Source organism: Phenylobacterium sp. (assembly GCF_036501465.1).
Taxonomy (GTDB): Bacteria; Pseudomonadota; Alphaproteobacteria; order Caulobacterales; family Caulobacteraceae; genus Phenylobacterium.
In genome coordinates this window covers 56,872-103,543 of record NZ_DASYAF010000073.1, presented here as the reverse complement: position 1 = coordinate 103,543, position 46,672 = coordinate 56,872, and the positions used below count along the sequence as shown (strand labels likewise).

Sequence of the window (46,672 nt, the reverse complement as noted above, 5' to 3'; positions counted from 1 at the left end):
GCCAAGGCCCGGGCATGCAGCTCACGCGCCAAGCTTAGGCCGAGCTCGGAAAGCTCCGCCAGCACGGCGTCCTGCCGCTCCCGTCTCGCCGCTGCATCCGACATGAACAAAACAAGAACATAGATCGAGGCGGGAGTCAAGGGTTTTCGTGGTGGGCCCGTCCGGCTTTCCCTGTGTTCCGCGGTTTGAAACAGGCGTCGCGACGGCTTGCGCGCGGTCGCAGGGCGGTTATCCATTCGCACGCGGGCCGCCTTCGGGTCCGCAGGCCCGGGGTCGCGGGTGGGGAATCGTGGGGATCCATGGAACCGCGCCCGACGCCGCGACAGGCCCTCGCCTCGATCCTGATCGCGCTCGCCTCCATCGCCGGATACGGCGTGCTGTTCCTGGGCGCGACGATCGGCGCGGCGGTGGTCCTGCATTGGCTGGCGCCCGGCGCGCCGAAGTGGCTGTTCCCGCTGTTCCACGGGGCGGCCTGGATCGCCGGCGTCGTGCTGGTCACCTGGCTGGTGCGGGTGAAGATCAACCGCGCACCCTGGGCCGGCATGGCCCTGCCCTGGCCGCAGGTCAGCCGCCTGGTCCTGGGCTTCGCGGCCGGCGCCGCCTTCCTGTCGCTGGCCTTCGCCCTGCAGTTCCAGCTGGGCTGGCTGAAGGTCACCGGGATCGACGCGTTTTCGGCGGCGGGCCCAAGGATCGCCCTGGCGCTCGCGCCGTCGCTGGGCGTGGGGGTCGCCGAGGAGCTGGCCTTCCGCGGCTACATCTTCCAGACCCTGGGCGAGCGGATGCCGGTGTGGGCGGCCGCCGGGCTGAGCGCGGCGATCTTCGCCACCTACCACCTGACGCTCGGCGGCTTCGGACCGGGGTTCGTGGCCACGGTGATCGGCCTGGCCCTGGCGTTCACGATCCTGCGGATCGCCACCGGCTCCCTGTGGTTCCCGATCGGATTCCACGCGGCCTGGGACTGGACCCAGACCTATCTGATCGGCGTGGGCAACGTCGGCCAGGCCGGTCACGATCCCGCCCTCGTCAAGGTGAGCCAGACGGGGCCTGGCCTGTGGGTCGGCCAGGCGCCGGCGATCGAGGGCGGACTGTTCTACGCCATCGCCGTCCTGGGCGTCCTGGCGATGGCCCTGGCCTATGCCGCGATGCGCGGCCGCGCGCCGCGATGGACCGAGCGCCTGGATGGGCAGGGCCGCCCCTCAGGGACGCAAGGCTGAGCGCAGAAGGAAGGCGAACCCCATGGACCCCGGCCCCGACATCGAGGCGCCCCATCACCATCGCACCGGCCGCGCCTGGCTGGACATCTCGCTGGGCGTCACGGCGGTGACCATCTCGCTGGTCTCGCTGCTGCTCAGCATCGGCAACGGCGATGCGATGAAGCAGCTGGTGGCGGCGAACAGCTGGCCGTTCGTCAGCGTCGGCGTGGGGAACCGCGACGAGCAGGGCGGCAAGACCCTGCGCATCGTCGCCCAGAACAAGGGGGTGGGCCCGGCCAAGATCGAGACGCTGGAGGTGTTCTACAAGGGCCAGGCGATGGCGGATTCCCACGCCCTGATCCACGCGATCCTCGGACCCGCCGAGGCGGACGTGCAGGTCCCCTTCGGTGAAAGCGCCTTCGTGGGCGACGTGCTGGCCTCGAAGGAGACGACGATCGTCATGAGCCTCCAGGGCGGGAAGATCGCGCCGGCCGACCTGGAAAAGCTCGCGGCCGGGACGGCGAACATGGGGTTCCGGACCTGCTACTGCTCGGTGTTCAACGAATGCTGGGTTTCCGACCGCACCCGCGGGATATCGCCACCCGCCCTCGTCAAGACCTGCCCGACGCCGAAGACGCCGTTCAACCTCTAGGCCCAACGGCGACGCAGGTCAGGCGCCGGTCTCGTCCACGACGATGGCGACCGTCTTGCCGCGCGACAGCGGCTCCCAGCCCGCGGCGACGGCCGAGGCGATGGCCTTGGCGATGAGCCCCGGCGCGATCTGCGAGGGCTTCAGTTCCGGCGCGCCGAACCGGGGCTGCTTGCCCGGCGGAAACTCGATCACCGCCTCGCGCTGGCCTTCGCGGTGACGCACGGCGATGGCCATGCCGCGCCAGCCGGCGGTGTCGCTGGACCACCCAGGCCGGCGCTGCAGCCGCCAGACATAGGGCTCGCCCGCGACCTCGATCTCGAACTCCGGGGTTTGGTGGGTGCGGGCCATGGGAGGTGGGTTAGCGCGGACGATGATCCCAGGCTACCTCCCCCGCGGAGCGGCGGGAGGGGGACCGCTCGCCGATCCCGGCGTCAGCCGGGAGAAGAGCGCGCGGTGGAAGGGGGCGAGCGGTGGGCAGGGCGTCGGGCGGTGGGTGTCGTTTGCGGCGGACAGGCTGTTGAGGCGGCTCGCCCCCTCCACCATCCGCTCTTCGGCGGACGGTCCCCCTCCCGCCGTCGTCTCCGCGACGGGGGAGGTAGAGTGCGCGCGCCCCCTCGCCCACCTCCCGCACCTCCGCTAACACTACCCCCGACACCACCCGGGGAGCTTCCATTGAACCGCCGCACCTTTATCGCCGCCGCGCCTGCCGCGGCGCTCGCCAGCCGCGCTTTCGCCACGTCGCGCCAGGAGAACCCGAACCGGGACCGGCCGGACGTGCATGGGGGCGACCGGATCGACGGGGCGACGTGGGCGTCACGTTCGGCGGCGTGGGGGATCCATGGGGCGGCGGCGACGGCGCACCCCTTGGCGACGCTGGCGGCGATCGAGATGCTGAAGGCCGGCGGGTCGGCGGTGGACGCGGCGGTGGCGGCCAATGCGGTGCTGGGGTTCGGCGAGCCGATCAGTTGCGGGGTGGGCGGCGACTGCTTCGCCATGCTGTGGGACGTCCGCCAGAAGAAGGTGGTGGGGATCAACGGCTCGGGCCGCAGCCCCAAGGCCCTGACCCTGGCCGAGCAGCGCAAGCGCGCCAACGCCAAGGGGCTGATCGGCAGCTATGGCGCGGCCTCGGTCAGCGTGCCGGGCGCGGTGGACGCCTGGTGGACCCTGCACGGCCGCTACGGCAAGCTGCCGTGGAAGGACCTGTTCCAGCCGGCCATCCGCCTCGCCACCGAGGGCGCGCCGATCGTCCAGAACGTGGCCTTCTACGTCGGCTCCTCGCAGCGGATCTTCAACAAGCCGGAGAACCACATCGAGGAGGTGGCGAACTTCAACTCGATCTGGGTGAAGAACGGCAAGACCCCGGTCGAGGGCGAGGTGTTCAGGAACCCGCAGCTCGCCCACACCTACAAGCTGATCGCGGAGGGCGGCGGGCGCGCCTTCTACGAGGGCGAGATCGCCGACCGGATCGAGGCCTATTTCAAGCGCATCGGCGGCTGGATGACCAAGGCGGACCTGGCCGCCCACCACACCGAGTGGGTCGAGCCGCGCAGCGTCAACTACCGCGGGGTCGACGTCTGGGGCCTGCCGCCGAACAGCCAGGGGTTCGTGACCCTGCAGATGCTGAACATCATGGCCGAGTTCGACCTGAAGGGGATGGGCTTCCAGTCGCCACAGGCGCTGCACCACCAGATCGAGGCCAAGCGGCTGGCGTTCGAGGACCGGGCGCGGTTCTACGCCGACCCGCACTTCTATGAGCAGCCCACCGACTGGCTGCTGTCGAAGGACTACGCCAAGGAGCGCGCGAAGCTGATCCGCCCGGACCGCATCCTGACGCCGGTCTATCCGGGCAAGGCGCCGTTCCACGGCGACACCACCTATTTCACCGTCTCCGACAAGGACGGGATGATGGTCAGCCAGATCCAGTCCAACTATCGCGGCATGGGCTCGGGCCTGATGCCCGACGGGCTGGGCTTCATGTTCCAGAACCGCGGCGAGCTGTTCGCCCTGAAGGACGGGCACCCGAACATCTATGCGCCGGGCAAGCGGCCGTTCCAGACCATCATCCCGGGCTTCGCGACCCAGGGCGGGGAGGCGCTGATGAGCTTCGGCGTGATGGGCGGGGACATGCAGCCGCAGGGCCAGGCGCAGATCGTCACCAACATCGTCGACTACGGCCTGGGGCTGCAGGAGGCCGGGGACAGCCCGCGCTGGCACCACGACGGCGGCAACGAGCCCACCGGCGAGCAGCTGGGCGAGCCCGGCAAGCTGAACCTGGAGACCGGGGTTCCGGAGGCGACGAAGAAGGCGCTGGCCGACCTCGGCTGGCCGCTGGCCGCGAACCCGGGGGTCTATGGCGGGTACGAGGCGATCATGAAGCACCCCGGCCGCTATGCGGCGGCCACGGAGATGCGCAAGGACGGGACGGCGCTGGCCTATTGATTGGAACCACGGAATACACGGACCACACGGAAAGGGCGCCGCAGGCGCGATCATCCCGCGTCCTCGTTCGTGTGGTTCGTGGACAATCAAATCGGCGCCTGCGACGGCGCAGGCCTCGCAGGAGAATCCGCGAACCACACGAACCCCACGAACAATAGGAATCGCCAGCGGCGCATTTCCGTGTGGTCCGAGTATTCCGTGGTCTAATCCGCTTTCGCGGGAAGGAGCGCTCCATGACGCCTGAAGAGATGGACGCCATCGTCATGGCCTTTCCGGGCGTGGAGAAGGGCATGAGCTACGGCTCGCCGGCCTATAAGGTGAACGGCAAGTTCTTCACCCGCCTGCGCCGCGACGACCGGTCGATGGTGCTGATGGACGTCAGCTTCGACGAGCGCGAGATGCTGATGGAGGCCGAGCCGAAGACCTTCCATTTCACGGCGCACTACAAGGACTATCCCTGCGTCCTGGCGCGGATCGAGACCCTGCACCCCGGCTCGTTCCGCAATTTCCTGGAGCGGCGCTGGCGCAAGATCGCGCCCAAGAAGCTGGTCAAGGAGTGGGACGCGGGCGGCGCGCCTGCCGCTTGACGTCGCAGGGGCAAGGGGGCGCTTGGCGCGCGGCCCCCACATTTGATACCCACAGCCGCCGCGTACAATCATGAGGGGCGGCGGGGCGCCTACGACCGCGTAAGATGCAGAACTTCATCCTGAGGCAGAACGCCGAGCGCTATCGCGCGCGGCTGGCGGGCGCGAGCGACCCGGGCGAGCGCGACCGGCTGCGGGTCATGCTGTCCACGGTGGAGCGCGAGCTCGCCCTGCTGGAGGCCCAGAACGCCGGGGCAGGCGCGCCGCCCTGGCCGATCGGCGGGCGGGCGCGGATGGAGGCCGCCCAGGCGCGGCTGATCGCCGAGTTCCGCCGCCGGTTCGAGGACGCGCCGCAGATCGCCTACCTGATCGACCCGGCGCCCGGCCTGTGCTTCGTGGCGGTGAACGCGGCCCTGGAGGCGGCCACCGGCCTGTCGCGCCAGGCCATGGAGGGCCAGCCGCTGTTCGCCCTGTTCCCCGACAATCCGGACGAGGCGAACGCCGACGGGACCTGGCTGATCTACGCCTCGATGCGCAAGGTCGCCGAGACCCAGCAGCCGGACCCCATGCCGGTCATGCGCTATGACGTGCGCGACGCCGAGGGCGTGTTCGCCGAGCGCTACTGGCGGCACCTGAACAGCCCGGTGTTCGACGAGACCGGCCGGCTGGTCTTCCTGCAGCACCTGGTCGACGAGGTGACCGAAGAGGTGATGAGCGGGCGGATGTCGGCGGCCTAGGACCCCACCGCTCAGAACTCGTCTTCCACGCTGGAACGGAACTGCTCGAAGATCTCCTTGGCGCGGTCTTCCGGCATCTGGGCGGGATCGGCCTGGGTCTCGGCCGGGCCGGCTTGGGCGCCGCCGACCAGCCGGCCGACCACCGCGCCGCCCTGCACCAGCACGATCTCCTCGCCGGGCTCGCACGCCGCCAGCAGGGCCGCGGCCTTGGGCGGCAGGTCGTCGAGTTCGAGGCGCTTCATGGATGCTCCCTGGCCCCCGATCCTAGACCGCGGCGGCGCACGCCTGAAGACCCTGATGGCTTCAGGTCGAGACGACCTGAAGGCTGAATCAGGGTCGATACTTTTGAATTTCGAGCACGATTCAACAGTCGAGCGATTCCGCCCGACCGCATCGTGCTCTAGGGTCCGCGCCGTTCGGAGGGGCCATGGCCAACGCCTACAAGTCTTTGCGCGACTTCATCGCCAGGCTGGAGAAAGCCGGCGAGCTGGTGCGCGTGAGCGAGCCGGTCTCCACGGTGCTGCAGATGACCGAGATCCACCGCCGCCTCTTGCATCAGGGCGGGCCGGCGGTGCTGTTCGAGCACGTGATCCGCGCCGACGGCGAGCGCTCGCCCATGCCGTGCCTGGTCAATCTGTTCGGCACGGTGAAGCGCGTGGCCATGGGCGTGACGCTGGAGGGCCGCGAGCGGACCACGGCGGGCGACCTGCGCGAGGTGGGCGAGCTGCTGGCCTTCCTGCGCAGCCCGGAGCCGCCGCGCGGGCTTTCCGACGCCATGGAGATGCTGCCGCTCGCCAAGACCGTGATGGCCATGCGCCCGGCCACGGTGAAGTCGGCGCCCGTGCAGCAGGTGGTCTGGACGGGCGAGAAGATCGACCTTGGCAAGCTGCCCATCCAGACCTGCTGGCCGGGCGAGCCCGCGCCGCTGATCACCTGGCCGCTGGTGGTGACCAAGGGGCCGGGCGTGAGCCGCGAGGACGACTACAACCTCGGCATCTACCGCATGCAGGTGATCGGGCGCGATCGGACGATCATGCGCTGGCTCGCCCACCGCGGCGGCGCGCAGCACCACCGTCGCTGGAAGGCCGAGGGCAAGCGCGAGCCCCTGCCCGCCTGCGCGGTGATCGGCGCCGATCCGGGCACCATCCTGGCGGCGGTGACCCCGGTGCCGGACACGCTCAGCGAATACCAGTTCGCGGGCCTGCTGCGCGGGGCCAAGGTCGACCTGGTCCCCGCCAAGACCGTGCCGCTGATGGTGCCGGCCCAGGCGGAGATCGTCATCGAAGGCCACGTGCTGCTCGACGACTACGCCGACGAAGGGCCCTACGGCGACCACACCGGCTTCTACAACAGCGTCGAAAAGTTCCCGGTCTTCCAGGTCAGCGCGATCACCATGCGCAAGGACCCGATCTACCTGACCACCTTCACCGGCCGCCCGCCGGACGAGCCGTCGGTGCTGGGCGAGGCGCTGAACGAGGTGTTCATCCCCCTGCTTCGCCAGCAGTTCCCGGAGATCGTCGACTTCTGGCTGCCGCCCGAGGGCTGCTCCTACCGCATCGCCGTGGTGTCGATGAAGAAGGCCTACGCCGGCCACGCCAAGCGGGTGATGATGGCCGTCTGGAGCTACCTGCGCCAGTTCATGTACACCAAGTGGGTGATCGTCGTGGACGACGACATAAACGCCCGCGACTGGAAGGACGTGATGTGGGCGGTCTCCACGCGGATGGACCCGGCGCGCGACATCACGCTCATCGAGAACACCCCGATCGACTACCTGGACTTCGCCTCGCCGCAGAGCGGGCTGGGCTCGAAGATCGGGCTCGACGCCACCGACAAATGGCCGCCGGAGACCCACCGCGAGTGGGGCCGGAAACTCGGCATGGACGAGACGACGGTGGCCGCGGTCACCGAGATGTGGTCGCGCCTGGGCTTGCCCGGGGACGGAAAGCCGGTGGACTAGGGCGATGGACGCAACGCCTTCCGCCCACGCGGCCGCCCTCTGGGTGGGGCTGCACCTGATCCTGCTGCTGGTGCTGTCGGTGCTGGTGGTGCGCCAGCGGCGCAAGCACCAGGTGGTCCTGGGCGACGCCGACATCCCGGAGCTGACCCAGGCCGTCCGCGCCTTCGGCAACGCCACAGAATATGTGCCGGCCGGGCTGGTCGCCGTGGCGGTGCTGGCGGTGGCCGGCGCGCAGCCGATCGTGGTGCATGCGGTGGGCCTGGTGCTGTTCGCCGGACGGGTGGCGCACGCCATCGGCCTGTCGCGCAGCGGCGGCTCCTCGATCCTGCGCTCGGCCGGGGCGACCGCGACCTGGGTGGCCTACATCCTGGGCGCGGTGGCGCTGTTGTTCTACGCGATCCCCTGAAGGCCCTGGCCCTGAAGGCTCTGGCCCTGAAGACGCTGGCCCTGAAGACCCTGGCCCTGAAGACCCTGGCCGCAAGCTTGTTCTGAAGCGCCCGCTCGGCCATATGGCCCGCATGGACGAAAACCTGCTGAACGATGTGGTGGCCGCCGCCCTGGCCGCCGGGGCCGACGCGGCCGAGGCGGTGGGCGCCGAGCGCCAGGCGCTGTCGATCAATGTGCGCAACGGCGAGCTCGAGGAGGTCGAGCGCGAGGAGAGCCGCGACCTGGGCCTGCGGGTGTTCATCGGCCGGCGGCAGGCGAGCGTTTCCGGCTCCGACGTCAGCGCCGAGGCCCGGCGGACATTGGTCGAACGCGCCGTGGCCATGGCGCGCCTGGCGCCGGAGGACCCCTACGCCGGGCTGGCGGACCCGACCCTGCTGGCGAAAGGCCCCTTCCCCGACCTCGACCTCTATGACGCCGCCGAACCCAGCGCCGAGGCCCTGGAGGCGCAGGCGCGGACGCTGGAGGCGGCCGCCCGGGCGGTGCCCAAGGTGACGAACTCCGACGGCGGCTCGGCGAGCTGGTCGGCCGGCCAGTGGCGGATCGTCACCAGCGGCGGTTTCTGCGGCCTGCACCGCGCCTCGTCCTTCTCGCTGGGCGCCTCGGCGGTGGCCAGCGACGGCGAGGGCATGGAGACCGGCTACGACGGCCGCTCGGTCCGCTGGCAGGCCGACCTGCCGGACGCCGAGGCGATCGGGACCGAGGCGGGCCGGCGGGCCGCCGGCCGGCTGGGCGCGCGCAAGATCGCGTCCACCACCGCCCCGGTGATCTTCGAGAACCGCATCGCCGCCTCCCTGCTGGGGCCGCTGGTGGGCGCGGTCTCGGGCCCGGCGATCGCCCGCGGCGTCTCGTTCCTGAAGGACAAGCTGGGCCAGCCGGTGTTCGCCAAGGGCGTCGGCGTCTGCGACGACCCGCACCGCAAGCGTGGCCTGGGCTCCTCGCCGTTCGACGACGAGGGCGTGGGCAACCGGCCGACGCGGCTCATTGACGACGGGGCGCTGACCACCTGGCTGCTGAATTCGTCGTCGGCGCGGCAGCTCGGCCTGGCCACCACCGGCCATGCCTCGCGCGGCCTGGCGGGGCCGCCCGGCGTCGCGCCCTCGAACCTGACGCTGGAGCCCGGGAGCCGCGACCTGGCGGGGCTGATGGCCGACGCCAAGAGTGGCCTGCTGATCACCTCGATGTTCGGTCCGTCGCTGAACGGCAACACCGGCGACTGGTCGGTGGGCTGCTCGGGCTTCTGGTTCGAGGACGGCCAGGTCGCCTATCCGGTCAACGAGATCACCGTGGCCGGCAACCTGATCGACATCTACGGCCGCCTGGTCCCGGGCGCCGACCTGGAGCTGCGGGGCGCGACCAATGCGCCCTCGATCCTGATCGACGCGCTGGCCATCGCCGGCCTCTAGAGCCTCCTTGACCGCGGGCATTGATCCGCGGCGGCGGCGGGCTTATCGGCTGCGCCGAAACCCGTTTCACGCGATACGAGATTCCCGGCCATGGCCAACAAGCAACTCCTCCACCTGGTGATCGGCGGCGAGCTGAAGACGCTCGATGGGCCCGCCGAGTTCAAGGACCTGAAGAAGGTCGACCTGGTGGGCGCCTATCCCAACTACCAGCAGGCGGTGACCGCCTGGCGCGCCAAGGCCCAGTCGACGGTGGACAATGCGCTGATGCGCTATTTCATCATCCACGCGCACAGGCTGCTGGATCCGGGCAGCGACGACCACCAGCACCAAGGGGACCACCAGCACTGAGCGCCCAGCCGTGCTAGGTCTCCCCTCGCGGATGGCCTGGGCTGGGCGAGCGCACGAAACCGGGAGCAGGGCTGAGGTGAAGATCGGTCGGTGGCGCGGCGCGCTCGGCGCCTGGATCCTGGCGGCGAGCCTGGGCTTGGGTCCGAGCGCCCAGGCGCTGACGCCGCGTGACCTGGTGACCTACGGCGTCGCCGCGAGCAGCGTCACCTATCGCGGCCGGGCCGCCGTCAAGATCGAGGCGGACCGATCGCCCGGCGCGGGGATCGGAACCGCCAACGGCAATGCGATCGCGCTGCTGAAGGGCTCGAGCTTCCACAACGGCGTGATCGACGTGTGGCTGGCCGGCGCGCCGAAGCCGGGCGCCCCGGAGGCGGCCAGGGGTTTCGTCGGCGTGGCCTTCCGGGTCGGGAGCGATCCGCGCCACTATGAGGTGATCTACATCCGGCCGACCAACGGACGCGCCGACGACCAGCTGCGGCGCAACCACGCGATCCAGTACAGCTCCGAACCCGAATACCCCTGGCAGCGGCTGCGGAGCGAAAGCCCGGGCGCCTACGAGGCCTACGCCGACATGGCGCCGGGGGATTGGATCCGCTGCCGGATCGTGGTGACCGGCGCGAAGGCGCGCCTGTTCCTCGGGGCGAACAGGCAACCCAGCCTGATCGTCAACGACCTGAAGCACGGCGATGAGACCGGCGGGGTCGCGCTGTTCATCGCCGCCGGCACGGTGGCCTATTTTTCCGGCCTCTCGGTCAAGGGCTAGGACCCTACGCCGCCTGGACGGGCCTCGAGAGGGCGCGCCGCCGGCGAAGGCTCGCGCCCGCCAGGCCGAAGCCGGCGATCAGCATCGTCCAGGTGGCGGGCTCCGGTACGCCGGGCGTGCTGGCGGCGATCGGAACGCCGCCGACGCTCCAATCGGCGGCAAACGCCGGGTCCACCGTGAAAGTCGGGTCGACCACGGCGGTGTCCTCCCCGAAGTCGATCGAGCCGTCGGGATTGCTCTGGAACTCGCGCACGTCGGACGAGGCGAAGGTGGTCATCACCAGCGTGTAGGTCACGCCGGGAACGAAATCGACGGTGCTGTTGATGGTGAAGTCCTCGAGGCCCTTCTCCCGGTTCGCGGGCACGTCGTTCTCTTGGACCTTGGCGCTGATCTCCTGGATACCTATGCCGGAGAAATCGAAGAACGCCTCGGCGGCCCCGTCCTGGCTCCAGGTCGCGGAGCCCTTCGCCCCGATGGTGACCGGAACGAACGGGGCCGATCCGGTTCCGATCAGCGCCAGGCGCAACACGATCTCGGTCTGCGACGTGAGCTGCGTCGCGAAGCCCACGCCGGTCACCGTCGGGAGCGGACTCATCTGAATGTCGGACTCCGCGGTGCCGCCGTGGGTGGCGACTGCGTCCGCGCCGACGAGCCAGTTGGTGGCGCTCTGCCCGACCTGCACGATGGTCGCGCCGCTGGCGCCGTCGCTGATGGGCACCGGGGCGCCGTTCGCGTCGACCGCCGTCCCCGTAACCACACCCAGGTAGAATGGCGCCTGCGCCTGGGCGGCCGCCGCCCCCACGATCGACACGGAAAGCGCCGCACCCATCCCCACGACACCAAAACGATTGAAAGCCATCACGAACGCTCCACGCAAGCGGCTGGCCTCTAGGCCGAGCCTGTCCTGAACCCGCCCGAACCGTAGGCCGCAAAGTCCGGCGTCGCTTGCCTGGGAGCGCCAACTCTCTTGTCTGCCGACGTATCCCGCACCGGGCGAATAGGCTGGACAAACCACCGAACCGTGTTCGAACTGCGCGCCGCGGTTATCGTAGGGGAAACCGGAGATCATGCAGCGGACGATCAGCACGGCGGAAGCGCCGCCGGCGGAACGCCTCGACTTCTGGCACGACATGGTCTGCCGCACCTTCTTCCGCGTCGATTGCAGGCCCTTGGAGCCGGCGACCTTCCATGGCGAGATCGCGACGGGTACGGCGCCGCCGATCGCGTTTTCGCGCCTGCGCAGCGCGCCCCAGACGGTGCGGCGCGACGCCGACCATGTGCGCCAGACCGAGGACGAGGTGGTCCTGGTGAACCTGCAGGTCGCCGGAACGGGAACCTTCGTGCAGGACGGCCGCGAGACCGTGCTGCGGCCGGGGGATTTCAACTGCCTGGACAGCACCCGGCCTTGCGAGATGAGCTATGAGGGCGAGTTCGAGCAGCTGGTCTTCTACATGCCGCGCAGCGCCGTCGACCGGGCGATGGGCGGGACCTCCCATGTGACCGTGGCCCCCATCCGCCGCGAATCCTCCATGGGTTCGCTGGTCTCGACCTATATCCGCGACCTCGGCTCGCGGATCGCCGCGCTGCCGCCGGCCACCGCCGAACGGCTCGTCGAGGTCGGCCACGCCCTGGTGCTGACCGCGCTGGGCGAGGTGTCGGGGCGGAACGCTCGCGCCCAGGAGTGGGGACGCCCGGCGCTGCGGCAGCGGGCCCTGCATCAGATCGAGATCAACGCGCGCGATCCGCAGTTCGGGTCCGCCGAACTGGCGGCGGCGGTGGGCGTGTCGCTGCGCTACCTGCAGCACCTCTTCCGGGACCTGGGCGAGACGCCGACCGGAAATATCTGGAAGGCCCGCCTGCACATCGCCGCGCGCGACCTGGTCGATCCGCGGCTCGCCGAGGCCGGTGTCGGCCAGATCGCCTTCGCCTGCGGATTTTCCGACGTCGCCCACTTCAGCCGCCGCTTCCGGGCGGCGTTCGGCCTGGCGCCGCGCGACTATCGGGCCGGCGGGCGAATCCCGGGACACCTCGACGCCTGAGCCGGTCGTCCCGGCGCCGGGCCCCGGCCCGTGGCCGAGCCTATGCTAGAGCGCCCGGGCGGGCCTTGAGAGGGCGCGTCGCCGGCGAAGATTCACGCCGGCCAGGCCGAAGCCGGCGATGATGAGGGCCCAGGTCGCCGGTTCCGGCACGCCACCGGGGCCGGGCGTGCTGGTGTCGACCGGAATGCCTTGGATGGTCCACCGATCGGCAAAGTCCCCCTCCACCGTGAACGTCGGGTCGGAAACCGCCATGTCTTCGCCGAACTGGTGGGACGTCGGGTCGAAGCTGAGGAGATTGGCCGAAGCGCTGGTGAAGACCTTGACGCCGTAGACCTCGCCCGGCTGCAGATCGAACGTCTCGTCGACGCCGAACTCATCGCTGTCCTCGGTGAAATTCTTCCCTGGCGTCGAGAATTTGTTGAGGTCGACGTTGAGGAATATCGGTGCGACGCCGGCGATGAGGCTCCCGCCCTGGAACTCGAAACCGGCTTCGGCCGTGCCGTTCTGGGTCCAGGAAATCTGGCCCTGCGCCTTGACCTCGACGGGAACGAAGGGGTCGCCCGCGGTTCCGGCCAGGGTGATCTGATAGAAGGCGACGCTATCGCCTTCGAGCTTTTGCGCATTGGTGACGCCGGACTGGAACGGCGCCATCTGGATGTTGGTCTCCGAGGTGCCCCCGTGCGCCGCCGTCGCATTGGTCCCGACCTGCCAGTTGGTGGCCGTCCGTCCGATCCGCACCTGATTGGGGTCCGCAATCTGTGGATTGCCGTCCTGGAACATCGTCGTGACCCCATTCGGATCGACCAGCGTGCCGTCGATTTCCCCTCCGTAGAGGGGCACCGACGCCGCGGCCGGTCCGGCGAGCGCCGCGCAGGCCGCCGTCACGGCCAAGCCCGGAACCCAATAGCGATTGGCAGTCATCACCGACACTCCGCGCCAGCGGCCGGCGTCTGCCCGGACCGCGTCCTGAACCCATCCGAACCGTAGGCCGCGACGTCCGCCGCCGCTTGCCTGGGAGCGCTCAGTCTTTTGTCTGGCGGCGCGGACACCCCCCGCGCGAATTGGCTGGACAAGCCACCGAACCGTGTTCGAAGTTCGGAATTCGGTTGTCGTAGGGGAAACCGAGGACCATGCAGCACACGGTGAGCACGGCGGAAGCCCCGCCTCCGGAGCGCCTGGACTATTGGCAGGATGTGGTCTGCCGCACCTTCTTCCGCGCCGATTGCCGGGCGCCGGAGCCGAGGTCCTTCCACGGCGAGATCGCCACGGTGCTGACCCCGCCGATGGCCTTTTCCCGCCTGCGCAGCACCGCCCAGACGGTGCGCCGCGACGCGCGCCAGGTGCGCCAGACCGAGGACGAGGTGTTCCTGGTGAACCTGCAGGTCTCCGGGACGGGAGGGTTCGTGCAGGACGGCCGCGAGGTCCTGCTGCAGCCGGGGGATTTCACCTGCTCGGACAGCACCCGGCCCTGCGAGATGACCTACGAAGGCGAGTTCGAGCAGCTGGTCTTCTACATGCCACGGAGCCCGGTGGCCCGAGCGCTGGGCGGGACCTCCCACCTGACCGCGGCGCCCGTGCGCGGCGCCTCCGCCGTCGGCGCGCTGGTCTCGACCTATCTGCACGACCTGGGCTCACAGGTCGCCGCGCTGCCGCCGGCCACCGCCGAACGGCTCGCCGAGGTCGGCCAGGCCCTGGTGCTGACCGCGCTGGGCGAGATGTCGGGGCTGAAGGCGCACGCCCACGAATGGGGACGCCCGGCGCTGCGGCAACGGGCCCTGCATCAGATCGAGATCAACGCGCGCGACCCGCAGTTCGGATCGGTCGAACTGGCGGCGGTCGTCGGCGTGTCGCCACGCTACCTGCAGGACCTGTTCCGCGACCTGGGCGAGACGCCGAGCGGATGCATCTGGAAACGGCGTCTTCACGTCGCCGCGCGCGACCTGGTCGATCCGCGCCTCGCCGAGGCCGGGGTCGGCCAGATCGCCTTCGCCTGCGGGTTTTCCGACGTGGCCCACTTCAGCCGCCGCTTCCGGGCGGCGTTCGGCCTGGCGCCGCGCGACTACCGCGCCGACGGGCGAGTCCCGGACCACCTTGACGCCTGAGCCAGGTCTCCTACTCCCGCCGCAGCAGCTTTTCGGTGAGCGCCGAGCCGATCATGCCGGCGCGGAAGTCGGCCTTCATGCCGTCCGGGTCGTACAGCGGGCTTTCCACCCATTCGAGGAAGCTCATGCCCGCCGGCTCGCCCTCAGCCAGATAGCGCTCGAAGACGTAGTCCAGGACCCCGGTCTTGCCGGCCTTTATGTGCAGGTAGCGCAGCGACAGCTGGTCCAGCGCCTCGCGGATCGTCTTGCCCTGGCGGAAGTGCACGTAGAAGACGCTCATGATCCCGGCCCGGTCCGCGCCGGACTTGCAGTGGATCAGGGCCGGATAGGCGATGGTCTCGAACAGCCGCTTGGCGCCCAGCACCCGCTCGCGGCTCGGGACCTCGCGCGAGGTGATGGTGAGGTTGACCATCTCCAGCCCCAGGCGGGCGCAGGCGTCCTTCTCGAGCGCGTAGAAGCTGGCGTCGAAGCCGCCGCGCAGGTTGACGACGGTCTTGATCCCCTTGGCCTTCCAGGCGGCGAGCTGATGCGGCCAGGGCTGGTTGGCGCGCAGCAGTTCGTCGCTGATCCAGTGGGCGTTCGAAAAACCCAGGCGCAGATAGGCGTGGTCGTTCCACAGGTAGTCGGCGTAGGTCCGCAGCCGCCCGCCCGGCGTGGTCATGTCGAATCTGTTGGCCACGGCCTCGGCGGTCATGGGCGCTTACCTAGGGCTTCGCGGCCGCCTGCGAAAGCGCCCCGTCGTCGCGGCGGCGGCCAAGCGCCGCCCCTGGCCGCTCAAGCTTGACTTCGCCCCCGCATCGGACGACGCCTCAGCCATGAGCGCCCTCCCGACGCCAGAGCTCTCGGCCCGCGTGCTGATCGCGCGGGTGGCCCGGATCTACCTTTTGCCGCGCTGGAAGGGCTGGATCACCGCCTTCGTGGCGGCCATCGCGACGGCCTATTTCACCACCCTGCTGGCCCAGATCCTGGAGCCGGCGACCAACGACCTGTTCGTCAACCACAAGCCCGGCCAGCTTGAGCGGCTGCCGCTGATGATCGTCGGCATCGCCTTCGCACGGCTGGCGGCCTCGCTGATCCAGGCCTCGCTGGTCAACCGCATGGGCAACGGCGTGGTGGGCGACGTGCAGGTGCAGCTGTTCGGCCGCATGGTCCGCGCCGACCTGGCTCGCATCCGAAGCCAGCATTCCGGCTCCTACGTGGCCTCGGTGCTCTATGACGCCGGCCTGATCCGCGAGGCGGTGACCAGCGGCTTCATCAACTACACCCGCGAGCTCTTGATCGTGATCGGGGCGGTCACGGTGATGATCGGCAACGACCGGTGGCTGACCATCGGGGTGATCGTGGTGGCGCCCATCGCCAGCATCATCATGCGCCGTTTCTCCAAGCGCTCCAGCAAGGCCGCGCGCGGCGCCATGGCCGAGACCTCGGCCCTGTCGACGGCGATCATGGAGAGCCTGGACGGGGTCAGGATCGTCAAGATCGAGAACCGCGAGACCTATGAGGAAGGCCGCGTGGCCGAGGTGGTGACGCGCCGCCAGAACCACCTGATCAAGGGCGCCAACGCACGCGCCTTCGCCGCGCCCTCCACCGAGCTGGTGATGACCCTGCTGACCGCGGCGGTGCTCTACTACGCCGGCTGGCGCTCGGCGCACGGGCACATGACCGCCGGCGCCTTCGTCTCGTTCATGGCGGCGCTGGCCATGGGGTCGCAGTCGCTGCGCCAGGTGGCCAACCTGCAGACCGTGTTCGCCGAGGGCATGGCGGCGATGCGCCGGCTGTTCGCCGCGCTGGACGTGGAGCCGGAGGTGCGCGAGCGGCCGGGCGCGGGCGCGCTCACCCTGGCCCAGGGCGCGATCCGCTTCGAGGCCGTGGGCTTTTCCTACGACGGCGACGGGCCGCCGACCCTGAGCGGCGTCAGCCTGGAAGTGCGGCGCGGCGAGACGGTGGCCCTGGTCGGCCCCTCGGGCGGCGGCAAGAGCACCATCCTGAACCTGATCCCGCGCTTCTATGACGTCACCGAAGGCCGGGTGATGCTGGACGGCCAGGACGTGCGCGAGGTGACGCTGGCCTCGCTGCGCGGGCAGATCGCGCTGGTGACCCAGGAGCCGTTCCTGTTCGATGACAGCATCCGCGCCAACATCGCCTACGCCCGGCCGGAGGCCCCGCCCGAAGCAGTGGAGCAGGCGGCGCGGGCGGCGGCGGCGCACGAGTTCATCCTGGCCCTGCCCGAGGGCTACGAGACCCAGGTGGGCGAGGCGGGCGCCAGGCTTTCCGGCGGCCAGCGCCAGCGCATCGCCATCGCACGCGCCTTCCTGAAGGACGCCCCGATCCTGCTGCTCGACGAGGCGACGAGCGCCCTGGACACCGAAAGCGAGGCGCATGTGCAGGCGGCGCTGAAGCGGCTGATGGCCGGGCGCGCGACGATCCTGATCGCGCACCGGCTGTCGACGGTGCGCGGCGCCGACCGCATCTATGTCCTGGACCGCGGCCGCATCGTCGAGACCGGCGACCACGACGGGCTGATGCGCCGCCGCGGCCTCTACGCGCGCCTGGCCCGCAGCCAGGACCTGGACGCCGAGACGGCCGCTTGAGGTTGGGCGCCCGATGAAGAAGCTGCTGCGCAGCGACGCCGTCCAGACCCTGCTGGGCTGGCTGCTGGGGATCTATATCCGCCTGATCCTGCACACGGTGCGCTGGACGCACGTGAACCTGGAACGCGTGGAGCCGGTGCTGGCGAGCCCGCAGGACGGGGCCATCGCGCTGTTCTGGCACGGGCGCATCCCGCTGTGCCTGGCGACCGCGCCGCAGTGGTGGCGCAAGCACACCAAGGCGATGATCTCGCCCTCGTCGGACGGCCAGTTCATCGCCACCGCCCTGGAGATGGCGGGCTTTCCCGGCATCCGCATGTCCACCGCCAAGCCGGGCGACGCGGCCAAGGCGCGCCAGGCGGTGGCGGCGCTGCGCGAGGCGGTGACCCATGTGGCCGGCGGCGGGGCGCTGGTGATCACGCCGGACGGCCCGCGCGGCCCCAACGAGGTGATCGCCCCCGGCGCGCTGCAGATCGCCAAGCGCAGCGGCCAGGGGGTCTATCTGATGGGCATCGCGGCCCATCCGGCCATCCAGCTCAGCGGCTGGGACCGGATCATGTTCGCCGCCCCGTTCGGCAGGGGCGCCGTGGTCTGGGACGGCCCGCTGCATGCGCCGAAGGACATCGACGGGGCCGCCGCCGAGGCCATGCTGGCGGACTGGTCGGCGCGGCTTTCGGCGCTCACCCGGCGCGCGGAGGCCATGGTCGGGCGGCCACAGTCTGCGGCCGCGTCAACAGCGCCACATTGATCCGAGGCCCCGGCGGTGAGACATAGGCGCGATGGCGCACACCCACGACCATAAGCACGATCACGATCATGGCCACGACCATGACCATGGGCACGACCATGATCGCGGGCATGGGCGCGCGCATGAGCCTCATGACCATGCGCACCACGACCATGGGCACGACCATGGCCACAAGCACGACCATGGGCATGGGCACGGGCACTCGCACGGCCTGGGGCATCACCATCACCACCACGCCCCGGCCAACATGGGCGCGGCCTTCGCCGTCGGGGTGACGCTGAACACCGGCTTCGTGGCGGTGGAGGTGGTCGCGGGCTTCCTGTCGCACTCCATGGCGCTCTTGGCCGACGCCGGCCACAACCTGTCCGACGTGCTGGCGCTGTTGATGGCCTGGGGCGCCACCATCCTCGCCAAGCGCGCGCCGTCCGGCCGGCGCACATATGGCCTGCGCAAGGGCACCGTCCTGGCCTCGCTGGGCAATGCGGTGTTCCTGCTGCTGGCGATCGGCGGCATCGTCTCGGAATCGATCCACCGGCTGACCCTGCCCAGCGCCATCGATACCCGCACCGTGATGATCACCGCCGGCCTGGGCGTGGCGATCAATACGATGACCGCCCTGTTCTTCATGCGCGGCAGCCAGGACGACCTGAACGTCCGCGGCGCCTTCCTGCACATGGCGAGCGACGCGGTCGTGTCCCTGGCCGTGGTGGTGGGCGCCGGAATCATCGCGCTCACCGGCCTGCAGTGGATCGACCCGGTGCTGAGCCTGGGCATCGCGGTGGTGATCGTGCTCGGCACCTGGGGCCTGCTGCGGGATTCGGTGAACCTGGCGCTGGACGGGGCGCCGCGCGAGATCGACGTGGCCGAGGTGCGCGCCTACCTGGCCGCCCTGCCCGGCGTGGCGGAGATCCACGACCTGCACGTCTGGGCGATGAGCACGACGGAGACGGCGCTGACGGCGCACGTCATCCGGCCGGCCAACGACGACGGCGACCGCTTCCTGCACGCCGCCTGCGAGGGCCTGGCGCACCGGTTCAACATCGGCCACTGCACTCTGCAGGTGGAGACCGAGGCCGACAGCGCCTGCCACCTGGCCCCGGCCGGGGTGGTGTGAGTCGAAAGCCAAGCACCCTGCCGCTGGCGCTCTATGCCGCGGCGACCGGCCTCTTCGAGCCACTGACGCCTGCCCTGCTCCGCCGCCGCGCGCGGGCGGGCAAGGAGGACGCCGGGCGGCTGCACGAACGCCTGGGGCGGCCGATGGTGGCGCGGCCGGAGGGGCCGCTGGTCTGGCTGCACGGGGTGAGCGTGGGCGAGAGCCTGTCGCTGCTGCCGCTGATCGGGGCGCTCCGGGCCGGGCGGCCGGGGCTGAACGTCCTGGTGACGTCCGGCACGGTGACCTCCGCCGAGGTGCTGGCCCGGCGCCTGCCCGCCGGCGTCACCCACCAATATGCGCCGGTGGACGCGCCGGGGGCCGCGGCGCGGTTCCTGGACCACTGGCGGCCGGACACCGCCTTGTTCGTGGAGAGCGAGCTGTGGCCGAACCTGATCGCGGCGGCGGCGGGGCGCGGCGTGCGCCTGGGCTTGGTCTCGGCGCGGATCACCCAGGCCAGCGCCGACGGCTGGAGTCGGGCGGCGGGAACCGCGCGGGCGCTGCTGGGCGCCTTCGAGCTGGTCCTGCCGCAGGACGCGGCCACGGCGGCGCGGCTCTCGCGGCTGGGCGCGACGGTGGGTCCGGGCCTGAACCTGAAGCTGGTTGGCGAGCCGCCGCCGGTGGACGAACGCCTCGCCGCCGAACTCAAGGCCCTGGGCCGCCGCATCGTGCTCGCCGCCAGCACCCATCCCGGCGAGGAGCGCCCGATCGCCGAGGCGTTCCGGGCCGCGACAGCGGATGGGCCAGGCGCTCTGCTGGTGGTCGCGCCGCGTCACCCGGACCGCGGGCCGGCGGTGGCCGACGAGCTTCGGGCACTGGGCTTCACGGTCGCGCGCCGGGCGGCCGGCGAGCCCCCGGCCAAGGCCGCCGAGGCCTATGTGGCCGACACCCTGGGCGAGCTTGGGGCCTTCTACGCCGCCGCCGATGCGGTGGTGATGGGCGGGAGCTTCGTGGACGGGATCGGCGGGCACAATCCGCTGGAGGCGGCGCGGCTGGGCTGCGCCATCCTCACCGGCCCCCACGTGTTCAACGCCGCCGACATCTATGGCGCCATGCTGGATGACTGCGCGGTGATCGCCGCCGCCGACCGCGCGGCGCTGGCCCGGCACATCGGCGGCGTACTGGCCAATCCGGCGATCGCGGAGCGCGTGGGCGAGGCGGCGGCGGCCTTCGCCGCGCGCCAGGGCGCGGCGCTGATCGAGGCGATGGCGCTGATCGAACCCCTGTTGCCGGCCATGTCGCCCGCATGAAGCTCGCCACGCCCCGCTGGTGGTACACGCGCGACCTTTCCGCCCGGAAGGGGGCCATGCCGGCGACGCGGGCCGTCCTGACGCCGATCTCCTGGATCTGGGCGGCGGTGACGGCGCGCCGGATCGCGCGGACGGTTCCAGCCACTGTGGGCGCGCCGGTGATCTGCGTCGGCAACCTGACCGTGGGCGGGGTCGGCAAGACGCCGGTGGTGCGCGCGCTCGCCGAACGGCTGGCGACCCAGGGCGCGCCAAGCGGGGGCAAGGCGGTCCACCTGCTGTCGCGCGGCTATGGCGGGCGCCTGGCCGGGCCGGTGCAGGTCGATCCCACCGTCCACAGCGCCGCCGACGTCGGCGACGAGCCCTTGATGCTGGCGGCCGATTTCCCGGTCTGGGTGGCGCGCGACCGGGCCGCGGGCGCCAAGGCCGCCGCCGCGGCGGGCGCAGACGTCATCGTCATGGACGACGGGCATCAGAACCCGACCGTCAGGAAGGCGCTGTCGCTGGTGGTGGTGGACGGCGAGACGCGCGGCGACGACTGGCCGTTCGGCGACGGCCGGGTCTTCCCGGCCGGGCCGATGCGCGAGCCGCTGGCGGCAGGCCTGGCGCGCGCCGACGCAGTGGTGATGATGCTGCCCGACGACCTGGCCGCCCCCGATCCCGAGTTGGCCGCGATGCTGGCCGGCCCGCCCCTGCTGGTCGCGCACCTGAAGCCCACCGCGCCGCCGCCCGCCGGGCCGCAGGTCGGCTTCGCCGGCATCGGCAAGCCGTGGAAGGTGGCCCGCGCCCTGCGCGCGGCCGGCTGCGAGCTGGCGGACTTCGCCGAGTTCCCCGACCACGCCGCCTATGACGAGGCCACGCTGAAGGCGCTCGCCGACCGCGCGGCGGTGTTCGAAGCCGGCCTGGTGACCACCGAGAAGGACTGGGCGCGGCTGCCGCAGGCCTGGCGCGCGCGGGTGACGCCCTGGCCGGTGGCGGCGGTGTTCGACGATCCGGCGGCGCTGGACGCCCTGCTGGCGAAGGCCGGGCTGTAGAGCGCGCTTGCATACCTCGAAGTTCTAGGTATTATACCTATAAGTTCGAGGTATCCAGGCGGGTCGCGATGGCGTCGACAAACCCCAGTTTCATGAACGGCGTGCCGGAACTGCTGGTGCTGCGCCTGCTGCGCGGCCGGCAGATGTACGGCTATGAGATCGTCCAGGCGATCCGCGAGGAGACCGGCGAGGTCGTGAACCTCGGCGAAGGCGTGGTCTATCCGGTGTTGCACGCCCTGGAGAAGAGCGGCGCGATCACTTCGGAGCGCCGGCCGGTCGGCGGCCGCAGCCGCATCTACTATTCGCTGTCGCCGAAGGGCGCCTCGCGCCTGACCGAGCTCACCGAGCTTTGGACCCGGCTGACGGGCGCGGTGCAGCAGGTGCTGGTGGGAGGCGCGCGTGCAGGCCTCGTTTGACCCGCTCTTGCGCCGCCTGCTGGACGGCGGGGTCCGCCGCAAGCCGGCGCGCCGCTACCTGGCCGAGCTGAAAGACCATCTGGACGACCTCATCGCCGAGGAGCGCCGGGCGATGAGCGATCCGCAGCTGGCGGAGAGCCGGGCGCTTTGCAGACTAGGGAGCTTCGACATGCTGGCCGACGCCATGATTGAACGCCGCGAATTCCAGAGCTGGGGCCACAAGGCGCCCTTCGCCGCCTATCTGGTGGCGCCCGCCGCCGCCCTGGCGGCGGTCACCGCGCTGACGGTGGTGGGCGTGGTGATGACCGTGAAGCAGACGCACGCGGCAGGCGCGGGGCCCGTGCCGGGCCAGGTGGCCGAGTTCGCGACCGGCATGATGTTCTTCGCCAATGTGATCCTGCCGGTGCTGCTGGCCTGGGCGCTGGGCGCAGCCGCGTTCCGCAACCGCTCGGCCCTGCTGTGGCCGGCCTGCGGGATCGTCGCCCTGGCGGCGCTGGGCAGCGTGTTCCACGTCAGCCTGACCCTGCCGAGCGCCATGACCCGGGGCGAGGTCGCGATCTCGCCGGACGGGTTCATGGGCTTCTCCGCCATGCTGGCCGCCGCGGCCCTGCCCTACGCGGGCCTGCTGTTCTGGCGTGCGGCGCGCGAGCGCCAGGCGGCCTGAAGTTCACCGGATTCCTCCTCCCCTTGCGGGAGGAGGTGGCCCGCGGAGCGGGTCGGAGGTGGGGTTTCTCAAGCCTCTCGAAGCTGACCAGGTCGCCGTATCGTGCGGATGGCGGAGCGTAACCCCACCTCCGTCAGCCTGCGGCCGACACCTCCTCCCACAAGGGGAGGAGGATCACGAAGCCATCCTCAGCCCGTCGCGCCGGCTTTTTCGGCGAACTTCCAGCTGGCCTGGGCGAGGCTCAGCACGCGGTCGGCCTGCTGGGCGGCGTGGGGGCTGTTGGCGGTGCCGTCGCGCACGCGGCCGACGATCCCCTGCAGGATGCCCGCCAGGCGGAAGGCGTTGTAGCTGCAGAACCAGTTGAGGTCATGCAGGCCGGAGCGCCCGGTCAGGCCGCAATAGTGCGCCACCGCCTCGTCCAGCGTCGGGATGCCGTGCGTCGCCAGGTCGGGAATGGTCGAAAGCGAGCCGTTGATCCAGTTCATCAGCAGGTAGGTGAAGTCGGCCAGCGGGTCGCCGAGCGTGCAGAGCTCCCAGTCCAGCACCGCCTTCACCCTCGGCTGGTCGGCGTGGAAGATCATGTTGTCCAGGCGGTAGTCGCCGTGGACGATCGAGGTCTTCTCCTGCTCCGGCAGGGTCCGGGGCAGCCACTCGATCAGCCGCTCCATCTCCGGGATGTGGATGGTCTCCGAGGCCTTGTACTGCTTGGTCCAGCGGTCGACCTGGCGGCCCATGTAGTTGCCGGGCTTGCCGAAGGCCTCCAGGCCGATCGCCACGTAGTCGGTGTTGTGCAGGTCGGCGAGGGTCTTGATCTTGTCCATGAAGATCGCGCGGCGCTCGGCGGGCTGGCACTGGGGCAGCGACTGGTCCCAGAAGATCCGGCCCTCGACCATGTCCATGATGTAGAACCAGGTGCCGACGACGCTGTCGTCCTGGCAAAGGCCGTAGGTCTTGGCGACCGGGAAACCCGTCGGACCCAGCGCGCTGATCACCTTGTATTCGCGGTCCACCGCGTGCGCCGAGGGCAAGAGCTTGCCGGGCGGCTTCCTGCGCATGACGTACTTCTTGGCCGGCGTGACCAGCTGGTAGGTCGGGTTCGACTGGCCGCCCTTGAACTGGCGCACCTCCAAGGGTCCCGCGTAGCCGGCGACATTGGCCTTCATCCAGGCGTCGAGGGCGGCCTCGTCGAACCGGTGGCTCTCGGCGACGTCCTTGGTGCCGGTGTTGAGCTGCTCGCGCTCCTGCTCGGCGGTGTCGACCACGGCGGCCATGGCGTTCCCTCGTACAACTGTTTGAACCACTTTACCGGGGCGGCTCGGAGCGCTGCAAGGCATCGGTAGGGAAAACCCCTTTTCCTGTGTCATCCCGGAAAGCGCGCAGCGCTTGTCCGGGACCCATCGGCTCCGTGTGGCGGCAGCAATTGCGGCGGCGCATCGGCGCGTCCGGACGCGCAGAATTCATGGGTCCCGGTTTCGCCGCGGCGAAACCGGGATGACACCCGACGGTTCAGCGCGCCAGCGCCCGCCAGCCGATGTCGGTGCGGTGGAAGCCCTGCGGCCAGTCGATCAGCGGGATGGCGCCATAGGCCCGCTCGCGCGCCTGCGCCAGGTCGGCGCCCACGGCGCAGACATTGAGCGCGCGGCCGGAGCCGGCCAGCACCGCGCCGTCCGGCCCGGCGCTGGTGCCGGCGTGGAACACCACCACGCCCTCGCCGAAGTCGCGGTCCAGGCCCTTGATGACGCTGCCCGCCTGGGCCGGGCCGGGATAACCCTCGGTCGCCAGAACCACGCAGATGGCGTCGTCGTCACGCCACTTCGGCTCCGGCAGCTCGTGCAGGCGACCGGTGGCGCAGGCCACCAGGTAGGGGACGAGGTCACTCTCCAGGCGCAGCATCAGCACCTGGCATTCGGGATCGCCGAAGCGGGCGTTGAATTCCACCAGCTTCGGGCCATGGCGGGTGGCCATCAGCTCCACGAACAGCACCCCGCGATAGGGCGCGCCGTCGGCGGCGATGCCCTTGAAGGCCGGGCGCACCAGCTGGTGGTCGATCTGGTCGACCAGGTCGAGGGTGAAGACCGGAGCCGGCGAATAGGTCCCCATGCCGCCGGTGTTCGGACCCTGGTCACCGTCGAAGGCGCGCTTGTGGTCCTGGACCCCGCCGAACAGCTTCGACGTCTTGCCGTCGCAGAGCGCGAACAGCGAGCCGATCTCGCCCTCCAGATATTCCTCGATCACCACCTGGGCGCCGGCCGCGCCGAAGCGCCCGGCGAAGGCGTCGTCGATGGCCGCCTCGGCCGCCGCACGGTCCGGGGCGATCACCACGCCCTTGCCGGCCGCCAGGCCGTCGGCCTTGACCACATAGGGCGGAGCGAAGTGGGTGAGCGCGGCCTTGGCCTCGGCGGCGTCCCCACAGATGCGGTAGGCGCCGGTGGGCAGGTGGTGGCGGTCGCAGAAGGCCTTGGTGAAGGCCTTGGAGCTTTCCAGCCGCCCGGCCGCGGCGGTGGGGCCGAAGCAGGCGATGCCGGCTTCCTGCAGGGCGTCGGCGAGGCCGGCCTCGACGGCCACCTCCGGCCCGATCACCACCAGGTCTGCGGCGATCTGGCGGGCCAGTTCCACCTGCCGGGCGACCTCGGTGGGCTTGATGTCGAAGGTCTCGGCGATGGCCGCCATGCCCGGGTTGCCCGGCGCGCAGACCAGCCTGCGCACCAGCGGCGACTGTTTGATCTTCCAGGCCAGCGCATGCTCGCGCCCGCCGGAGCCCACGAGGAGGATGTTCATCGCGCGGCTTTGGCGCGGGCGGCGCGACGGGTCAATACGGCAGGCGCCGAGGGGGCCGGCGCAACCAAATCCATCGCCGCGATTTCAAAACCGTAGAGGCTGCGTCGTAGGGCTGCCCATGGCTTATGTCGATCGTCCCGATCCGCCGCATCGGTTCGGCTTCACGTCCTACGCCGACGACACGCCCCGGTTCGAGGCGTTCGACGATCCGGCCGTCGCCGGAACCCGCTTTGCCCCCGACGACGCCGACTGGGAAGCCGATTGGGACGACCCGGTGGCGGAGTCCGTCGGCGGCTCGTCGGACAAGCCCGGCCTGATCGGCTTCCTGGCCGCCCTGCTGGCCGGGACCCTGGTCGCCGCCGTCCTGGCCTACTTCGGGACCGGCCTGATCCGGTCGATGCCTCATAGGGTTCTGGCCCAGCCGGCGGCGGCTCCTGCGGCGGCGATGACGCCCCAGGGCCCGGGCGCGCCGGCGCTTGCGCCGGGCGTCAGCGGGGCTGGGGCCTTGCCCAATGAGCCTTCTGCTTCCGCCTCGAGCGCGACGGCGGGCCTTCCCTTGACCGCCTTGCCCCCGCCGGCCGTTCCGCAACCCAGCTCGACCACGAAGCCCCACCGGGCGAGCCAGAAGGCGACGGCCCGCCACAGGCTCGCGCCATTGGATTGCGCCCGTCCCGCCTCGTCCGGCCAGCGCATGGTGTGCCGCAGTCCGGGGCTGCGGGCGGCGGACCGCCGCATGACCCGCGCCTATGCCGCGGCGCTGGCGGCGGGCGCGCCGCCGCGGACCCTGCGGCGGGACCAGGTGAAATGGCTCAAGGTCCGCGAGGCCGCGGCGCGGCGCTCCAGCCAGGCCGTCGAGGCAGTCTATAGCCGCCGGATCGAGGCCCTGGATTCGCGGCCATACGCCGCCTGCGCCGCCCCCCCTTCGAGAGGCTCGGGCCTCACGCGGGTCACGCGCTGGCTGCTGTCCGTACCCGGGAAGATCGTCTCGCCGAAGCGACGGGCGGGCTGCGGCTAGGGCGCGACGCTCGGCGCCGGCCCGAAGAAGCCGGTGATCCGGCGGATCTGGCCGTTGGGCGCGAGTTCGTAGAAGTCCTGGCCCTGGGTGATGGTCTTGCCGTCGCCGCCCTGCAGCAGCCAGCTCACCCGCATGGCGCTGTGGTGGGTCTGCGGCGCGCTGCAGCGGAAGCGGGCGCCGGGCGTCTGCCGCTGGAAGTCGGCGATCGTGGCGCTGAGCGCCGCGCGGCCGGCGGCGTAGGTCGGGGTCGGGTCGGCGTAGACGCCGTCGGCGGCGAAGACGCGTTCGAGCAGCCGGTCCCGCTCGGCCCGGTCGGTGGTGTTCCAGGCCGCGCAGTGGGCGGCGACCACCTCGGCGGGGGTCAGGCCCGGGGCGGGCGGCTTTTCGCCCGCCATGGCGGCGCCGGCCAGCGCAGCGGACAGGGCCGCGCCCAGACTGATGGCGAGTTTCAACATCGGCGACGCACTCCCCTGGAACAGGCGGAGAGCTTGCCCGGCCCTACCCTTCCAGGTCCAGCGAATAGCCGGCCGAGCGCACCGTGCGGATCGGGTCGTCGTCGTCGGTGACGCCGAGCGCCTTGCGCAGGCGCCCGATATGGACGTCGACGGTGCGGGCCTCGACATAGACGTCGGAGCCCCAGACGGCGTCGAGCAGCTGTTCGCGGGAGAAGACCCGGCCCGGGTGCTGCATCAGGTAGTCGAGCAGGCGGAACTCGGTCGGGCCGAGGTGGATCTCGGCGCCGGCGCGCTTCACCCGGTGGGCGACGCGGTCGATCAGCAGGTCGCCGCGGCGCACGCGGTCCTCGGCCAGGCCCGGGCGGATGCGGCGCAGCACCGCGCGGATGCGCGCGGTGAGCTCGGTCATCGAGAAGGGCTTGACCACATAGTCGTCGGCCCCGGTGTCGAGGCCGCGCACCCGGTCGGTCTCTTCGCCGCGTGCGGTCAGCATGATGATCGGCAGGTTGCGGGTCTCGTTGCGCTGGCGCAGCCGGCGGCAGACCTCGATGCCGGAGATCTTCGGCAGCATCCAGTCCAGCACGATCAGGTCGGGCAGCCGCTCGTCGATGAGCAGCAGGGCCTCCTCGCCGTCGCCGGCCAGGCCCACGTCGTAGCCCTCCTTCTGCAGGTTGTACTGCAGCAGGGTCGCCAGCGAATCCTCGTCCTCGATCACCAGGACGTGCGGCGTCATCTGCATTGTGGTCAGCCCCCCGATCCCTAGGCCTGCAGGGCGTCGGTCTTCGGCCGGCCGCCGACGATTTCGGCGCCGGTGATCTCGTAATGCACGATTTCGGCGATGTTGGTGGCGTGGTCGCCGATCCGCTCGAGGTTCTTGGCCACGAACAGCATGTGGGCGCAGGCGGTGATCGTGCGCGGGTCGCCCATCATGTAGGTCAGAAGCTCGCGGAACAGGGCGTTGTAGTGCTCGTCGACCTCGTCGTCCTGGCTCCAGACGGCGAGCGCGCGCTCGATGTCGGAGCGGCTGTAGGCGTCGATCACGCTGGAGAGGCGGCCCAGCACCAGCTTGCCCATGCGCTCGATGGAGCGGGTGAGCGGGGTGAGCGGATCGCTCTCGATGATCACCAGGGTGCGCTTGGCGATGTTCTTGGCGAGGTCCCCGCAGCGTTCGAGGTTGTTGGCCACCTTCATGGCGGCGAGCGCGCGGCGCAGGTCGTCGGCCACCGGCTGGCGCAGCGCGATCAGGCGGATGGTGCGGCGTTCGATCTCGCGCTCGGCCTCGTCCAGCTTGTCGTCGCGGGAGACCACGGAGGAGGCCAGGTCCTGGTTGCGCTTGACCACGCTGTTCACCGCGTCGGCCACCTGGGCCTCGGCCAGGCCGCCCATGCGCACGCATTCGGCGGACAGGCCGTTCAGCTCATCCTCATAGGATTTGACGATGTGCTCGTTCATTCGCCTCGCCTCAGACCCGGCTTTCAGGGACGCTTTAACGACGCTCAGGGATCGAGGCCGCCCACGCCCGTCCTATGCTACAGTCTCATGACGCTTTGACGACGCCGTCGGGGGTCGCCGCCAGCGGGAAATAGGCCGTGAACGTACTGCCTTCGCCCTCGGCGCTGGCCACCACCAGGCCGCCGCGATGGCGGTTCATGATGTGCTTGACGATGGCCAGGCCCAGGCCGGTTCCCGACCGCGCCCCGGTCTTCTGGCCGTCCACGCGATAGAAGCGTTCGGAGAGCCGGGGCAGGTTCTGGCGCGCGATGCCCGGGCCGAGGTCGCTGACCCGGAACGCCGCATAGGTCTCCTGCGAGGGATCCGGCGCCACCAGCGACAGGCGCGGCAGGCCTTCGGGGCCCGCGGCGGCGGCGAGGTCGGACAGGCCGGCCTGGATTTCGATGCGCACCGCCGCGCCGTCCGGCGAATATTTGACCGCATTGTCGATCAGGTTCTGGGCGACCTGGACGATCTGGTCGCGCTCGCCGCGCACCAGCACCGGCTGGGTGTCCCGGCCGCACGGCTTCCAGTCCAGCTTGACCCGGCGCTGGGCGCCCAGGGGCGCGGCGGCCTCCACCACCTCGCCCACCAGCATGCCCAGGTCCACGACCCCGCGCGGGGCGATGTGCTCGTCGAGCTCGATGCGGCTCAAGGAGGTGAGGTCGGCGATCAGCCGCGCCATGCGGTCGGCCTGGGCCTGCATGATGCCCAGGAACTTGTCGCGGGCGTCGGCGTCGTCGCGGGCATGGCCGCGCAGGGTCTCGATGAAGCCCGAGAGCGAGGCCAGCGGCGTGCGCAGCTCGTGGCTGGCGTTGGCCAGGAAGTCCACCCGGGTGCGCTCCATGCGCCGCCCCTCGGTCTCGTCGTGCAGGGTGATGAGCGCCAGACGCGACCCGTCGCGGGCGAAGCCCAGGAAGCGGCCGCGCACCTTCAGGCTCTTCGACTGGGCGCCGGTGGTCTCATAGTCGCCCTCGGCGTCGACCTCGTCGAACAGGGCCTTGTCGACGGTCTCCAGCACCACCGGGTCGCGCACCGCCGACAGCAGCAGGCCCTCGTCGGCGTTGATCCGCAGGAGCTCGCGCGCGGCGGTGTTGGCCAGGATGTAGCGCCGTCCCGTGAGGTCGCCCGGCTCGAAGCCTGTGACCACCAGGATCGGGTCCGGCAGGGCGTCGATCAGCGCCGCATAGAGCTGCGAGTCCGGAACCGTCAGCGGGATGGGATCGAGCAGGGACAGCGCCGAATCTCCGTTGCGAAGGACTCTCTAGCATCCCCAGTCGTGTGTCAGGCCGGTGACGATTCGCCCCGCCCGGCGCATCGCGCTGTTGACCGATCGCCGGCGAGGCGACTTTCTCGCGGGAACCATCGCCGGGCCCGGAGGTTGTATTCCCTTGGCGGCGAGTCATGGAGGGGCGGCCAGATGGCGTCCGATGCGGCGGTAGACCCCGCGGATTCGACCCTGCGCGAAGTCGATCACCGGGTGAAGAACAACCTGCAGATGATCGCCTCGCTGATCCAATTGCAGTGCCGGCGAACCGAGGACGAGACCGTGCGCGCCGCGCTTCGGACCGTGCTCGGCCGGGTCGGGGCCGTGGCCACCGTGCACCGCCGGCTGTTCCAGGGCGATCCGGGGCTGTTCGAGGCCGCCGACTTCCTGCGCGACCTGACCGCCGACATGGCCGGCCAGGCCGGCCGCGACGACATCCAGATCGCGCTGGACCTGGAGGCGGTGACCCTGCCCGCCGCGTCGGGCGCGCCCTTCGCCCTGATCGCCAACGAACTGCTCGACAACGCCCTGCGCCACGCCTTCCCGCCGCAGCATGGCGGGCGCATCGCGGTCGGCCTGGCGCCGCAGGGCGGCGGCTGCCGGCTGACGATCGCCGACGACGGCGCGGGCCTGGGCGGACGGGCGGACGGTTTCGGCCTGACGGTGGTGCGCCTGCTCTGCCGCCAGCTGCACGCCGAGCTTGCGCTCGAAGACGCCCGGCCGGGGCTTCGCGTGACCTTGACCGTGCCGCGGCGCGACGCCGGCTGAAGCGCCCGGCCCCATGCTCTAGCCATGTCCGGCGGCCCGCCTTATGGCTGCCGCAGTCCGCCGTCACGGCGGCGGGCGCAGGCGGACCTTCTTTGGCGAACGACGTATGGACGAGAATCTGGCCGCGGCGAATGCGGCGCTGCAGGCGGGGCGCGGGGCCGAGGCGATCGGGCCGCTGATCGCCGCCGTCCAGGCCGAGCCGAACCGGCCGGTGCAGGTCTATCGCACCCTTCTGATGCAGCTCTATCACGCCGGGCGCCTGGAAGAGGGCGTGGCCTGGGGCGAGACGGCGATGGCGCGCTTTCCGCGCGACCACGAGCTGATGAACCTGGTGGGCGTGTTCCACCGGCGGCTGAAGGACTATCCGAGAGCCCGCGCGACGCTCGAGCGGGCGGCGAAGCTCGCGCCCGCCAATGTCGCGATCATGCAGAACCTGGGCAATGTGCTGCTCGACCTCGACGAGGCGGCGGCCGGCGAGGCGGTGTTCGCCAAGCTCGTCCGGGCCCAGCCGCGCAGCGTCGAATACATCCGCCAGCTTGGCCGCGCGCTGATGAAGCAGGGGAAGATGGAGGCGGCCGCCACCCGCTTCCGCCAGGCCCTGGGGATCGACAAGAGCAACGTCGACGCCTGGATGGACCTGGCCAGCGTGGACAACAACGACCGGCGCACGGCCGAGGCCGAGGCGACGATCGACAAGGCGCTGGACGCCAATCCCGACAGCATCCGGCTTCTGGAAGCCAAGGCGATGGTCATGCGCCGCGGCCAGGCCTTCCGGCGCGCCGAGGCCTATCTGCTGGACCTGCTGCCGCGCTATCCCGAGGCCGGGTGGATCCACTACCAGCTCGGCGTCACGGTCGCCGACTACAAGCGTGAGCAGGCCAACGAATATTTCCGCAAGGCGATCGCGCTGGAGCCCGACCGGCTCGAATATATGATGATGCTGATCGAGGGCCTGGAGCGCACGCGCACCGGCGACGAAGGCGCCAACATCGAGGAATCCTACCAGCTGGCGCTCAAGGCGCTGGCCCACAAGCCGACCAACGAGGGGCACCTGAAGATCCTCAACGAGGTCTTCATCCGGGTCTGCGCCTTCGACCAGATCGCCCAGCTGGGCAGCTTCGAGGACCTCGGCCGCGGCTGGGCGCGGACCGGCCGCCACAGCGCGCTGCTGAAGCAGCTCGCCCAGGTGAAGAGCCTCGACGACCGCTACGAGCTGATGCGCCAGCACCGCCTGTGGGGCGAGAACATCGAGAAGGAGGCCGCCCGCCATCCGCTGCGTCGGCCCAAGCCGCGGCCGGCCGACGGCAAGATCCGGCTGGGCTTCCTGTCCTCGGACCTGCGCGCCCACCCGGTGGGCTATTTCGCCCTGCCGCTGTTCGAGCACGTCGATCCGCGCTTCGAGCTCTATTGCTACTCGTTCTACCAGGGCCAGCCGGACCGGCTGTACGAGTTCTTCGCCTCGAAGTCGCAGGCCTATCGCTGGGACCCGGAACTGGGCATGCGCGAGTCCGCCCAGATGGTCTGCGACGACCAGCTCGACATGCTGATCGAGCTCGGCGGCACCACCCACATGAACCGCCTGGAGGTGATGGCCTGGAAGCCCGCGCCGCGCCAGGCGAGCTGGCTGGGCTATCCGCATTCCGCCGGCCTGGCCGAGATCGACTACCTGCTCACCGATCCCTACAACACCCCGCCGCGCGCCGACCTGTTGCTGGAAAAGCCGCTGATGATGCCCAAGAGCTGGATCGCGCTGGGGCGGATGGTGTTTTCCGACAACCTGGCGATCACGCCCGGCCTGCCGCAGGACCGCGCCGGCGGGACCATCACCTTCGGCACCGCCAACAACCCGCACAAGTACAACCGCGAGACCATCGAGCTGTGGGCGCGGGTGATGCGCGAGGTCCCGAATTCGCGCTTCCTGTTCGTGCGGCCGGAGGGCAGCGGCATCGCCTTCCGCGCCAACATCCGCCAGGAATTCGAGCGCCACGGCGTGCCCAGCCAGCGCATCCTGTTCCACGCGGTGCGCGGCCGGCACATGCCGGTCTACAACGAGATCGACATCACGCTCGACCCTGTGCCCCTGACCGGCGGCACCACCACCACCGAGTCGTTGTGGATGGGCGTGCCGGTGGTGAGCCTGATCGGCGAGGCCTTCTTCGAGCGGCTGTCCTACTCGATCCTGGCCAACAGCGGCGTGGGCGACCTGGCGACGCCGGACAAGGACGAGTACGTCCGCATCGCCGCGGCCCTGGCCGCCGACCGCGACCGGCGGCTGGTCCTGCGCGAAGGCCTGCGCGAACAGATGAAGTCGGGCCCGCTCGGCCAGACCGAGCAGTTCGCGCGCGACTTCTACGACCTGATCGCGCGCACCGTGGCAGAGACGGCGGCGGCCTCAGCCTAGAGGCGGAAGTACTCGGCCAGCAGGTCGTCGGGGCGCGGGCGGAACACCAGCTCGCCGCCGCCGGGCCCGGCGAAGACCATCTGCCCCTCAGGCACGCGCTTGCCGATCACACGGGTCCCCTGGCTCACCACCACGTCGTCGCCGATCACCGCCCCGGCGGCCACCGAGCTGCCGGGATAGAGCACCACGCGCTCGCCGATCACCGGGATCTGGTCCTTGTGCCGGCCGACCGTCACGCCCTGGTAGAGCACCAGGTGGTTCCCGTAGGTCGCCTTGGCCAGCACGATGCCCAGGCTGTGGCCGATGTAGAAGACCGCCGGCATGGCGATCTCGTAGAACAGGTCGATGCCGTTCAGCGCCTTGTTCATCAGGAACAGGCGGGTGGGCGCGGCGGTGTCGCCGCTGCGCCGCCAGATGCTGTTGGCCAGGTAATAGAGGAAGATGGTGTGCTGCGAGGACTGCAGCACGTTGAACTCGTCCGGCCGCCAGGGCGCGCAGCCGTTGATGCAGGCATGCAGGCGCTCCAGCGCCTCGTCGAGATGGGCGTCGCAGGTCGCGCGGAACGCCGCCTCGCGCCCGTCGGGAATGATCGCGGCGCACTGGGCGGTGACGTAGGCCAGCAGGCTCTCGCGCGTGTGGTCCCGCAGTTTCACGCCTTCGGCCTTTCGTTCAGCCCGTCCAGGTAGCGGCGGACCACGTCCTTCACCGGGGTGGGCGTGACGCCCAGCACGTTCAGGCGGGCGTTGTCGGAGCGGGGCGGCGGGGCGGGCGAGACGTCGCGCGAGAAGTTCACCCGCCAGCCGGCCTGCAGGAAGAGGTTGGCGATCTCGCCGTTGGCGGTGAGCTCGCCCGAGGCGACGTTGACGATCTCGCGGCTGGGCTTCTCCGACATGGCGATCAGGGCGGCGATCACGTCGTCCAGGTGGATGTAGTCGCGCGCGATGTGCGGGCTGGAATCCAGCTGCAGGTCGTGGGTGCGCGCGGCCTCGATCAGCCATTCGGAAAGGAAGCCCGGCGCCTCCGGCTCCCAATCGTAGACATTGGCCAGCCTTGCCACCGCGCCGCGGCCCTCGGTGCGGGTCAGCGTGATGTTTTCGCCCAGCGCCTTGGAGAGGTCGTAGATGCGCCGCGGATCGGCGGGGTCGAACAGCAGGGGCGCGGCCTCGTCCAGGTCGCGGGCCGCCTGGCCGTCGTAGAGCCGGGTGGAGGACAGGTAGATCAGCTGTTCGAAGCGGCCCGCCTGGACCAGTTCGGAGAGCAGGGTCGCGTGGGCCTCGACGGTGTCGAAGGGGCGGCGGTCGTAGTCGGCGGTGAGCCCGGCGCAGTAGAACACCACGCCCATGTCGTGGCCGAACAGGGTCTTGTCGCCCTTGGCCGGCGCGTAGATGTCCCAGCCCTCGGCGGTGAGCTTGGCGCGCAGGCGGCGGCCGACGAAGCCGGTGGCGCCCAGGATGGTGGCGAGGCCGGTCATGCGCCGCCCCCTTTTTCGCCCCGCTTGCCGATGCGCCGGGCCGGCGCGCCGGCGTGGATTTCGTAGGCCGGAACCTCGCCCCGCACCACCGAGCCCGCCGCGATCACCGCGCCCTTGCGGATGATCGCCCCGTCGAGGACCACGACGTTGGACCCCAGCCAGACGTCGTCTTCGATGACGATACCGCCCTTGGACGGCTGGAAGCCCTGCAGGCGGATGTGGCGGGTGATGTCGGCGATCTCGTGGTTGGTGGGCGCCAGCGTGCAGTTGGCGGCGATCGCCACCGCATCGCCGATGACCACGCCGTTGCCGGTGTAGATCACCACCCCGGAATTGATGGCGCAGTCGGCGCCGATCACCACATCGCCAATGCCGCCGGCCGGCTTGATCTTCACGAAGGCGTCGATGGAGGTGCGCGGGCCGACCTGGATCAGCGTGCCGCGCACCGAATCCTCGATGTCGGCCAGGGGCGAGATCCTGGCGGTGGGATCGATCTTCAGCGTCATCGCAAAGCGCGCATCTGGGGGCCCCTACCCGCGCCAGTCAGGGTAGGTTGCATCGCGCTTCGAGATCAATGCCGGGGCCGCGGGCCAGGAAATGGCGAAGGCCGGGTCGTCCCAGCGCGCGCCGGCCTCGTGGCCGGGCTCGAATTTCGGGCTGATCTGGTAGAGGACGTCGGTGTCGGGCTCCAGCGTCAGGAAGCCGTGGGCGACGCCCTGCGGGATGAACAGGGCCCTGGCGTTGTCGGCGGAAAGTTCAACGCCGGCCCATTTCAGATAGCTGGGGCTGTCCCGGCGCAGGTCGACGGCGACGTCGAACATCCGTCCACGGACGGCCCGTACCAGCTTGCGTTCGCCATGCGGGTCGGGCTGCCAGTGCATCCCGCGCAGGGTATTCGGCGTGGGGTTGCGCGACAGGCTGGTCTGGGCGGGTGCGAAGGGCGCGCCGGCGGCGGCGAATTCGTCCGGACACTGAAGACGTGCGAAGGCGCCGCGCTCATCCTCGTGCGGCTCGATCTCGACGAGGAGGACGCCCGACACCGCTGTGGGCGAAAACCGCATCAGTCGCCCTTCTCGTTTTCAACGACCTTGGTTTCCGGCGAGGCGGTGACGAAGCGGCCGCCCCAGCCCTTGATGCGGGCCATCTGGCCCATGATCTCGTCCTTCAGGTTCCAGGGCAGGATGATCAGGTCGTCGGGCCTGAGCTCGTCGGCCGCCGCGGGCGCAAGGATCGGCAGGTGGCTGCCCGGCAGGTAGCGGCCCTGCTTGGCGAGGCTGGCGTCGAACACGGCTTCGATGTCGGCGCTTGTCGTCCCGCAGTAGTTCAGGAAGGTGTTGCCCTTGGCCGCCGCGCCATAGGCGCAGATCGTCCGGCCCGCCGCCTTCTCCGCGGCGAGGAAGGCGCGGAAGCTGTCGCGCACCGCCGCCACCCTGGGCGCGAAGCCGGCGTAGCCCTCCAGCCTGTCCAGATGGGCGGCGTGTTCCTCGGCCCGCAGGGCGACGAGGGCGTCGGTCTCTTCGTGGCCGGAGCCCATGTGGCAGCAGAACAGCCGCAGCGAGCCCCCGTGGGTGGACAGTCGTTCGACATCGAACGGCCTTAGCCCATTGGCCCGCAGCACCTGCTCCACCGCCAGCAGCGACAGGTAGGAGTAGTGCTCGTGGTAGATGGTGTCGAACTGCACCTTCTCGATCAGGTTCAGCAGGTGCGGGAACTCGAAGGTCAGCACGCCCTCGTCCTTAAGCACCTCGCGGAAGCCGGCCACGAAGTCCCCGATGTCGGGCACGTGAGCCAGGACGTTGTTGGCGGCCATCAGGTCGGCGCGGTCGCCGCGCGCGGCCAGCACGGCGCCGGTCTGCTCGCCGAAGAAGGCGACCTCGGTGCGCACGCCCGCAGCGATCGCCGCCTGCGCGGTGTTGGCGGTAGGCTCGACACCGAGGACAGGCACGTCCATTTCGACGAAATGCTTCAGCAGATAGCCGTCATTGCTCGCCACTTCGACGACCAGCGACTCCGGACCGAGGTCGAACCGCTCGGCCATGGCCGCAGCATAGCGCTTGGCATGCGCCACCCAGCTCGTCGAATAGGAGGAGAAGTAGGCGTAGTCGGCGTCGAAGATGTGGTCGGCCGGCACCGCGTCGTCCGCCTGCACCAGGAAGCAGCTGCGGCAGACCCGCACGTGCAGTGGATAGGACCGCTCGGTCCCGGCGGCGAGCTCAGCGGCGGTGAGATAGCTGTTGGCGAGCGGCTGTTTGCCCAGGTCCAGGAAGGTGTGGGTGAGCGGCGTCGCGCAGAAGCGGCAGTTTGGCGTGGTTTGGGAGGACGTCGTCATGCGGCGCCCTCGTAAGCCGTGATCTGCTCGCGGCACAAGTCCAGGGCCGCCTCGCCGTTCGCCTGGCGGCGGTACCAGTCCATGGTCAGCGCGACGGCGGCCGGCGCGTCGAGGCGGCTCTCGAAGCCCAGGGTACGGCGCGCCAAGCCAACGTCGATGGCGAGCGTCCCGGCCTCCAGGGACTTGGGATCTGGCTCATGGCGCCAGGGCTGGGCGCCCAGGGCCTCGACGCCGAGGGTCGTGAGCGCGCCCACGGTGACGACCGGGCCGCCGGGCTTTGGGCCGAAGTTCATGGCGCGCGGGGCGGCCGGATCGCTCGCCAGCGCCTGCAGGTAGGTGAGGTAGCCGGCCACGCAGTCCAGCACGTGCTGCCAGGGCCGCGTCGCCTGCGGATGGCGCAGGACCACGGGGCGCTGGGCGCGGGCGGCGCGGACGATGTCGGCGACGATCCGGTCCGCCGAGAAGTCGCCGCCGCCGATGACGTTGCCGCCGCGCGCGGTGGCGAGCGGCATGCCCGCCGGCTCGAAATAGCTCTTCGCGAAGCTCTGGACGGCGATCTCGCTGGCGGCCTTGGAGGCGGAATAGGCGTCCTTGCCGCCCAGCGCATCGCCCTCCTGGAAGGCGCGGCCGGTCTCGGCGTTGGCGTAGACCTTGTCGGAGGTGATGCAGAGCGCCGCCTTCAGCGTGGTTTGCGCGCGCAACGCCTGCAGCAGGTGGACTGTGCCCATGACGTTGGTGGCGAAGGTCCCTACCGGATCGGCCACCGCGGCGCGCACGATCGGCTGCGCCGCCATATGTAGTACGAGATCGAACGATCGGCCCGCCAAGGCCTTCTCGACCGCCGGCCGGTCGCGCAGGTCGACAATCAGCGACGCCGCCGTCAGCGCCTCCACACCGGCCAGATCGAACAATGCAGGCTCCTGGTCGGGCGCCAGCGACAGGCCGGTGACTTCCGCGCCCAGCCCGGCCAGCCAGATCGCCGCCCACGAGCCCTTGAAGCCGGTATGGCCGGTCAGCAGGACCCGTTTGCCGCGCCAGAAGGAGGCGTCTAGCGCCGCCACGGCGCCTCGCCCGAGGCCCACAGCGCCTCGAGGTGGTTCTTGTCGCGCAGGGTGTCCATGGCCGCCCAGAAGCCGTCGTGATGGTAGGCGGCGAGCTGGCCGTCGTGCGCCAGGCCCTCCAGCGGCCCCTGTTCGAAGATGGTGGCGTCGCCGTCGATGCGGTCGACCACGCCGGGGTTCAGAACGAAAAAGCCGCCGTTGATCAGGCCGTTGTCGCCGGGCGGTTTCTCCATGAAGCGGCGCACCAGGCCGCCTTCGATCTCCAGCGCGCCATAGCGGCCGGGCGGGACGACGGCGGTCACCGTGGCGTCCTTGCCGTGGGCCTTGTGGAAGGCGAGCTGGGCGGTGAAATCGACGTCCGACACCCCATCGCCGTAGGTCAGGAAGAAGGGCTCGTCCTTGTTCAGGTAGGGCGCGATCCGCTTCACCCGGCCGCCGGTCATGGTCTCCTCGCCGGTGTCCACCAGGGTCACCCGCCAGGGCTCGTGCTTGGTGGCGTGGTATTCGATGTCGCCCTTGGCCAGGTCGACGGTCAGGTCGGCGTTGTGCAGGACGTAGTTGGAGAAATACTCCTTCACCACATAGCCCTTGTACCCAAGGCAGACGATGAAGTCGTTGAAGCCGTGGTGCGAGTAGAGCTTCATGATGTGCCACAGGATCGGGCGCCCGCCGATCTCGATCATCGGCTTGGGTTTGAGGTGGCTTTCCTCGGAAATGCGCGTGCCGAGGCCGCCGGCCAGGATCACTGTCTTCATAGGTCCGCCTGTGCCGCGCCGCAGCGCCGTTGTCCACCGACTTTGACGTCACGCCCGCCGGCTTGCCCCATGCGCCGACGGGACCGGGCTGGGCTTTTCGGCTTGCCAGGGCGTGGCCGGCGGACGATCCAGGGGCCATGGACGATCATCGCGTCTCCTTCCTGATCGCCGGGGTGCAGAAGGGCGGCACGACGGCGCTCTTCGACTATCTCGGCGAGGAGCCCGGCCTGTCGCTCAGCCGGGAGAAGGAGCTGCACATCTTCGACGACGAGCGCCGCGACTGGGCGGCGGCGGACTTTGCGGACTATCACGCCGCCTTCGCGCCGTTCGACGGCCGCGCGCGCGGCGAGGCGACGCCCATCTACCTCTACTGGCCGAACAGCCTGGCGCGGATCTGCGCCTACAACCCGGCGATGAGGCTGATCGTGGTGCTACGCGACCCGGTGGCGCGGGCCTGGTCGCACTGGCGGATGGAATACGCCCGCGGCGCCGAGACCCAGCCGTTCGCCTGGTGCGTGCGGGCGGGCCGCCAGCGGCTGTTCGACGCCGAGCCCTGGGGTTTCCACCGCGAGTTCTCCTATGTGGAGCGGGGCTTCTATGGCGCGCAGATCGCCGAGGCCCTGGCGCTGTTCGGCGCTGAGCAACTGCTGGTCCTGCGGGCCGAGGACCTGAAGGCCGATCCGGCGGCGGTGCTGGGCCGGGTGCGCCGCTTCCTAGGCCTGCCGGACGGCGCGGCGCCACGGCCACGCGAGGTCCATATGGCGCGCGAGATGGACTATGGCTCCGAGCTCACCACCGCCGACGTGGCGCACCTGCGGGCCGTCTATGCCCGCGACGCCGAGCGGCTGGCCGATCTCACCGGCGTGCGGTTCGGCTGAAGCCATAGTTTGGCCGGCGCGAAGGCGCATCCTGGCGCGCCTCGTCCGCCAAGGGAGACCGCCCATGCGCCTGGCCCCGATCGCGCTTCTCGGGCTCACCGCCGTCCTCGGGCCGCCAGCGGCGGCGGGCGTGGCGGACGGCGCGCCGCAACTCAGCCTGCCGATCGCCTGCGAGATCGGGCGAACCTGCGAGGTGCAGACCTATGTCGATCGCGATCCGGGGCCCGGCGTGCTCGACTACCACTGCGGGCATCGGACCAACCAGGATCACAACGGGATCGATATCCGGATCCTCAACATGGCGGCGCAGCGCGCGGGTGTCGCCGTGCTGGCCGCCGCGCCCGGCCGCGTCGCCCGCCTGCGTGACGGGGAGGCCGACATCTCCATCCGCGCGCCCGGCGCGCCGTCCATCGTCGGCAAGCTGTGCGGCAACGGGGTGGTCATCGACCACGGCGGTGGCTGGGAAACCCAGTACTGCCACCTGGCCCGGGGCAGCCTGAAGGTGAAGATCGGCGACAAGGTGAACGCCGGACAGCCGATCGCCCGGGTGGGTCTTTCCGGGGACACCGAATTCCCCCACGTGCACTTCACGATCCGTCACAACGGTCAGATCGTGGACCCCTTCGCGCCGGGGCCCGTGGCGGCCGGCGCCTGCCCCGCCCAGGCGGGGCTCTGGACACCCCAGGCGGCCAAGGCCCTGACCTATAAGCGCGGCGCGGTGCTGAACGTCGGCTTCGGGACCGCCGTCGCCCCGATGGAGGCGGTGGAAGAGGCGAGTGTCGCGCCGCCGGCCGGCGACCCGCCGGCGATCGTGGCCTATGCGCGCCTGATCAACCTGGAGGCGGGAGACGTGATCGAGCTGAAGCTGACCGGCCCGGACGGCAAGGTGCTGGCCGACGGGAACCAGCCGATGGACCGCGACAAGGCGGAGTACCTGAGCCAGGCGGGGCGCAAGCGGCCGACCGGCGGCTGGACGCACGGCGCCTACCTCGCGGAGGTCTTTGTCCATCGGGGCGGGGCGGTGGCCCTGGCCCGGCAGTGGCGGATGGCCCTGTGAGTTGACCCACATGTGATCGAAGCTCGGCCTCAGCCGGTCCGCGCTCAGGCCGGCGTCAGTGCGATCACGCCGAACCGGGCGAGCCACAGGAGGCCGCGGGTGATGGCGTTGCGCCGGTTCGCAGGGAAGCGGGCGGCGATCTCGGCGACCGCCAGGCCGGGCTGTTCGGCAAGCCAGGCCACGATCTCCTCGGCCTCCTGCAGGGTCGGGCGGTTCATCGCGCCGAAGGCGGCGAGCGGGCCGGCAAGCCGGGCCGCCGCCACGGGCCAGGTCATTCCCGCCGGCACGGCCGCGCGCCAGGTCGCCGCCAGATGGCGGGTGGGATAGGCCGCGAACAGGGTGAAGGGATCGGGCCGGAACGGGTCGTTCGCGGCGGGCGGGGCGGACGCCGCAGCCTGGCGGCGCGCCGTCTGCTCCGCCCACAAGGCCTGGTATTGCGGGATGATCGCCGACCAGTCGAAAACCGCCTTGGCCCGGGCCTTGGCCCGTTCGCCCTGGGCGCGGCGCAGCTCGGGATTGGCGGCCAGGGCCGCGATGGCGTCAGCCGCCTGGTCGAGGTCGATCGCGGTGAGCTGGGCGACGGAGCCCACATAGGCCGGATAGGTCCACCAGTCGTGGGCGTGCCAGTAGGCCATGTCGAACCCGGAGCCGGGCGCCGGCGCGGCGGTGTCGATGCGGAAGCCGTCCTCGCCGTCGCGGACGGTGTCGCGGTAGCCGTCCCAGTCGGTGACGACTGAGGGCAGGCCCGCGGCCATGGCCTCCACCGGGGTCAGGCCGAAGCTCTCCTGGATGTTGTCGGAGAAGCTGATGAACAGGTCGGCGACCGACCAGATCGAGAAGCGTACGTCGGCAGGGCGGCCATCGACCACGCGGTAGCCCACGGAGGGGCAGAGCGCGCGCACCGCGGCGTGATAGGCCTCGGCCTGGTCCTCCTGGCTGGCCCAGCCGGCGTTCACCCAGACGAGGCGCTGAGCACAGCGCTGGGCGGCGCGCTCCAGGCTGAGCGCCATCAGCGCCGGGTTCATCTTCTCCACGGCGTTGAAGCGGCCGACGTAGAGGGCCACGACCGCGTCCTCAGGGATATCCAGGCGCTCGCGCCAGGCCTTGCGGTCGGCGGGGCGGGTCTCGAACTGTTCGGTGTTGATCCCGAGCGGGATGGTGGCCAGCAGCGGCTCGCCACGGCGGCGCGGGCCGGGATATTCCGAAGCCAGATAGTCGCGGACGCCTTCCAGCTGGGCCTCGACGCTCGCACGCACCGCCCGGGAGGTGCAGATCAGGGCGTCGTGCGGCTCCACCGGGGCGATCAGGAAGTTGGCGAGCGTGGTCATGGTGCGCGCGGTGGCCGTGGTGTGGGTCAGGCCACACAGGGAATAGGCGCCGCCGCCGAACGGCCGCCGCGCCCAGGCCTCGGTGTCGAGGTTCGGCCCCGGCAGGGCGACCACCCCGACCTCATGCAGTTGCGGTCGGTCGAAGTCGGCGAACCAGCGGATCGGCTTGTCGATGGGCTCGAGCGCGCGGACCGCGGCCTCCAGGGTCGCCGCGTCGATGTTGCGGCCCCGCCAGAAGTAGAACCGGTCGACCTCAGCGTGGCGCAGGAAGCCGCGCAGGAAGCTTTCGCCGGCGGCGTGGCGGCCCAGCAGGCGCGGCCGATCGGTCTCGAACGCATCGGGATGCAGCAGGATGGCGGCGTTGGTCATCGCAGGGCCGCCCTAGCAGACTTCCGGCGACAGCGGGAGCGGCCGCCGCCCTGGGCGGAAACCGCAAGCCCAAATGAAAAGGGCCGCCCCGAAGGGCGGCCCAATCCATGATCAGATCGATCGATCAGAGGCCGGTGACATTCACGAAGTCGATGTCATTCAGCGTCTTACCGACCAGCGTCACCGCATCATCGTGGGTGTTGTCGATGGTGTGGTCAGCGTTGGTGTCGGCGAACACGATCACATCCGTGCCCACTTGGACCGCGACGTACTTGCCGGTGCCCAGGTGGTTGTTCGCCTGGGTGAGGGCGTCGTTGAAGTCGCTGCCCGTGGTCTCGCTGTAGACCGCGGCCGTCGTCGTGGCCGTACCGGCGCCGAACACCAGGAAGTCGGTGGGGCTCCAGTCGCGGATCTGGTCAACGCCCTGATCCACACCGCCGACGCCGAGGACGGACTTGCCGGCCGAGGTCGGCGAGTCGCCGTGCAGAACCACGAAGACGTCGTTGCCGCCGCCGCCGGTGAGCACATCGCTGCCGCCGCCGGCCTCGATGGTGTCGTTGCCCGTGCCGCCGGTGATCGTGTCCGGGCCGCCGCCGCCGAGGATGGTGTCGTTGCCGTCACCACCGTCGATGTTGTTGGCCAGGGTCGACGAACCGGTGACCGTGTCGTTGCCGGTGCCAGCCGAGATGCTGTCAGAGGTGACGAAACCGTCCGTGGCGTCGTTGTGGGCGTCGATCTTGTCGTTGCCGTCGCCCAGCGAGTAGGCGCTGCCGCCGTGGTTGGCGCCCGTCGTGATCGTGTCGTTGCCCGCGCCACCCGTCAGGGTGTCGTGGCCGCCGGCCGCGCCAGCCGCGGTGGAGGCGTTCAGCGCGATCGAGTCGTCGCCGTTGCCGCCATCGACGCTGTTGTTGCCACCGGCGTCGGTGATCACGTCGTTGCCGTCGTTGCCCGTCACGGTGTCGTTAGCCGTACCGCTCAGGATCACGTCGTTGCCGGTGCCGCCGTCGATGTTCAGCTTGCCGGTGGCGGTGTGGAAGTCGATCGAGTCGTTGCCATCTTCGCCACGGATCGTATGGCCGCCAGTGCCCGCGCCAACGATGGTGTCGTTGCCGAGGTTACCGTCGAGCAGTTCGGCGGAGGTGCTGGTGGTGTTGATCGAGTCGTCGCCCTGACCGCCGAGCAGGGTGTCTGCGCCAGCGTTGGTGTCGACAAGCGTGTCGTTGCCGGCGTTGCCCTGGATCGAGCTGGCCGTCGCCGTGCTGCCGCCGGTCGTGGTGATCGAGTCGTTGCCGTTGCCGCCGGTGATGGCGTTGAGGCCGCCGGTGTCGGTGATGGTGTCAGCGCCGTCGCTGCCGTCCAGCGTATCGTTGCCCGTGCCGCCGACCAGGCTGTCATCGCCGCCTTCGCCGGCGAGGCTGTCGTTGCCGCCGCCGCCGTTGACGGTGTCGTCACCGAGGTTGCCGTCGAGGACTTCGTTGCCGAGGCCGCCCTGGATGCTGTCGTTGCCTTGGCCGCCCAGCAGGGTGTTGGCCACGGTCGAAGCGGCCAGCGCGCTGATGGTGTCGTCGCCGAGGTTGCCCTGGGCGAAGTTCACGCCGCCGCCGACGTCGATCAGGTCGTTGCCCTGACCACCGAAGATGGTGTCAGCGCCGTCGCTGCTCACGCCCGCGCCGAAGCTCGCGCCGCCAGCCAGGGTGTCGTCCCCGGAGTTGCCCTGCAGCAGGTCGCCGCCGTTGCCGCCGGCCAGGCTGTCAGCCCCGCCACCGCCAAACATGCCGTCGGCGCCGCCGGTCCCAACGACCGAGTCGTTGGCGACGTCGGAACCGACCGTCAGCTGCGAGCCGTCCGGGAAGATGGTGCCGCTTTCGCCGTAGATGCCCGGACCGAACACCACCGAGTGGCCGTCCGTGTTGTCGATCAGCGTCACGCTCGGAGCCGTCAGCGCGGTGCCAGCGGTGTAGATCACCGACATGGCGGAGCCGTGCGAGGTCGCGTTCGTGAACACCAGCGTATCGGCCGCCGCGTTGTACGCGAGCGCCTGAGCCGCCGTGATCGTCTCAAAAATATAGTTCGCCATAGATCTCTCCAGTCTGTGTCACACGGACCCTCGGCACGCCTGACCCCCATCCCCGATGGAGCTGTCCCGACGGTCCATTCACCCAAGCGCCATAGCAGGGCTGCGGCGAAGGTTAAACGAGCCCGAGGGGAGACGTATCGGAAGCCCGCAATTTACGCAACAGCAAAAAGGCCGCGGAATCCTTCCACTTACGCCCTGTCACCGAGACGCATCTATCGGTCCGCGAGCGCCCCGCGCAGGGTGTCCGTGATCGGCGAGATCAGCGAGCCCATGATGGTCGTCTGACCGTTCACGATCTGCACCGACGCGCTCATGCCGGGGGTGATGCGGGTGGCCTTCTCAAGCTTGGTCAGTTCCTTGGGATCGACCTGCAAATCCGCGCGGAAATAGGACTTTTCGGACTTCTCGCTGGTCACCCGGTCCGCGGAGACCATCACCACCTTGGCGTTCAGCGGCCTGTGCCAGCGCGAGTTGAGGGCCGAAATCCGCACCTTGGCGTCCATGCCCACGTGGACCTTGTTAATGTTCTGCGGCTCGATCTGCGCGCTGACGATCAGCGGCGCGTTGGCCGGCACGATATCCATCAGGGTCTCGCCGTTGCCGGTGACCCCGCCGTTGGTGAACTGGGTGAGGTTGAAGACGTAGCCGTCCACCGTCGAGCGGACCACGGTCTGGGCGAGCGATTCCCTTGCGGCGCTGAGTCGCGGCGCGGCGTCGGCGATCTTCGCCTGGGAATCGCGCAGCCCCTCGGCCGCCTGGCTGGTCCGGGTGTCGCGGTTGGCGGCGATCTGCATGCGCGTCTCGCCCTGCTGCTGCTTAAGGCGCGCCACTTCCGACAGGAGCGAGCCCCGGCGTCCCTCGAGATCGGCGATCGAGCGCTGGTAGCGCAGGATCAGGGGCTTGGGCGCGAAGCCCTTGTCGTAGAGCTCCTGATAGCCCCCCATCTCGTCCTTGGTGAGCTTTTCCTGCTCCTCCACGGACTTGATCTGGTCCTGCTGGCCTTCGATCTGGCTCTGCAGCTGTTCGATCCTCTGGTTGAGGACCGAGTTCTGGCTGTCGAAGAGCTGCAGACGAGTGGTGAACAGCACCTCCTGGTCGCGAATCAGGCCCGCGACCCGCGGGTCGGAGCTGCGGGCCAACAGGTCGGGGTCGTAGGAGATCGAGGTCTTGCCGGTCGCCTCGGCCGCGAAGCGACCGGCCTGGGCCTCCACGGCGTCCAGTTGGTTCTGGCTCACGTCATAGGCCGCCCGCGCCTCGACGTCGTTGTAGAGCACCAGCGGCTGGCCGGCGCGGACGTGCTGGCCTTCGTGCACCAGCACCTGGCGCACCACCCCGGATTCCCGATGGCGGATGGTCTTGCGGTTCGATTCGACCCGCACCTCGCCTTGGGCGGTCACGCCGGTGGCGAGCGGGCTGACCGAGGCCCAGAGACCCAGGCCCAGCACGAGCACCACGATCACCCCGCCGCCGATGATCATCGGCCGGCGCATGCGCTTTTGCAGCGCCGGGTCGATCGGCAGGTGGTCATCGCTGAAGTTCGGCGCGACGTAGTTCGAGCGGACGGGGGTCAGGTCTAGTTTCATCGTCCGGCCTCAACGGCCCGCACCTCGGCGGGTTTCACCATTCTCGCCATCACCTGGTCGCGCGGGCCGAACAGCTCGATGCGGCCTTCGCGGAGCACCAGCATCTTGTCGGCCGAGCGGAAGATGCTGGGCTTGTGGGAGATCACCACCACGGTGGCGCCGCTGCCCTTCAGCACGTCGATGGCGCGCATCAGGGCTTCCTCGCCCTCGGAGTCGAGGCTGGCGTTGGGTTCGTCGAGCACCACGAAGGCGGGCTTGCTGAGCATGGCGCGGGCCAGGCCCACGCGCTGGCGCTGGCCGGCCGAAAGGGTGTGGCCGCCCTCGCCCACGTCGGTCTCGTAGCCCTTGGGCAGGCGCAGGATCAGCTCATGCACCCCGGCCATCTGCGCCGCGGTCACCACCTCTTCGTCGCTGACGTCGATGCGGAAGCGGGCGATGTTGTCGCGGATCGTGCCGGAGAACAGCTCGGTGTCCTGCGGCAGATAGCCCACGTGGCTGCCGAAGTCCTCGCGGCTCCAGGTGAAGACGTTGGCGCCGTCCAGGCGCACCACCCCGTTGTTCGGCCTCCAGATGCCCATCAGCAGGCGCGCGAGCGTCGACTTGCCCGCGCCCGACGCGCCGATAATCCCCAGCATCTCGCCGGCTTCGACGGTGAAGTTGATGTTCGAGAGCAGCAGCCGGGTCGCGCCGGGCGGCGCGTAGTTCAGGTTCTCGACCGTCAGCCGGCCGCTGGGCCGCGGCAGGGCGGTGGCCTGGATGCTGGGCTCGGCGCGCGCCAGCAGGGCCATCAGCCGGCCGTGCGCGCGGACCATGTTGTTCAACGGGTCCCAGGACTGGACGATCTTCTCGATCGGCGCCAGCGCGCGGCTGGCCAGGATCATGTTGGCGAACAGCACGCCCTGCGGGACCTTCGCCTTGAGGATCAGGTAGCAGCCGATCGCGATGATCAGCACCTGGATCGCCATGCGGACCGCCTTGATGATGTTCGAGAACATGTTGGAGGTCTCGGAGGCGTCGGCGCCCCGCTCGATCGCCACCGAGCGGTGCTTGGCCCACGACCCGCCGAGCGTCTGCA

48 protein-coding genes (1 of these 48 cut by a window edge) are annotated in these 46,672 nt (G+C 70.3%); 25 read left to right on the top strand and 23 right to left on the bottom strand.

Going from position 1 to position 46,672, the window contains the following annotated elements:
- Positions 1-236 (bottom strand): hypothetical protein (locus VGL85_RS08230; RefSeq protein ID WP_331587923.1); only part of this gene is annotated, 236 nt, incomplete at its 3' end.
- 63 nt (positions 237-299) lie between these two features.
- Between VGL85_RS08230 and VGL85_RS08225 the strand changes: the two genes are divergently transcribed.
- Both VGL85_RS08225 and VGL85_RS08220 read left to right on the top strand, forming a co-directional pair.
- Positions 300-1,214, top strand: a complete 915-nt coding sequence (locus VGL85_RS08225; RefSeq protein ID WP_331587921.1) for a type II CAAX endopeptidase family protein — start codon at positions 300-302, stop codon at positions 1,212-1,214.
- Positions 1,215-1,236: 22 nt separating this feature from the next.
- Positions 1,237-1,845 carry a hypothetical protein gene (locus VGL85_RS08220; protein ID WP_331587918.1) on the top strand — a complete coding sequence of 203 codons (609 nt, stop codon included), beginning with the start codon at positions 1,237-1,239 and terminating at the stop codon, positions 1,843-1,845.
- Between the two features lie 18 nt (positions 1,846-1,863).
- Here VGL85_RS08220 and VGL85_RS08215 read toward each other — a convergent pair whose 3' ends face one another.
- Positions 1,864-2,193, bottom strand: a complete 330-nt coding sequence (locus tag VGL85_RS08215) for a hypothetical protein (RefSeq protein WP_331587916.1) — start codon at positions 2,191-2,193, stop codon at positions 1,864-1,866.
- 324 nt (positions 2,194-2,517) lie between these two features.
- Between VGL85_RS08215 and VGL85_RS08210 the strand changes: the two genes are divergently transcribed.
- The 3 genes from VGL85_RS08210 (at position 2,518) to VGL85_RS08200 (ending at position 5,605) form a co-directional block, all read left to right on the top strand.
- The gene (locus VGL85_RS08210; protein ID WP_331587914.1) at positions 2,518-4,284 is read left to right on the top strand and encodes a gamma-glutamyltransferase family protein; all 1,767 of its coding nucleotides are present in this window, start codon (positions 2,518-2,520) and stop codon (positions 4,282-4,284) included.
- A 233-nt stretch (positions 4,285-4,517) separates the two neighbouring features.
- Positions 4,518-4,871, top strand: a complete 354-nt coding sequence (locus VGL85_RS08205) for an MmcQ/YjbR family DNA-binding protein (protein ID WP_331587913.1) — start codon at positions 4,518-4,520, stop codon at positions 4,869-4,871.
- Positions 4,872-4,975: 104 nt separating this feature from the next.
- On the top strand, positions 4,976-5,605 hold the full coding sequence (locus VGL85_RS08200; protein ID WP_331587912.1) for a PAS domain-containing protein: 630 nt from the start codon (positions 4,976-4,978) through the stop codon (positions 5,603-5,605).
- 11 nt (positions 5,606-5,616) lie between these two features.
- On the opposite strand, the gene VGL85_RS08195 is transcribed toward VGL85_RS08200, so the two are convergent.
- Positions 5,617-5,847, bottom strand: coding sequence for a hypothetical protein (locus VGL85_RS08195; protein ID WP_331587911.1), 231 nt, complete (start codon positions 5,845-5,847; stop codon positions 5,617-5,619).
- Positions 5,848-6,032: 185 nt separating this feature from the next.
- Between VGL85_RS08195 and VGL85_RS08190 the strand changes: the two genes are divergently transcribed.
- The 5 genes from VGL85_RS08190 (at position 6,033) to VGL85_RS08170 (ending at position 10,526) form a co-directional block, all read left to right on the top strand.
- Positions 6,033-7,565 (top strand): UbiD family decarboxylase, encoded by a 1,533-nt coding sequence (locus VGL85_RS08190; protein WP_331587909.1) that lies wholly within the window; start codon positions 6,033-6,035, stop codon positions 7,563-7,565.
- A gap of 4 nt (positions 7,566-7,569) precedes the next feature.
- Entirely contained in the window at positions 7,570-7,971 is a 402-nt protein-coding gene (locus VGL85_RS08185; RefSeq protein WP_331587907.1) for an MAPEG family protein, read from the top strand.
- 112 nt (positions 7,972-8,083) lie between these two features.
- Entirely contained in the window at positions 8,084-9,415 is a 1,332-nt protein-coding gene (locus tag VGL85_RS08180; protein ID WP_331587930.1) for a TldD/PmbA family protein, read from the top strand.
- 90 nt (positions 9,416-9,505) lie between these two features.
- Positions 9,506-9,763 carry a DUF4170 domain-containing protein gene (locus VGL85_RS08175; RefSeq protein WP_331587905.1) on the top strand — a complete coding sequence of 86 codons (258 nt, stop codon included), beginning with the start codon at positions 9,506-9,508 and terminating at the stop codon, positions 9,761-9,763.
- A 76-nt stretch (positions 9,764-9,839) separates the two neighbouring features.
- A complete protein-coding gene (locus VGL85_RS08170; RefSeq protein ID WP_331587903.1) occupies positions 9,840-10,526 on the top strand; it encodes a hypothetical protein in 687 nt (228 codons plus the stop codon).
- 4 nt (positions 10,527-10,530) lie between these two features.
- Here VGL85_RS08170 and VGL85_RS08165 read toward each other — a convergent pair whose 3' ends face one another.
- Positions 10,531-11,613, bottom strand: coding sequence for a PEPxxWA-CTERM sorting domain-containing protein (locus tag VGL85_RS08165; RefSeq protein ID WP_331587901.1), 1,083 nt, complete (start codon positions 11,611-11,613; stop codon positions 10,531-10,533).
- Between VGL85_RS08165 and VGL85_RS08160 the strand changes: the two genes are divergently transcribed.
- On the top strand, positions 11,594-12,565 hold the full coding sequence (locus tag VGL85_RS08160; RefSeq protein ID WP_331587899.1) for a helix-turn-helix domain-containing protein: 972 nt from the start codon (positions 11,594-11,596) through the stop codon (positions 12,563-12,565). The two genes, VGL85_RS08165 and VGL85_RS08160, sit on opposite strands and share 20 nt — an antisense overlap.
- Positions 12,566-12,610: 45 nt before the next feature.
- On the opposite strand, the gene VGL85_RS08155 is transcribed toward VGL85_RS08160, so the two are convergent.
- Positions 12,611-13,486 carry a PEPxxWA-CTERM sorting domain-containing protein gene (locus VGL85_RS08155; RefSeq protein WP_331587897.1) on the bottom strand — a complete coding sequence of 292 codons (876 nt, stop codon included), beginning with the start codon at positions 13,484-13,486 and terminating at the stop codon, positions 12,611-12,613.
- 209 nt (positions 13,487-13,695) lie between these two features.
- On the opposite strand from VGL85_RS08155, the gene VGL85_RS08150 reads away from it, so the two are divergent.
- Positions 13,696-14,667 carry a helix-turn-helix domain-containing protein gene (locus tag VGL85_RS08150; RefSeq protein ID WP_331587895.1) on the top strand — a complete coding sequence of 324 codons (972 nt, stop codon included), beginning with the start codon at positions 13,696-13,698 and terminating at the stop codon, positions 14,665-14,667.
- Between the two features lie 10 nt (positions 14,668-14,677).
- Here VGL85_RS08150 and VGL85_RS08145 read toward each other — a convergent pair whose 3' ends face one another.
- Complete coding sequence (locus VGL85_RS08145; RefSeq protein ID WP_331587893.1) at positions 14,678-15,361, bottom strand: fused DSP-PTPase phosphatase/NAD kinase-like protein; 684 nt, start codon at positions 15,359-15,361, stop codon at positions 14,678-14,680.
- Between the two features lie 121 nt (positions 15,362-15,482).
- Between VGL85_RS08145 and VGL85_RS08140 the strand changes: the two genes are divergently transcribed.
- The 8 genes from VGL85_RS08140 (at position 15,483) to VGL85_RS08105 (ending at position 22,514) form a co-directional block, all read left to right on the top strand.
- On the top strand, positions 15,483-17,258 hold the full coding sequence (locus VGL85_RS08140) for an ABC transporter ATP-binding protein (protein WP_331587890.1): 1,776 nt from the start codon (positions 15,483-15,485) through the stop codon (positions 17,256-17,258).
- Positions 17,259-17,271: 13 nt separating this feature from the next.
- A complete protein-coding gene (locus VGL85_RS08135) occupies positions 17,272-18,003 on the top strand; it encodes a lysophospholipid acyltransferase family protein (protein WP_331587888.1) in 732 nt (243 codons plus the stop codon).
- Between the two features lie 68 nt (positions 18,004-18,071).
- Positions 18,072-18,278, top strand: coding sequence for a hypothetical protein (locus VGL85_RS08130; RefSeq protein ID WP_331587885.1), 207 nt, complete (start codon positions 18,072-18,074; stop codon positions 18,276-18,278).
- Entirely contained in the window at positions 18,251-19,117 is an 867-nt protein-coding gene (locus VGL85_RS08125) for a cation diffusion facilitator family transporter (RefSeq protein ID WP_331587883.1), read from the top strand. The genes VGL85_RS08130 and VGL85_RS08125 overlap by 28 nt, the downstream gene beginning before the upstream one ends.
- The gene (locus tag VGL85_RS08120) at positions 19,114-20,403 is read left to right on the top strand and encodes a 3-deoxy-D-manno-octulosonic acid transferase (protein ID WP_331587881.1); all 1,290 of its coding nucleotides are present in this window, start codon (positions 19,114-19,116) and stop codon (positions 20,401-20,403) included. The genes VGL85_RS08125 and VGL85_RS08120 overlap by 4 nt, the downstream gene beginning before the upstream one ends.
- On the top strand, positions 20,400-21,434 hold the full coding sequence (gene lpxK / locus VGL85_RS08115) for a tetraacyldisaccharide 4'-kinase (protein WP_331587879.1): 1,035 nt from the start codon (positions 20,400-20,402) through the stop codon (positions 21,432-21,434). The genes VGL85_RS08120 and lpxK overlap by 4 nt, the downstream gene beginning before the upstream one ends.
- Before the next feature lie 68 nt (positions 21,435-21,502).
- The gene (locus tag VGL85_RS08110; protein WP_331587877.1) at positions 21,503-21,850 is read left to right on the top strand and encodes a PadR family transcriptional regulator; all 348 of its coding nucleotides are present in this window, start codon (positions 21,503-21,505) and stop codon (positions 21,848-21,850) included.
- The gene (locus tag VGL85_RS08105; protein ID WP_331587875.1) at positions 21,834-22,514 is read left to right on the top strand and encodes a hypothetical protein; all 681 of its coding nucleotides are present in this window, start codon (positions 21,834-21,836) and stop codon (positions 22,512-22,514) included. Before VGL85_RS08110 ends, VGL85_RS08105 begins: the two co-directional genes overlap by 17 nt.
- 188 nt (positions 22,515-22,702) lie before the next feature.
- On the opposite strand, the gene VGL85_RS08100 is transcribed toward VGL85_RS08105, so the two are convergent.
- On the bottom strand, positions 22,703-23,785 hold the full coding sequence (locus VGL85_RS08100) for a phosphotransferase family protein (protein WP_331587872.1): 1,083 nt from the start codon (positions 23,783-23,785) through the stop codon (positions 22,703-22,705).
- A gap of 235 nt (positions 23,786-24,020) precedes the next feature.
- Positions 24,021-25,292, bottom strand: a complete 1,272-nt coding sequence (gene purD / locus VGL85_RS08095; protein ID WP_331587871.1) for a phosphoribosylamine--glycine ligase — start codon at positions 25,290-25,292, stop codon at positions 24,021-24,023.
- A gap of 118 nt (positions 25,293-25,410) precedes the next feature.
- Between purD and VGL85_RS08090 the strand changes: the two genes are divergently transcribed.
- Entirely contained in the window at positions 25,411-26,307 is an 897-nt protein-coding gene (locus VGL85_RS08090; protein ID WP_331587869.1) for a lysozyme inhibitor LprI family protein, read from the top strand.
- Here the strand turns inward: VGL85_RS08090 and VGL85_RS08085 are convergent.
- The 4 genes from VGL85_RS08085 to VGL85_RS08070 all read right to left on the bottom strand — a co-directional run bounded on the left by VGL85_RS08085 (position 26,304) and on the right by VGL85_RS08070 (position 29,403).
- Positions 26,304-26,762 (bottom strand): nuclear transport factor 2 family protein, encoded by a 459-nt coding sequence (locus VGL85_RS08085; protein WP_331587867.1) that lies wholly within the window; start codon positions 26,760-26,762, stop codon positions 26,304-26,306. The two genes, VGL85_RS08090 and VGL85_RS08085, sit on opposite strands and share 4 nt — an antisense overlap.
- A gap of 43 nt (positions 26,763-26,805) precedes the next feature.
- On the bottom strand, positions 26,806-27,495 hold the full coding sequence (phoB, locus tag VGL85_RS08080) for a phosphate regulon transcriptional regulator PhoB (protein WP_331587928.1): 690 nt from the start codon (positions 27,493-27,495) through the stop codon (positions 26,806-26,808).
- Between the two features lie 26 nt (positions 27,496-27,521).
- Positions 27,522-28,214, bottom strand: coding sequence for a phosphate signaling complex protein PhoU (phoU, locus tag VGL85_RS08075; RefSeq protein ID WP_331587865.1), 693 nt, complete (start codon positions 28,212-28,214; stop codon positions 27,522-27,524).
- 85 nt (positions 28,215-28,299) lie between these two features.
- Entirely contained in the window at positions 28,300-29,403 is a 1,104-nt protein-coding gene (locus VGL85_RS08070; RefSeq protein WP_414695202.1) for a sensor histidine kinase, read from the bottom strand.
- A gap of 270 nt (positions 29,404-29,673) precedes the next feature.
- Here VGL85_RS08070 and VGL85_RS08065 point away from each other — a divergent pair, with 270 nt between their 5' ends.
- A complete protein-coding gene (locus tag VGL85_RS08065) occupies positions 29,674-30,288 on the top strand; it encodes a sensor histidine kinase (protein WP_331587862.1) in 615 nt (204 codons plus the stop codon).
- Between the two features lie 106 nt (positions 30,289-30,394).
- Entirely contained in the window at positions 30,395-32,689 is a 2,295-nt protein-coding gene (locus VGL85_RS08060) for a tetratricopeptide repeat protein (RefSeq protein WP_331587860.1), read from the top strand.
- Here VGL85_RS08060 and VGL85_RS08055 read toward each other — a convergent pair.
- The 7 genes from VGL85_RS08055 to rfbF are packed head-to-tail and all read right to left on the bottom strand — an operon-like array spanning position 32,686 to position 38,305.
- Positions 32,686-33,342 (bottom strand): hypothetical protein, encoded by a 657-nt coding sequence (locus VGL85_RS08055; protein ID WP_331587858.1) that lies wholly within the window; start codon positions 33,340-33,342, stop codon positions 32,686-32,688. The two genes, VGL85_RS08060 and VGL85_RS08055, sit on opposite strands and share 4 nt — an antisense overlap.
- The gene (locus VGL85_RS08050) at positions 33,339-34,160 is read right to left on the bottom strand and encodes an SDR family oxidoreductase (protein ID WP_331587856.1); all 822 of its coding nucleotides are present in this window, start codon (positions 34,158-34,160) and stop codon (positions 33,339-33,341) included. Before VGL85_RS08050 ends, VGL85_RS08055 begins: the two co-directional genes overlap by 4 nt.
- Positions 34,157-34,666, bottom strand: a complete 510-nt coding sequence (locus tag VGL85_RS08045) for an acyltransferase (RefSeq protein WP_331587854.1) — start codon at positions 34,664-34,666, stop codon at positions 34,157-34,159. Before VGL85_RS08045 ends, VGL85_RS08050 begins: the two co-directional genes overlap by 4 nt.
- 24 nt (positions 34,667-34,690) lie before the next feature.
- On the bottom strand, positions 34,691-35,221 hold the full coding sequence (locus VGL85_RS08040; protein ID WP_331587851.1) for a dTDP-4-dehydrorhamnose 3,5-epimerase family protein: 531 nt from the start codon (positions 35,219-35,221) through the stop codon (positions 34,691-34,693).
- Complete coding sequence (locus VGL85_RS08035; RefSeq protein WP_331587848.1) at positions 35,221-36,489, bottom strand: class I SAM-dependent methyltransferase; 1,269 nt, start codon at positions 36,487-36,489, stop codon at positions 35,221-35,223. The genes VGL85_RS08040 and VGL85_RS08035 overlap by 1 nt, the downstream gene beginning before the upstream one ends.
- On the bottom strand, positions 36,486-37,550 hold the full coding sequence (rfbG, locus tag VGL85_RS08030) for a CDP-glucose 4,6-dehydratase (RefSeq protein ID WP_331587846.1): 1,065 nt from the start codon (positions 37,548-37,550) through the stop codon (positions 36,486-36,488). Before rfbG ends, VGL85_RS08035 begins: the two co-directional genes overlap by 4 nt.
- Positions 37,538-38,305 (bottom strand): glucose-1-phosphate cytidylyltransferase, encoded by a 768-nt coding sequence (gene rfbF, locus VGL85_RS08025; RefSeq protein WP_331587844.1) that lies wholly within the window; start codon positions 38,303-38,305, stop codon positions 37,538-37,540. The genes rfbG and rfbF overlap by 13 nt, the downstream gene beginning before the upstream one ends.
- Positions 38,306-38,442: 137 nt before the next feature.
- Here rfbF and VGL85_RS08020 point away from each other — a divergent pair, with 137 nt between their 5' ends.
- On the top strand, positions 38,443-39,183 hold the full coding sequence (locus tag VGL85_RS08020) for a sulfotransferase (protein ID WP_331587842.1): 741 nt from the start codon (positions 38,443-38,445) through the stop codon (positions 39,181-39,183).
- A gap of 64 nt (positions 39,184-39,247) precedes the next feature.
- Positions 39,248-40,240 (top strand): M23 family metallopeptidase, encoded by a 993-nt coding sequence (locus tag VGL85_RS08015; RefSeq protein ID WP_331587840.1) that lies wholly within the window; start codon positions 39,248-39,250, stop codon positions 40,238-40,240.
- A gap of 44 nt (positions 40,241-40,284) precedes the next feature.
- Here VGL85_RS08015 and VGL85_RS08010 read toward each other — a convergent pair whose 3' ends face one another.
- From VGL85_RS08010 to VGL85_RS07995, 4 genes are all read right to left on the bottom strand, one after another.
- Positions 40,285-41,937 carry a glycosyltransferase family 4 protein gene (locus VGL85_RS08010; RefSeq protein WP_331587838.1) on the bottom strand — a complete coding sequence of 551 codons (1,653 nt, stop codon included), beginning with the start codon at positions 41,935-41,937 and terminating at the stop codon, positions 40,285-40,287.
- 124 nt (positions 41,938-42,061) lie between these two features.
- Positions 42,062-44,014 carry a calcium-binding protein gene (locus VGL85_RS08005; RefSeq protein WP_331587836.1) on the bottom strand — a complete coding sequence of 651 codons (1,953 nt, stop codon included), beginning with the start codon at positions 44,012-44,014 and terminating at the stop codon, positions 42,062-42,064.
- A 212-nt stretch (positions 44,015-44,226) separates the two neighbouring features.
- Positions 44,227-45,597 (bottom strand): HlyD family type I secretion periplasmic adaptor subunit, encoded by a 1,371-nt coding sequence (locus tag VGL85_RS08000; RefSeq protein WP_331587834.1) that lies wholly within the window; start codon positions 45,595-45,597, stop codon positions 44,227-44,229.
- Positions 45,594-46,672, bottom strand: partial view of a type I secretion system permease/ATPase gene (locus VGL85_RS07995; protein ID WP_331587832.1) — the 3' portion only. 610 nt of this gene lie beyond the right edge of the window; 1,079 of the gene's 1,689 nt are visible here — the last part of the coding sequence; the start codon falls outside the window, past its right edge; the stop codon is at positions 45,594-45,596. Before VGL85_RS07995 ends, VGL85_RS08000 begins: the two co-directional genes overlap by 4 nt.

Coding starts and splice junctions, on each gene's coding strand:
- VGL85_RS08190 (WP_331587909.1), top strand. CDS start 6,033: ATGGCCAACGCCTACAAGTCTTTGCGCGACTTCATCGCCAGGCTGGAG.
- VGL85_RS08050 (WP_331587856.1), bottom strand. CDS start 34,160: ATGACCGGCCTCGCCACCATCCTGGGCGCCACCGGCTTCGTCGGCCGC.
- VGL85_RS08205 (WP_331587913.1), top strand. CDS start 4,518: ATGACGCCTGAAGAGATGGACGCCATCGTCATGGCCTTTCCGGGCGTG.
- VGL85_RS08145 (WP_331587893.1), bottom strand. CDS start 15,361: ATGACCGCCGAGGCCGTGGCCAACAGATTCGACATGACCACGCCGGGC.
- VGL85_RS08100 (WP_331587872.1), bottom strand. CDS start 23,785: ATGGCCGCCGTGGTCGACACCGCCGAGCAGGAGCGCGAGCAGCTCAAC.
- VGL85_RS08040 (WP_331587851.1), bottom strand. CDS start 35,221: ATGCGGTTTTCGCCCACAGCGGTGTCGGGCGTCCTCCTCGTCGAGATC.
- lpxK (WP_331587879.1), top strand. CDS start 20,400: ATGAAGCTCGCCACGCCCCGCTGGTGGTACACGCGCGACCTTTCCGCC.
- VGL85_RS08060 (WP_331587860.1), top strand. CDS start 30,395: ATGGACGAGAATCTGGCCGCGGCGAATGCGGCGCTGCAGGCGGGGCGC.
- VGL85_RS08225 (WP_331587921.1), top strand. CDS start 300: ATGGAACCGCGCCCGACGCCGCGACAGGCCCTCGCCTCGATCCTGATC.
- VGL85_RS08010 (WP_331587838.1), bottom strand. CDS start 41,937: ATGACCAACGCCGCCATCCTGCTGCATCCCGATGCGTTCGAGACCGAT.
- VGL85_RS08155 (WP_331587897.1), bottom strand. CDS start 13,486: ATGACTGCCAATCGCTATTGGGTTCCGGGCTTGGCCGTGACGGCGGCC.
- VGL85_RS08200 (WP_331587912.1), top strand. CDS start 4,976: ATGCAGAACTTCATCCTGAGGCAGAACGCCGAGCGCTATCGCGCGCGG.
- VGL85_RS08175 (WP_331587905.1), top strand. CDS start 9,506: ATGGCCAACAAGCAACTCCTCCACCTGGTGATCGGCGGCGAGCTGAAG.
- VGL85_RS08130 (WP_331587885.1), top strand. CDS start 18,072: ATGGCCACGACCATGACCATGGGCACGACCATGATCGCGGGCATGGGC.
- VGL85_RS08220 (WP_331587918.1), top strand. CDS start 1,237: ATGGACCCCGGCCCCGACATCGAGGCGCCCCATCACCATCGCACCGGC.
- VGL85_RS08065 (WP_331587862.1), top strand. CDS start 29,674: ATGGCGTCCGATGCGGCGGTAGACCCCGCGGATTCGACCCTGCGCGAA.
- purD (WP_331587871.1), bottom strand. CDS start 25,292: ATGAACATCCTCCTCGTGGGCTCCGGCGGGCGCGAGCATGCGCTGGCC.
- VGL85_RS08150 (WP_331587895.1), top strand. CDS start 13,696: ATGCAGCACACGGTGAGCACGGCGGAAGCCCCGCCTCCGGAGCGCCTG.
- phoB (WP_331587928.1), bottom strand. CDS start 27,495: ATGACGCCGCACGTCCTGGTGATCGAGGACGAGGATTCGCTGGCGACC.
- VGL85_RS08195 (WP_331587911.1), bottom strand. CDS start 5,847: ATGAAGCGCCTCGAACTCGACGACCTGCCGCCCAAGGCCGCGGCCCTG.
- VGL85_RS08090 (WP_331587869.1), top strand. CDS start 25,411: ATGGCTTATGTCGATCGTCCCGATCCGCCGCATCGGTTCGGCTTCACG.
- VGL85_RS08110 (WP_331587877.1), top strand. CDS start 21,503: ATGGCGTCGACAAACCCCAGTTTCATGAACGGCGTGCCGGAACTGCTG.
- VGL85_RS08160 (WP_331587899.1), top strand. CDS start 11,594: ATGCAGCGGACGATCAGCACGGCGGAAGCGCCGCCGGCGGAACGCCTC.
- VGL85_RS08140 (WP_331587890.1), top strand. CDS start 15,483: ATGAGCGCCCTCCCGACGCCAGAGCTCTCGGCCCGCGTGCTGATCGCG.
- VGL85_RS08020 (WP_331587842.1), top strand. CDS start 38,443: ATGGACGATCATCGCGTCTCCTTCCTGATCGCCGGGGTGCAGAAGGGC.
- VGL85_RS08000 (WP_331587834.1), bottom strand. CDS start 45,597: ATGAAACTAGACCTGACCCCCGTCCGCTCGAACTACGTCGCGCCGAAC.
- VGL85_RS08005 (WP_331587836.1), bottom strand. CDS start 44,014: ATGGCGAACTATATTTTTGAGACGATCACGGCGGCTCAGGCGCTCGCG.
- rfbF (WP_331587844.1), bottom strand. CDS start 38,305: ATGAAGACAGTGATCCTGGCCGGCGGCCTCGGCACGCGCATTTCCGAG.
- VGL85_RS08215 (WP_331587916.1), bottom strand. CDS start 2,193: ATGGCCCGCACCCACCAAACCCCGGAGTTCGAGATCGAGGTCGCGGGC.
- phoU (WP_331587865.1), bottom strand. CDS start 28,214: ATGAACGAGCACATCGTCAAATCCTATGAGGATGAGCTGAACGGCCTG.
- VGL85_RS08045 (WP_331587854.1), bottom strand. CDS start 34,666: ATGACGCTGAAGATCGATCCCACCGCCAGGATCTCGCCCCTGGCCGAC.
- VGL85_RS08185 (WP_331587907.1), top strand. CDS start 7,570: ATGGACGCAACGCCTTCCGCCCACGCGGCCGCCCTCTGGGTGGGGCTG.
- VGL85_RS08035 (WP_331587848.1), bottom strand. CDS start 36,489: ATGACGACGTCCTCCCAAACCACGCCAAACTGCCGCTTCTGCGCGACG.
- VGL85_RS08135 (WP_331587888.1), top strand. CDS start 17,272: ATGAAGAAGCTGCTGCGCAGCGACGCCGTCCAGACCCTGCTGGGCTGG.
- VGL85_RS08180 (WP_331587930.1), top strand. CDS start 8,084: ATGGACGAAAACCTGCTGAACGATGTGGTGGCCGCCGCCCTGGCCGCC.
- VGL85_RS08015 (WP_331587840.1), top strand. CDS start 39,248: ATGCGCCTGGCCCCGATCGCGCTTCTCGGGCTCACCGCCGTCCTCGGG.
- VGL85_RS08125 (WP_331587883.1), top strand. CDS start 18,251: ATGGGCGCGGCCTTCGCCGTCGGGGTGACGCTGAACACCGGCTTCGTG.
- VGL85_RS08085 (WP_331587867.1), bottom strand. CDS start 26,762: ATGTTGAAACTCGCCATCAGTCTGGGCGCGGCCCTGTCCGCTGCGCTG.